The organism is Streptomyces sp. MNU76, assembly GCF_020982545.1.
Taxonomy (GTDB): Bacteria; Actinomycetota; Actinomycetes; order Streptomycetales; family Streptomycetaceae; genus Streptomyces.
Map to the genome: position 1 here is coordinate 343582 of NZ_JAJKLK010000001.1, position 57671 is coordinate 401252.

49 protein-coding genes and 5 pseudogenes (2 of these 54 only partly in view) are annotated in these 57671 nt (G+C 71.4%); 23 read left to right on the plus strand and 31 right to left on the minus strand.

What is annotated here, in order from left to right; all coding sequences use genetic code 11:
* The 8 genes from E4N62_RS01520 to E4N62_RS01555 all read left to right on the plus strand — a co-directional run.
* On the plus strand, nt 1-815 hold the 3' portion of the coding sequence (locus E4N62_RS01520; RefSeq protein ID WP_230211585.1) for a thiamine pyrophosphate-dependent enzyme. 7 nt of this gene lie to the left of the window's left edge; 815 of the gene's 822 nt are visible here — the last part of the coding sequence; the start codon falls outside the window, past its left edge; it ends in the stop codon at nt 813-815.
* Nucleotides 812-1873, plus strand: coding sequence for a transketolase family protein (locus tag E4N62_RS01525; protein WP_230211586.1), 1062 nt, complete (start codon nt 812-814; stop codon nt 1871-1873). The genes E4N62_RS01520 and E4N62_RS01525 overlap by 4 nt, the downstream gene beginning before the upstream one ends.
* 33 nt (nt 1874-1906) lie before the next feature.
* Nucleotides 1907-3160, plus strand: a complete 1254-nt coding sequence (locus E4N62_RS01530; RefSeq protein WP_230211587.1) for an ATP-grasp domain-containing protein — start codon at nt 1907-1909, stop codon at nt 3158-3160.
* Nucleotides 3157-4512, plus strand: a complete 1356-nt coding sequence (locus E4N62_RS01535; RefSeq protein WP_230211588.1) for a hydrolase — start codon at nt 3157-3159, stop codon at nt 4510-4512. The genes E4N62_RS01530 and E4N62_RS01535 overlap by 4 nt, the downstream gene beginning before the upstream one ends.
* 13 nt (nt 4513-4525) lie before the next feature.
* Nucleotides 4526-5752: an MFS transporter gene (locus tag E4N62_RS01540; protein ID WP_230211589.1), complete on the plus strand. Its 1227-nt coding sequence runs from the start codon at nt 4526-4528 to the stop codon at nt 5750-5752.
* A gap of 238 nt (nt 5753-5990) precedes the next feature.
* Nucleotides 5991-9803 (plus strand): ABC transporter ATP-binding protein, encoded by a 3813-nt coding sequence (locus E4N62_RS01545; protein ID WP_268268899.1) that lies wholly within the window; start codon nt 5991-5993, stop codon nt 9801-9803.
* A 107-nt stretch (nt 9804-9910) separates the two neighbouring features.
* Nucleotides 9911-10291 carry a hypothetical protein gene (locus E4N62_RS01550; protein WP_230211591.1) on the plus strand — a complete coding sequence of 127 codons (381 nt, stop codon included), beginning with the start codon at nt 9911-9913 and terminating at the stop codon, nt 10289-10291.
* A gap of 140 nt (nt 10292-10431) precedes the next feature.
* The gene (locus E4N62_RS01555) at nt 10432-11862 is read left to right on the plus strand and encodes a S28 family serine protease (RefSeq protein WP_230211592.1); all 1431 of its coding nucleotides are present in this window, start codon (nt 10432-10434) and stop codon (nt 11860-11862) included.
* Between the two features lie 92 nt (nt 11863-11954).
* On the opposite strand, the gene E4N62_RS01560 is transcribed toward E4N62_RS01555, so the two are convergent.
* The 3 genes from E4N62_RS01560 to E4N62_RS01570 form a co-directional block, all read right to left on the minus strand.
* Entirely contained in the window at nt 11955-12620 is a 666-nt protein-coding gene (locus E4N62_RS01560) for a hypothetical protein (protein WP_374116902.1), read from the minus strand.
* A 160-nt stretch (nt 12621-12780) separates the two neighbouring features.
* Nucleotides 12781-14586: a glycoside hydrolase family 3 protein gene (locus E4N62_RS01565; RefSeq protein WP_230211594.1), complete on the minus strand. Its 1806-nt coding sequence runs from the start codon at nt 14584-14586 to the stop codon at nt 12781-12783.
* Nucleotides 14587-15581: 995 nt separating this feature from the next.
* Entirely contained in the window at nt 15582-16094 is a 513-nt protein-coding gene (locus E4N62_RS01570) for a universal stress protein (RefSeq protein ID WP_308184820.1), read from the minus strand.
* A gap of 267 nt (nt 16095-16361) precedes the next feature.
* Here E4N62_RS01570 and E4N62_RS01575 point away from each other — a divergent pair, with 267 nt between their 5' ends.
* Both E4N62_RS01575 and E4N62_RS01580 read left to right on the plus strand, forming a co-directional pair.
* Complete coding sequence (locus E4N62_RS01575; protein WP_230211595.1) at nt 16362-16862, plus strand: cation:proton antiporter regulatory subunit; 501 nt, start codon at nt 16362-16364, stop codon at nt 16860-16862.
* Between the two features lie 4 nt (nt 16863-16866).
* The gene (locus E4N62_RS01580; protein WP_230211596.1) at nt 16867-18042 is read left to right on the plus strand and encodes a cation:proton antiporter; all 1176 of its coding nucleotides are present in this window, start codon (nt 16867-16869) and stop codon (nt 18040-18042) included.
* A gap of 42 nt (nt 18043-18084) precedes the next feature.
* On the opposite strand, the gene E4N62_RS01585 is transcribed toward E4N62_RS01580, so the two are convergent.
* Nucleotides 18085-19068, minus strand: a complete 984-nt coding sequence (locus tag E4N62_RS01585) for a universal stress protein (protein ID WP_374116903.1) — start codon at nt 19066-19068, stop codon at nt 18085-18087.
* A gap of 449 nt (nt 19069-19517) precedes the next feature.
* Here E4N62_RS01585 and E4N62_RS01590 point away from each other — a divergent pair, with 449 nt between their 5' ends.
* The 3 genes and pseudogenes from E4N62_RS01590 to E4N62_RS01600 form a co-directional block, all read left to right on the plus strand.
* The gene (locus E4N62_RS01590; RefSeq protein WP_230211597.1) at nt 19518-19742 is read left to right on the plus strand and encodes a hypothetical protein; all 225 of its coding nucleotides are present in this window, start codon (nt 19518-19520) and stop codon (nt 19740-19742) included.
* Between the two features lie 356 nt (nt 19743-20098).
* Nucleotides 20099-20509, plus strand: a complete 411-nt coding sequence (locus E4N62_RS01595) for a BTAD domain-containing putative transcriptional regulator (RefSeq protein WP_230211598.1) — start codon at nt 20099-20101, stop codon at nt 20507-20509.
* Nucleotides 20485-20799 (plus strand): annotated as a pseudogene (locus E4N62_RS01600) (DapH/DapD/GlmU-related protein); the annotation flags it as partial. The gene E4N62_RS01595 and the pseudogene E4N62_RS01600, both read left to right, overlap by 25 nt.
* A 6-nt stretch (nt 20800-20805) precedes the next feature.
* Here the strand turns inward: E4N62_RS01600 and E4N62_RS01605 are convergent.
* The 6 genes and pseudogenes from E4N62_RS01605 to E4N62_RS01630 all read right to left on the minus strand — a co-directional run bounded on the left by E4N62_RS01605 (nt 20806) and on the right by E4N62_RS01630 (nt 26508).
* Nucleotides 20806-21750 (minus strand): MHYT domain-containing protein, encoded by a 945-nt coding sequence (locus E4N62_RS01605; protein WP_230211600.1) that lies wholly within the window; start codon nt 21748-21750, stop codon nt 20806-20808.
* A gap of 233 nt (nt 21751-21983) precedes the next feature.
* Nucleotides 21984-22790, minus strand: a complete 807-nt coding sequence (locus E4N62_RS01610) for a sugar phosphate isomerase/epimerase (RefSeq protein ID WP_230211601.1) — start codon at nt 22788-22790, stop codon at nt 21984-21986.
* Nucleotides 22791-23013: 223 nt separating this feature from the next.
* A pseudogene (locus tag E4N62_RS01615) lies at nt 23014-24550 on the minus strand (FAD-dependent oxidoreductase).
* Between the two features lie 15 nt (nt 24551-24565).
* Nucleotides 24566-24886 (minus strand): CDGSH iron-sulfur domain-containing protein, encoded by a 321-nt coding sequence (locus tag E4N62_RS01620; protein WP_230211602.1) that lies wholly within the window; start codon nt 24884-24886, stop codon nt 24566-24568.
* A gap of 215 nt (nt 24887-25101) precedes the next feature.
* Entirely contained in the window at nt 25102-26097 is a 996-nt protein-coding gene (locus E4N62_RS01625) for an iron-containing redox enzyme family protein (RefSeq protein WP_230211603.1), read from the minus strand.
* A 201-nt stretch (nt 26098-26298) separates the two neighbouring features.
* Nucleotides 26299-26508, minus strand: coding sequence for a CsbD family protein (locus E4N62_RS01630; protein ID WP_230211604.1), 210 nt, complete (start codon nt 26506-26508; stop codon nt 26299-26301).
* A gap of 165 nt (nt 26509-26673) precedes the next feature.
* Between E4N62_RS01630 and E4N62_RS49215 the strand changes: the two are divergent.
* Nucleotides 26674-26736, plus strand: a pseudogene (locus tag E4N62_RS49215) (hypothetical protein); the annotation flags it as partial.
* A 7-nt stretch (nt 26737-26743) separates the two neighbouring features.
* Complete coding sequence (locus tag E4N62_RS01635) at nt 26744-27301, plus strand: hypothetical protein (protein ID WP_230211605.1); 558 nt, start codon at nt 26744-26746, stop codon at nt 27299-27301.
* Between the two features lie 10 nt (nt 27302-27311).
* Here the strand turns inward: E4N62_RS01635 and E4N62_RS01640 are convergent, their stop codons facing one another.
* The gene (locus E4N62_RS01640) at nt 27312-28151 is read right to left on the minus strand and encodes an SAM-dependent methyltransferase (RefSeq protein ID WP_374116904.1); all 840 of its coding nucleotides are present in this window, start codon (nt 28149-28151) and stop codon (nt 27312-27314) included.
* Nucleotides 28152-28346: 195 nt separating this feature from the next.
* Nucleotides 28347-29389, minus strand: a pseudogene (locus E4N62_RS01645) (LacI family DNA-binding transcriptional regulator).
* A 236-nt stretch (nt 29390-29625) separates the two neighbouring features.
* On the opposite strand from E4N62_RS01645, the gene E4N62_RS01650 reads away from it, so the two are divergent.
* The 4 genes from E4N62_RS01650 to E4N62_RS01665 all read left to right on the plus strand — a co-directional run bounded on the left by E4N62_RS01650 (nt 29626) and on the right by E4N62_RS01665 (nt 33054).
* Nucleotides 29626-30783, plus strand: coding sequence for a Gfo/Idh/MocA family protein (locus tag E4N62_RS01650; protein ID WP_230211606.1), 1158 nt, complete (start codon nt 29626-29628; stop codon nt 30781-30783).
* Nucleotides 30780-31934, plus strand: a complete 1155-nt coding sequence (locus tag E4N62_RS01655) for a dihydrodipicolinate synthase family protein (RefSeq protein WP_230211607.1) — start codon at nt 30780-30782, stop codon at nt 31932-31934. Before E4N62_RS01650 ends, E4N62_RS01655 begins: the two co-directional genes overlap by 4 nt.
* Before the next feature lie 38 nt (nt 31935-31972).
* Nucleotides 31973-32770 (plus strand): sugar phosphate isomerase/epimerase, encoded by a 798-nt coding sequence (locus tag E4N62_RS01660; protein ID WP_230212367.1) that lies wholly within the window; start codon nt 31973-31975, stop codon nt 32768-32770.
* 83 nt (nt 32771-32853) lie between these two features.
* A complete protein-coding gene (locus tag E4N62_RS01665) occupies nt 32854-33054 on the plus strand; it encodes a hypothetical protein (protein ID WP_230211608.1) in 201 nt (66 codons plus the stop codon).
* A gap of 275 nt (nt 33055-33329) precedes the next feature.
* On the opposite strand, the gene E4N62_RS01670 is transcribed toward E4N62_RS01665, so the two are convergent.
* A complete protein-coding gene (locus E4N62_RS01670; protein WP_230211609.1) occupies nt 33330-34019 on the minus strand; it encodes a DUF4386 domain-containing protein in 690 nt (229 codons plus the stop codon).
* 89 nt (nt 34020-34108) lie between these two features.
* Here E4N62_RS01670 and E4N62_RS01675 point away from each other — a divergent pair, with 89 nt between their 5' ends.
* On the plus strand, nt 34109-34792 hold the full coding sequence (locus tag E4N62_RS01675) for a TetR/AcrR family transcriptional regulator (RefSeq protein ID WP_230211610.1): 684 nt from the start codon (nt 34109-34111) through the stop codon (nt 34790-34792).
* Nucleotides 34793-35043: 251 nt separating this feature from the next.
* Here the strand turns inward: E4N62_RS01675 and E4N62_RS01680 are convergent, their stop codons facing one another.
* Together E4N62_RS01680 and E4N62_RS01685 are read right to left on the minus strand one after the other, a co-directional pair.
* Entirely contained in the window at nt 35044-35883 is an 840-nt protein-coding gene (locus E4N62_RS01680; RefSeq protein ID WP_230211611.1) for a transposase family protein, read from the minus strand.
* A gap of 52 nt (nt 35884-35935) precedes the next feature.
* Nucleotides 35936-36262, minus strand: a complete 327-nt coding sequence (locus E4N62_RS01685; protein WP_230211612.1) for a hypothetical protein — start codon at nt 36260-36262, stop codon at nt 35936-35938.
* 316 nt (nt 36263-36578) lie between these two features.
* On the opposite strand from E4N62_RS01685, the gene E4N62_RS01690 reads away from it, so the two are divergent.
* A complete protein-coding gene (locus E4N62_RS01690; protein ID WP_230211613.1) occupies nt 36579-36950 on the plus strand; it encodes a hypothetical protein in 372 nt (123 codons plus the stop codon).
* Nucleotides 36854-37810 (plus strand): hypothetical protein, encoded by a 957-nt coding sequence (locus tag E4N62_RS01695; protein WP_230211614.1) that lies wholly within the window; start codon nt 36854-36856, stop codon nt 37808-37810. Before E4N62_RS01690 ends, E4N62_RS01695 begins: the two co-directional genes overlap by 97 nt.
* On the opposite strand, the gene E4N62_RS01700 is transcribed toward E4N62_RS01695, so the two are convergent.
* Together E4N62_RS01700 and E4N62_RS01705 are read right to left on the minus strand one after the other, a co-directional pair.
* Complete coding sequence (locus tag E4N62_RS01700; protein ID WP_230211615.1) at nt 37785-37970, minus strand: DUF397 domain-containing protein; 186 nt, start codon at nt 37968-37970, stop codon at nt 37785-37787. The genes E4N62_RS01695 and E4N62_RS01700 overlap by 26 nt on opposite strands.
* Nucleotides 37967-38827, minus strand: coding sequence for a helix-turn-helix transcriptional regulator (locus E4N62_RS01705; RefSeq protein ID WP_230211616.1), 861 nt, complete (start codon nt 38825-38827; stop codon nt 37967-37969). Before E4N62_RS01705 ends, E4N62_RS01700 begins: the two co-directional genes overlap by 4 nt.
* Nucleotides 38828-38984: 157 nt before the next feature.
* Between E4N62_RS01705 and E4N62_RS01710 the strand changes: the two genes are divergently transcribed.
* Nucleotides 38985-39515, plus strand: a complete 531-nt coding sequence (locus E4N62_RS01710) for an ATP-binding protein (RefSeq protein WP_230211617.1) — start codon at nt 38985-38987, stop codon at nt 39513-39515.
* A gap of 85 nt (nt 39516-39600) precedes the next feature.
* On the opposite strand, the gene E4N62_RS01715 is transcribed toward E4N62_RS01710, so the two are convergent.
* From E4N62_RS01715 to E4N62_RS01780, 14 genes and pseudogenes are all read right to left on the minus strand, one after another.
* A complete protein-coding gene (locus E4N62_RS01715; RefSeq protein ID WP_230211618.1) occupies nt 39601-40728 on the minus strand; it encodes an ABC transporter ATP-binding protein in 1128 nt (375 codons plus the stop codon).
* Entirely contained in the window at nt 40721-42493 is a 1773-nt protein-coding gene (locus E4N62_RS01720; protein ID WP_230211619.1) for an iron ABC transporter permease, read from the minus strand. The genes E4N62_RS01715 and E4N62_RS01720 overlap by 8 nt, the downstream gene beginning before the upstream one ends.
* A 50-nt stretch (nt 42494-42543) precedes the next feature.
* The gene (locus E4N62_RS01725) at nt 42544-43698 is read right to left on the minus strand and encodes an ABC transporter substrate-binding protein (protein WP_230211620.1); all 1155 of its coding nucleotides are present in this window, start codon (nt 43696-43698) and stop codon (nt 42544-42546) included.
* Nucleotides 43699-43826: 128 nt separating this feature from the next.
* Complete coding sequence (locus tag E4N62_RS01730; protein WP_230211621.1) at nt 43827-45407, minus strand: DUF6177 family protein; 1581 nt, start codon at nt 45405-45407, stop codon at nt 43827-43829.
* Complete coding sequence (gene eccCa, locus E4N62_RS01735; protein WP_230211622.1) at nt 45404-49435, minus strand: type VII secretion protein EccCa; 4032 nt, start codon at nt 49433-49435, stop codon at nt 45404-45406. The genes E4N62_RS01730 and eccCa overlap by 4 nt, the downstream gene beginning before the upstream one ends.
* A gap of 31 nt (nt 49436-49466) precedes the next feature.
* Nucleotides 49467-50312, minus strand: coding sequence for a type VII secretion protein (locus E4N62_RS01740; RefSeq protein ID WP_230211623.1), 846 nt, complete (start codon nt 50310-50312; stop codon nt 49467-49469).
* An 875-nt stretch (nt 50313-51187) separates the two neighbouring features.
* Nucleotides 51188-52574, minus strand: a pseudogene (eccD, locus tag E4N62_RS01745) (type VII secretion integral membrane protein EccD).
* Between the two features lie 16 nt (nt 52575-52590).
* On the minus strand, nt 52591-52896 hold the full coding sequence (locus E4N62_RS01750) for a hypothetical protein (protein WP_230211624.1): 306 nt from the start codon (nt 52894-52896) through the stop codon (nt 52591-52593).
* Between the two features lie 42 nt (nt 52897-52938).
* Nucleotides 52939-53250 (minus strand): pore-forming ESAT-6 family protein, encoded by a 312-nt coding sequence (locus E4N62_RS01755; RefSeq protein WP_005486398.1) that lies wholly within the window; start codon nt 53248-53250, stop codon nt 52939-52941.
* A 33-nt stretch (nt 53251-53283) separates the two neighbouring features.
* On the minus strand, nt 53284-53616 hold the full coding sequence (locus E4N62_RS01760) for a hypothetical protein (protein WP_184893891.1): 333 nt from the start codon (nt 53614-53616) through the stop codon (nt 53284-53286).
* 345 nt (nt 53617-53961) lie between these two features.
* Entirely contained in the window at nt 53962-54351 is a 390-nt protein-coding gene (gene rbsD, locus E4N62_RS01765) for a D-ribose pyranase (protein ID WP_230211625.1), read from the minus strand.
* Entirely contained in the window at nt 54348-55253 is a 906-nt protein-coding gene (locus E4N62_RS01770; protein WP_230211626.1) for a ribokinase, read from the minus strand. The genes rbsD and E4N62_RS01770 overlap by 4 nt, the downstream gene beginning before the upstream one ends.
* Nucleotides 55254-55381: 128 nt before the next feature.
* A complete protein-coding gene (locus E4N62_RS01775; RefSeq protein WP_230211627.1) occupies nt 55382-57343 on the minus strand; it encodes a substrate-binding domain-containing protein in 1962 nt (653 codons plus the stop codon).
* Nucleotides 57333-57671, minus strand: the 3' end of a protein-coding gene (locus E4N62_RS01780) for a sugar ABC transporter ATP-binding protein (RefSeq protein ID WP_230211628.1). 1191 nt of this gene lie beyond the right edge of the window; 339 of the gene's 1530 nt are visible here — the last part of the coding sequence; the start codon falls outside the window, past its right edge; the stop codon is at nt 57333-57335. Before E4N62_RS01780 ends, E4N62_RS01775 begins: the two co-directional genes overlap by 11 nt.

The following is a 57671-nucleotide window of genomic DNA, read 5'->3' on the forward strand; positions in this document are numbered from 1 at the left end:
CGGCCGTACGCGAAGACCTCCAGGTCGGCGGCGACGTGACGGCCACCCTCGCCGAACGTGCCGTCCAGGCAAGGCGGTTGGTGGTCGACATGGCGGCGAGCCCGCGCGGGTGCCACCTCGGCGGCAGTCTCTCCGTCCTCGACATCCTGATCGCCGCCCTGCACCGGGCCTCCGCCGACGACGGCACCGAGGTCGTCCTCAGCAAGGGCCACGCGGCCGCCGGGCTCTACGCGGCCCTGCACGTCAGCGGGATCCTGCCGGAGAACCCGGCCCCGCTGTACGGCCTCGCCGGCCACCCCTACACCGGCCACCCCGGCCCCAAGGTGCCCGGTGTCCGTTTCCCCACCGGCAGCCTCGGCCACGGCGTCCCGTACGCCGCAGGCTGGGCGCTCTCGCAGCGGCTGCGGGGCCGCGACGGGCTCGGTATCGCGGTCGCCGGGGACGGCGAACTGCAGGAGGGCCTGGTCTGGGAGACTTGCCAGGTCGCCGCCGCGCAGGAGCTCGGCAACCTCGTCCTCGTCGTCGACCGCAACGGCGGCCAGAACGACGGCATGGTCGCCGACATCTCCCCGCTGCCCCGGCTCGCCGAACGGTTCGCCGCGTTCGGGTTCGACGTCACGGAGGTGGACGGCCACGACCTCGGCGCCCTGACCGCCCTCCTGGCCGAGGACCGCACGGCCGCCCGCCGCCCCCTCGCGGTCGTCGCCGACACCGTCAAGGGCAAGGGCGTACGGGCCGTCGAGGGCAGGGCCGGCTGCCACTACGTGACCATCGACCAGGCGCGCGCCGCCAAGTGGAAGCGAGCGATCCGATGAACCCCTCGGCAACCGCGGCCGCCGCGACCGCCTCGACCCGCACGGCAACGGTGGCCCCCGCGCCCCCTTCGACCTCCACCGACGAGCGGCCGGTGACACTCTCCGGCCGCGACGCCTACCGGGACGAGCTGACCCGGCTCGCCGCCTCCGACGACACGATCGTCTGCCTGGAGGCGGACCTGGGCGGCAAGGGACACCCCTTCCAGGCCGCCCACCCGGAGCGTTTCTTCAACCTCGGGATCGCCGAGGGGGCCATGGTCGACATGGCGGCGGGCCTCGCGGCCGGCGGCCACAAGCCGTTCGTCAGCACCTTCGCCCCGTTCGCCGCCCTGCGCGCCGCCGAGAGCCTGAAGCTGACGCTCGGCTACCTGGCCGCCGGGGTCACGGTCGTCGCGCCCTACGCCGGTGTCTCCGGCGCCTGGTTCGGGACCACCCACCACTGCCTGGAGGACCTGGCGATCCTGCGCAGCGTGCCGGGCGTGACCATCGCGGCCCCCTACGGCGACGCCGAGATGCGCGCGGTGGTCCGGGAGGCGGTCCGCTCCGGCCGCCCGCACTACATCCGTACGGGACGCAACGCGCGGTACGAGTCCCTGCCGGTCGCCGGAGACGAACTCCCGCTCGTCAACTGGGAGTTCGACGCCACCGCCACCGCCACCGCCACCGCCACCGGCACCGGCACCGGCACCGGCACCGCCACCGCCCACGACCCCGTCTGCCTCGTCTCCGTCGGCGAGGAGGGCACCCGTCTCGCCCTCGACGCCCGGCGGACCGTGCCCGGCACCTCCCACGCGCACCTCGTCCACCTGGACCACGAGAACCTGACGCGCGCAGCCGCCGAACTCGCCCGCCGTCACTCCCGGTTCGTGGTCGTCGAGGAGCACCGCGGTCAGGGCGGCGTCGCGGAGGCGCTCGCGCTGCTGCTGCCGGAGTGCCGGGTCACGTCCGTCAGCGCGAACCGGAGCTGGCCCTCCCAGGGCGGCGACCACGACGAGGTCATGGCCGCGCTGGGCCTGGACCTGCCCGCCGTACTGGACGCACTGGTCCCCACGAACTGATCGCCCCCACACACCTCTTCAAGGAGTCCTGACATGCACATCCTCATGATCGAATGCAACCCGAACGGCATGGCCGGTATCGCGAACGCTCTCGACCTCGGCCACGACGTCACCCTCGTCTCGGTCGACCCCGACTTCTACCTCGCCGTCTCCCCGCTCACCGAGGCCGCCTACGCGCACCCCAACTGCCGGGTCGTCAAGAGCGAGAAGGCTTTCTCCATCGAGGAGCTGACCTCCCTGGCCCGCGAGGTGCACGCCGAGCGTCCGGTGCACGGCGTGACCACGTACAGCGAGTACCACACCGTCCACACCGCCGCCGTCGCCGAGGCGCTGGGCCTGCCCGGGATGAGCGTCGACGGTGCCCGCAACGCCCGCCACAAGCACCTCACCCGTCTCACCCTCGACGGCAAGGGCATCCGGCAGCCGCGCTTCGCGCACGTCTCGGACCCGACGAAGGTCGAGGCGGCCGTCCGCGAGATCGGCTTCCCCTGCGTGGTCAAGCCGTCCGACGGCACCGCCAGCCTGCACGTCCTGCACCTGAAGGACGAGGACGACCTGACCGCCTACCTCGCCGAGCTGGCTGAGGTCGTCGACTACGGACGCGGCGTCGTCCGTATCCCCGACATCCTGATCGAGGAGTTCGTCACCGGTGAGCTGATCTCCGTCGAGTCGTGCGTGCTCGGCAAGGGCGAGGTCGTCAACCTCGGTCTGACCGACCGCCCGCTGAGCGGCTTCCCGCACTTCATCGAGATGGGCGCCACCTACTTCACCGGACACCCGCTCCAGGACGAGCTGTTCGAGATGACCACCAAGGTCCTGAACGAGCTGGGCGTCGACTTCGGCTTCATCCACACCGAGTTCCTGCTGGGCCCCGACGGCCCGGTGCTGTGCGAGGTCAACGGCCGGCTCATCGGCGGCATCGTGCCGAGCCTGATGCGGATCAGCTCCGGTGTCGACGCCTACCTGGAGGTCATCCGCCAGGCCCTCGGCGAGCGCCCCGAACTGCCCTTCCCCGGCGAGACCATCGCGGGCGGCCACTGGTTCGGCTCCCCGGTCGCCGGCACGGTCGAGTCCATCGGCTTCGACGGCCTGAAGGACCTGCCCGGCTTCCACAGCGCCCTCGCCTACAAGAAGCCCGGCGTCGAGGTCAGCCGTCTCTCCAAGAGCAACTTCGACTGGATCGGCCACGTCATCTTCACCGGCGCCGACCGCGACGAGGTCAACAAGCGCAACGAGGAGGCCCTGGACGCCATCGACCTGCGCCTGAAGGTCGAGGTGGCCCGATGAGCGAGGCCGTACGCGGCCGGGCCGTACGCGGCGAGGCCGCACGCGGCAAGGAGGGACCGGTCACCCTGCGCGGGGTGGCCGTCCCGGCCCTCGACCCCGAGGCGCTGTACGACGTCACCACGGAGAACGGCGTCTTCGCGGCCTTCACCAGGACCGGCCCCCGGCAGGGCGGTGAGCGCGAGCTCTGGCCCGGCTACACCGAGACCCACGCCCATGTCTCGCTCCCCGCGAACTGGGACGACACGGTCGAGGACCCCCGGATCGTGGCCCTCCAGTACCTCTACCACGGGGTCACCCACGTCGTGGACATGTTCGGTTTCCCGCTGGTCGCCGACGCCTGGGCGACCGGCCGGGAGGCCTCCCCGTGGCCGTACCCGGAGATGGTGCACTGCGGCTACGCGGTGACGGCGACGACCGACGCGGCCGGCCGCACCGGCCACGGCGTCGAGTTCCCGGCCCCGGTGTACATGCTGGCCGTCGAGTCCGACCTCGACCACGCCCTGCGCGCCAACGCCGAACGTGGCGGCACCTTCCTGAAGGTGATGTTCACCGACGGTACCGAACAGCCCGGCAGCCCGGTCCGCTTCTCCCGCCTCTCGGAGCGGGTCCTCAGCTTCACCGCCCGCATGGCGCGGGAACGCGGCGTCACGGCGGTCATCGACTGCAACACCCTCCAGGAGACCCGCTGGGCGTACGGGTGCGGCTTCCGCCTCTTCGCCCACACCGTGCGCGACCGCACCCTCGACGAGATCGACTGGAAGGAGTTCGAGGGGGCGCGGTTCGTGTCCACCCTGGCCGGCCTCCGCCCGATGATCATGACGGGCGAGGAGTTCCTGACCGAATACTCCCGCGAGGGCTTCGCCGAGACCCAGGACGTCCGCAACCTCGACTTCGTCCAGGGCATCGAGAAGCCGTACGGCATCGAGTACGGCGTCCAGGAGACCCGCACCGCCGCCCTCGCCGACATGCGCCGCAACGCCCTCGCCGCCCTCGGCCGGGGCGATCTGCTGGTCGGCACCGACTCCGGCAACACCGGCGCCTACCACGGCTACTCCCTGCTCAGCGAGCTGGACCTGCTGCGCGGCGACGACGCCTCCCTGGACGGGATGCTGCGCCACCAGGCCACGGTCGGCGGCCGCCGCTACTTCGCCGAGCTGAGCGGCGACACGACGGGCGAGCACCCCCTGAGCGTGGGCGCCCCCGCCACGTACAACCTCCTCCACCCCTCGGCCCCGACCGCCCGCTCTCGGCCCTGCCCGTCCGCACGGTCGTCCGGGGCACGGAGATCGACCGCCCGGCGCTGGCCCGCGAGATCGCGGACCTCCGGGCGGGCACCGCCACCACCGACCTGAAGGGAACGGCCGCGTGACCATCGAACGCAGGCGGGCGCTGATCGGCGTGAACGCCGGCATCTTCCTCGCCCACATCGGGAACTTCATCTGGTTCCCCGTCCTCGTCGCCTCCCTCGGCGGCACCGACAGCGGCTTCTGGGCCGGCGTCGTGATGTGCATGACCTACGTGGGCCGCCTCGCCGCGACGTTCTTCTACGAGGGGGTCGCGGCCCGGATCGGCATCCGGGGCGCGGTGTTCGCGGGCACCGCGACGGAGGCGGTGGCCCTGTTCCTGATGGGCTTCGGCGACGGCGTCGTCGTCTACTCGGTGCTCGCCTTCCTCATCGGCCTCGGCTCCGGCACGGCCTTCCCCGGCCTGAAGAACATCCTCGTCTCGTACCCCGACGACGAGCGCCCGAAGGCCTTCTCGACCTTCCAGATGTCCGCGCAGGTGGGCCTCTTCGGCGGCGCGCTGGTCGGTGGTCTGCTGGCGGACGTCGACCTGCGCACCCTCTTCTCCGTCGTCTTCGCCATCTTCATCGGCTTCTGCCTGGCGTCCTCGGCGTTCATCCCGAGGGACGGGTTCGGTGCGGCCCCCGCGACGGACCAGGCCAAGCCTCCGTTGCTGAGCACGGCCGTCTTCAAGGCCATCGAGGTGCGCGGTGCCACCCGCTACTTCCTCCTCTCGGCCGTCTTCTGGTTCCTCTCCATCGGCTTCATGGTCGGCATCCCGCTGCACATGGAGGAGTACGCGTCCGGGTGGGCGCCGTCGGCCCCCTTCTGGATCACGGGGCTGACGGTGCTGGTGCTCCAGTACCCCCTGTTCAAGTTCCTGATCAAGCACCTGCGCCCGGGGGCCGTGATGGCGCTCGGTCTGGCGGGCATGACGGTCGCCTTCACCGCGTTCGGCGCGGGCCGAACGGTCCCCTGGGTGGTCGTGGGCTGCCTCACCGTGGTGCTGGGCGAGATCCTCTTCGTCCCCTCCTTCGACATCTGGGTCGCCCGCAAGGTCCCGGCGGACCGCCTCGCCAAGGCCATGGGCGCGATGCACTTCTTCCGTAGCGCCGGCAACATGATCGGCTCCCTGCTGGCGGGCATCCTCTTCGACCTGGCCCTGTCCTGGGACGTCCCGGGCGCGAACTGGTACATCGCCGCGCTGATCGCCGCCGGGTGCGCCGCGATCTGTCTGTTCAGCGGGGATGAGGGTACGGCTGCCGCCGTCGAGGCCGCGGAGGAGGAGCGGGAGGGGGCTGCGGCGTAGGGGCGCCGCATAGCTCGGGGGTGCCTGCTTCGTTGGCGGCTGCGGGCGCGTGGGGCTTCTCGCGCAGTTCCCCGCGCCCCTAAAAGACCAGGCCCCTGCGGGCCTGAAATGCACGGGGCGCAGCCCCGGCTTTTCAGGGGCGCGGGGAACTGCGCGAGAAGCCGCACCGGGCCGCACCCGCCAACGAAACAGTCGGCCCCCACCCACCAGGCGCCCCGGCCCCAAATATCGCGGTGGGATGAAATCCCACTCCCGCCGTGTTGGTCACTTGCGGAGACCAGGACGAACGGAGGGCACCGGCGTGGCAGCGCAACAGGGGGGCGACCGAGGTTGGGCGCGCAGACTGGCCGGATACGCCTGGCGGTACCCCAAGGACGTGGTCCTCGCTCTCGGCTCGTCCCTGGCCGGTATGGCCGTGATGGCGCTGGTCCCCCTGATCACCAAGGTGATCATCGATGACGTGATCGGGGACAAGACCCGGGACATGACCCCCTGGGCGGCGGCCCTGATCGGCGCCGCCTTCCTCGTGTACGTCTTCACCTACATCCGGCGCTACTACGGCGGCCGCCTCGCCCTCGACGTCCAGCACGACCTGCGGACCGAGATGTTCGGCACGATCACCGCCCTCGACGGCCGCCGCCAGGACGAGCTGTCCACCGGCCAGGTCGTCGGCCGCGCCACCAGCGACCTCCAGCTGATCCAGAGCCTGCTCTTCATGCTGCCGATGACCATCGGCAACCTCCTGCTGTTCCTGATCTCCCTCGTGATCATGGCCTGGCTGTCCGTTCCGCTCACCCTGGTCGCGATCGCCGTCGCCCCCGCCCTGTGGTGGATCGCCCGGCGCAGCCGCACCAAGCTGCACCCCGCCACCTGGTACGCCCAGGCCCAGGCCGCCGCCGTCGCGGGCGTGGTCGACGGCGCCGTCAGCGGCGTACGCGTGGTGAAGGGGTTCGGGCAGGAGGAGCAGGAGACCGGCAAGCTCCGGGAGGTCGGGCGGCGGCTGTTCGCCGGGCGGCTGCGCACCATCCGGTTCAATTCCCGGTACACCCCCGCCCTCCAGGCCGTCCCCGCCCTCGGCCAGGTCGCCATGCTGGCGCTCGGCGGCTGGCTGGCCGTCCGGGGCCACATCACGCTCGGTACGTTCGTCGCCTTCTCCACGTACCTGGCCCAGTTGGTCGGCCCGGTCCGCATGCTCGCCATGGTCCTCACCGTCGGCCAGCAGGCCCGCGCCGGCACGGAACGCGTCCTGGAGCTGATCGACACCGAGCCGACGCTCGCGGACGGCACGAAGACCCTCCCCGCCGACGCGCCCGCGACCGTCGAGTTCGACGACGTGTCCTTCGGCTATGAGGACGCCTCCGGCAAGATCCGCCCCGTCCTCGACGGCCTCAGCTTCGAGATCCGGCCCGGCGAGACCCTAGCCGTCGTCGGCTCCTCCGGCTCCGGCAAGTCGACCGTCTCGCTCCTGCTGCCGCGCTTCTACGACGTGACGCGCGGCGCCGTCCTCATCGGCGGCCACGACGTCCGCGAACTCACCCTCGACTCGCTGCGCGCCGCGATCGGCCTGGTCCCCGAGGACTCCTTCCTCTTCTCCGACACGGTCCGCGCCAACATCGCGTACGGCCGCCCGGACGCCACCGACGAGCAGATCCGGACGGCCGCCCGCGCCGCCCAGGCGGACCGTTTCATCGCCGAGCTGCCCGACGGCTACGCCACCAAGGTCGGCGAGCACGGCCTCACCCTCTCCGGCGGCCAGCGCCAGCGGGTCGCCCTCGCCCGCGCGATCCTCACCGACCCGCGCCTGCTCGTCCTCGACGACGCGACCTCGGCGGTCGACGCCCGCGTGGAGCACGAGATCCACGAGGCGCTCAAGCACGTCATGGAGGGCCGCACGACCCTCCTCATCGCCCACCGCCGCTCCACCCTCGGTCTCGCCGACCGCATCGCCGTCCTCGACGACGGCCGCCTCGCCGACCTGGGCACCCACGAGGAGCTGGAGCGCCGCTCCGCCCTCTACCGCAGGCTGCTCACCGACCCCGACGAACTGGGCGGCGTCTCGCCCGGCCACACCCCGCCGACCTCGCTCACCGAGGCCGAGGACATCACCGTCCGCGACTCGATACGGGACGAGCTGGACGCCGAGTTCGACGCCGAGCGCGGCATCACCCCCCGGCTGTGGACGGGCGACCGGGAGCCCGGGACACCGCCTTCGACGGCACCCCCCACCCCCGAACTCCTCGCCCAGGTGGAGGCGCTGCCCCCGGCGACCGACACCCCCGGCATCGACGAGGCCCGCGCGGTCGCACCGGAGGAGTCGTACGGCCTGAAGCGGTTGCTGCGCGGCTTCGGCACGGCCCTCGCCCTCAGCCTCGCCCTGGTCGCCGTCGACGCGGGCATGGGTCTGCTGCTGCCGGTGCTGATCCGGCACGGGATCGACGACGGTGTCTCGCAGGCGGCCCTCGGCGCGGTCTGGGCCGCGTCGCTGCTCGGGCTGGTCGCGGTCCTCGCGCAGTGGGTGGCGCAGATCGGCGAGATGCGGATGACCGGCCGTACCGGCGAACGCGTCCTCTATTCCCTCCGTCTGAAGATCTTCGCCCAGCTCCAGCGCCTCGGACTCGACTACTACGAGCGGGAGTTGACCGGCCGGATCATGACGCGGATGACGACCGACGTCGACGCGCTCTCGACCTTCCTGCAGACCGGACTGGTCACCGCGTTCGTCTCCGTCGTCACCTTCTTCGGGATCATGGTCGCCCTGGTCGTGATCGACGTACAGCTCGCCCTCGTCGTCTTCGCCACGCTTCCGCCGCTGATCGTCGGCACGGTCTTCTTCCGCCGGGCGAGCGTGAAGGCGTACGAGCTGGCCCGTGAGCGGGTGTCCGTGGTCAACGCGGACCTCCAGGAGTCGGTGGCCGGGCTGCGGATCGTGCAGGCGTTCCGCGGCGAGCGCGCGGGCGGCGAGCGCTTCGCGGCCGACAGCGACAGCTACCGCCGGGCCCGTGTCCACGGCCAGTGGCTGATCTCGGTCTACTTCCCGTTCGTGCAGTTCCTGTCCTCGGCCGCGGCGGCCGCCGTCCTGGTCGTCGGCGCCCACCGGGTCGACGCGGGCACCCTCACCACCGGCGCCCTGGTCGCCTACCTCCTCTACATCGACCTCTTCTTCGCCCCCGTCCAGCAGCTCTCCCAGGTCTTCGACGGCTACCAGCAGGCCACCGTCTCCCTGGGCCGCATCCAGGAACTCCTCCAGGAGCCGACCTCGACGAAGGCGGCCCCCGCACCCCTGGAGGTGCTCTCCCTGCGCGGTGAGATCGCCTTCGAGGACGTGGACTTCGCGTACGGGGCCGCCATCGACGGGGAAGCGGCCCTCAGCGGTGTGAGGCTCACCGTCCCCGCCGGACAGACCGTCGCCTTCGTCGGCGAGACCGGCGCCGGCAAGTCCACGCTGGTCAAACTGGTCGCCCGCTTCTACGACCCCACCGGTGGCCGGGTCACGGTCGACGGCACCGACCTGCGCGACCTCGACCTCACCTCGTACCGGCACCGGCTCGGCGTCGTCCCGCAGGAGGCGTACCTCTTCCAGGGCACGATCCGGGACGCCATCGCCTACGGCCGCCCCGAGGCCACCGACGCCGAGGTGGAGGCCGCCGCCCGTGCCGTCGGCGCCCACGACATGATCGCCACGCTCGACGGCGGCTATCTGCACGAGGTCGCCGAACGCGGCCGCAACCTCTCCGCCGGACAGCGCCAGCTGATCGCGCTGGCCCGCGCGGAGCTGGTGAACCCCGACATCCTGCTCCTCGACGAGGCGACGGCGGCCCTGGACCTGGCCACCGAGGCGCAGGTCAACCAGGCCACCGACCGCCTCGCCGGCCGCCGTACGACCCTGGTCGTGGCCCACCGCCTCACCACGGCCGCCCGCGCCGACCGCGTCGTCGTGATGGACCACGGCCGGGTCGTCGAGGACGGCACCCACGACGAACTGCTGGCCCGCGACGGCCGGTACGCCGCCCTCTGGCGGACCTTCGTGGGCGAGCCGGCGCTGCGGTCATAACTGCGGCCACAGGGGACCTTCGGGGCGTTTCGCCCCGCGCGCGCAACCGTTCGACGGGGGGCGTGCGTCCGTACATCAGTACGGCCATGTGACGGGAGGGGCAGCGAGTGAGCAGGCGGGGGACGTGTCGGCCGACGGCGCTCGTGCTGGCCGTACTGACGATCGCCGGTCTGCTGACCCTGGCGGGCCCGGCGGCGAGCGCCGAGGCCGCCGCCGCGTCGTGCCCCGGGCGCAAGGTGCGGACACTGACCTCCGACGCCGGCACCGTGCGGGTCTACCGCAGGGGCAGCCGCTACGTCTGCGCCGTCCTCGTGCCCAGGAAGCAGGCCGGCAAGGGCACCATCCGCATCCGGGCCCGGGGCGGCCGGTGGGTCCTCAACAAGAAGCGCCCCGCCGGCCCCGTGACGGTCCACGCCGGCCGCCGCGCCGTACGGATCAAGGCCCGCGCCGGCGGCGAGACCTTCGACTCGGGCTGGATCCTGCGGTGAACCCCCCCGGGGGCACAGGGTTTTCCCTATCGCTCCCATCTGCGGTCGAGAGCAGTCCAGTTGGCCCCTTTCTTCCCTGGTGCCCCGGCACTCGCTCCGATAGCTTCCGGCGCACAGCCGCTGCATAGGGGAGAGAACGCATGCGCAAAGCACTCGGATGGGTGCTGTCGTTCGTCGTGCTCATAGGCACGTTGAGCACGGCGGGGACGGCCCACGCCGCGGGGTCGGACGCCGGTGACATCAAGAACCGGCTGCTCGCGATACCGGGGGTGAGCCTGATCGAGGAGAAGCCGTACCCGGGTTACCGCTTCTTCGTCCTGGGCTTCACCCAGCCGGTGGACCACAGGAACCCGAAGAAGGGGACGTTCAAGCAGCGGATCACCGTGCTGCACAAGGACACGGCCCGACCGACGGTCTTCTACACCGGCGGCTACAACGTCTCCACCAACCCCGGCCGCCGTGAGCCCACGCAGATCGTGGACGGCAACCAGATCTCCATGGAGTACCGCTTCTTCAACCCGTCCCGGCCCGACCCGGCCGACTGGTCCAAGCTCGACATCTGGCAGGCGGCCAGCGATCAGCACCGGATCTTCAAGGCGCTGAAGAAGATCTACGGCAAGAAGTGGATCTCCACCGGTGGCTCCAAGGGCGGTATGACGGCCACCTACTACGAGCGCTTCTACCCGAAGGACATGGACGGCGTCGTCGCGTACGTCGCCCCCAACGACGTCGTCAACAAGGAGGACTCGGCGTACGACCGGTTCTTCGCCAAGGTCGGCACCAAGGAGTGCCGCGACCGGCTGAACGCCGTGCAGCGCGAGGCCCTCGTCCGTCGTGAGCCGCTGGAGAAGAAGTACGCGGAGGTCGCCGCCGCCGAGGGCTTCACCTTCAAGACGGTCGGCAGCCTCGACAAGGCGTACGAGGCGGTCGTCCTCGACTACGTCTGGGGCTTCTGGCAGTACAGCACGCTCGCCGACTGCGACAGCGACGTCATCCCGAAGGACGCCAGGAAGGCCACGGACGACGAGATCTGGACGTCGATCGACACGATCTCCGGCTTCTCCTTCTACACCGACCAGGGTCTGGAGCCGTACACGCCGTACTTCTACCAGGCCGGTACGCAGCTGGGCGCGCCCACGATCAAGTTCCCGCACATCGAGAAGAAGTACATCCGCTACGGCTACCAGCCGCCCCGGAACTTCGTCCCCCGGGACATCAAGATGAAGTTCCAGCCGAAGGCGATGCGGGACGTCGACACCTGGGTCCGCGACAACGCCAAGCAGATGCTCTTCGTGTACGGGCAGAACGACCCGTGGGGCGCCGAGCCGTTCCACCTGGGCAAGAAGGCCCGTGACTCGTACGTGTTCACGGCCCCCGGCGCCAACCACGGTGCCAACGTCACCGGTCTCGTCGAGGCGCAGAAGGACCTGGCCACGGCCCGGATCCTGAAGTGGGCGGGTGTCGCCCCGGCCGCCGTCCAGGCGGACCCGAGCAAGGCCAAGCCGCTGGCGAAGTTCGACTCCAAGCTCGACAAGCGTGACGTCGAGCGGGAGCCCACGCTGAGGCCGTAGCGCGCCAGGCGCAGAAGCGTCACAGCGAGTCGAGCCCCGGGGCCGCCGAACAGCGGCACCCGGGGCTCGACCCCTGTCTGCGACGACCCCTGTCACACCGGCACCGCGCACCCCACCGGTCGGCTGCCGCCCAGCCGCACGTACAGGTCGGTCGTGGCAGGACACCGTGCCTCGCTGTCGACGGCCGTCGTCACCTCGTACTCCGGAGCGTGCTTGCCCCCGCCGTCGCAGGCGGTCTCCCGGACCTCGCCCCGGCCGGCGCCGTAGACGCAGTCGCCGACGATGGTGCGGGGGCCGCCCCCGCCGCCGGGATCGCCCGGATGCGGCGGCTGGAGCTTGCGCATACAGGCGTAGCCCTGCGGGACGGAACCGTCGCCGTCCTCGTCGTAGCCGTTGCGGTCGTCGGCGGACTCGCTGATGTGGAGGACGAAGTCGGTGGTCGGCGGGCACAACGGCCCCTGCCCGACCCGGCCGTCGTGCCGGGCCACGACCCGGGCGGCGGCCCGCTCGCTCGCACAGGGCACCTCGCTGAAGCTGGTCGTCCCGAACGAACTGCACTCGTCCACCCCGAGGAACACCGTCCCGTACCCGGCCGGCCGGGTCGGCGCGGCCGTCGCGGTCGCGGCCGCCCGCTCCCCGGACTCCTCGCCGACCCCGCCCGACCAGGCCTGACAGCCGGCGAGCGCCGCCACGGCGAGCAGGACGGCGGCCGCGAGCACCCCTGTGCACACCTGTCGAACGAGACACACACGCCACATGAGCACCCCCCGATGAACCCCCGTCCAGCGTGGCCCCGTGCCGAGGGCCACGCCAGACATACCGTGCGCTTTGCGCCACTTGGGGGTGATGCGCGAGGAGTGCGACGTAGGCCCCGTACGCCAGGAGCTTTACACCAGGGTCCGTGGCCGGATCCGTACGTCAGGCCGGTCCGTACGTCAGGCCGTGTCCGATCGGGTACAGCACCTGCGCCGGCTTGTCGGCCCGCCGCACCGGTACCGGCAGCTTCCCGCGCGGCGCCACCCGCCCGGCCAGCACGCGCGCGGCCGCCCGGACCTCGACGTCCGTCCAGGAGTACGAGGCCAGGTAGCCCTTCACCTGCCGCAGTTGGGCCACGTCGTACGGGTTGCGGAGCGCGACCGCCACCATCGGCACCCCGGTGGCCAGCAGCCGCGCGACCAGGGTCCGCTGGGTGCTGTCCGCCGTCACGTTGTACGTCCCCACGACCACGGCGTCCTTGCCCCGGGCCGCCGCCACGGCCTGGTCGACGAGGTCCGGGGCGGGGGCCGTACCGGTGGACAGGCTGGTGGCCGAGAAGCCCAGCGAGGTGAGTTCGGCGGCGAGGACGGCCGTGGGCGGCCCCGTGGTGCCCGACGGGGAGGCCGGGTCGGCGCCCACCACCAGCACATTGCGGTGCGTACGCCGGGACAGCGGCAGCAGCGAGCCCTCGTTGACCAGGAGCGTGGTGGTCCGTTCCGCGATCCGGTCGGCGGCGTCGAGATGCCGCCGGATCCCCACGACCCGGTCGACCCCGGCCTCACTCACGTACGGCCGCTCGAACAGCCCGAGCTTCGCCTTGAGCCGCAGGATCCGCAGGATCGACTCGTCGAGCCGAGCCTCGGTCAGCTCGCCGGAGCGTACGGCGGCCAGGACCGCGTTCCACGCCACGTCGATCGAGGGCGGGTTGAGAAGCTGGTCCACGCCCGCCTTCAGCGCCAGCACCGGCACCTGGTCGTCCCCGTACTTCTCCCGTACGCCCTGCATGCCGAGCGAGTCGGTGACCACGACCCCGTCGTAGCCCAGCTGTTCGCGCAGGATGCCGGTGAGGATCGGGCGGGAGAGGGTGGCCGGGTCGCCGGAGGGGTCCAGCGCGGGGACCATGATGTGCGCGGTCATGATCGAGTCGATGCCGGCGCGGATCGCGGCCCGGAACGGCGGGGCGTCCAGGGCCGTCCACTGCTCCCGGGTGTGCTCGATGACCGGGAAGCCGTAGTGGCTGTCGACGGCCGTGTCCCCGTGGCCGGGGAAGTGCTTGGCGGTGGCCGCGACCCCCGCCCCCTGGTACCCCTGCACCTGCGCGGCGACCAGCCCCGCGACCGCGTCCGGGTCGGCGCCGAAGGAGCGGACGCCGATGACGGGGTTGGCCGGGTTGACGTTCACGTCGGCGACCGGGGCGTAGTCCTGCCGGATGCCGAGCGCCCGCAGCTCGGCCCCGCCGACGCGTCCGGCCTCACGGGCGTCCGAGCGGGAGCCGCCCGCGCCGAGGGCCATCGCACCCGGCAGCAGGGTGGCGGGCCTGCCGACGCGGGCCACGATGCCGTGTTCCTGGTCGGTGGAGACGAGGACGGGGAGGCCCCGGGGGAGGGCGAGGGAGGACCGCTGGATGCCGTTGGAGAGGGCGGCGATCTGGTGCGGGTCGCGGGTGTTGTGCGCCCAGGAGAAGTAGATGATCCCGCCGACCCGGTACCTCTCCAGCAACTCGGCGGCCGTGCGGACGCCCAGTTCCTGGAGGTTGGCATCGATGTCGGCCTGGTCCGGTGCGGTCGCCGAGTGCCCGTAGACCCGCATCACGAAGAGCTGGCCGACCTTCTCCTCCAGGCTCATGCGCGCGATGAGGGCGCGGAGTCTCTTGTCGTGGCGGTGGGGGGCGGCCTGTGCGTCGGTGCCGAGGGCCAGTGCCGAGGTGACGCCTGCGGTGGCGGCGAGAACGGTACGTCTGGAGGGCACGTGCGTCGCTCCTTCCGGAGATCCGGAGGATTGAAGGAAACTTCCAAGGTGTCACGATTATCCGGGAAGTTTCTTCCGGTCAAGGGAACGCGACGCGGGCGGGTGGCGGGACTGAGGGGCCGTCACCGGCGCTGTGGAGGGGGGCGCGCCGGTGACGGCGTGCGGCCGGCCGCAGGCGGCGGAGAGGGTTGGTCAGCGTTCGCAGCCAGCAGCGAGGCCGACACCGCACTGCGGAGACTCATCCGGCGGCATGGGGGTTGGACGGGGCGGGTGGGTTCGGGTTCCCGGGAGGGGGCGTTTTCGGAAGGTGGTGCGGGTGGGGCGGGTGTTGCGCCGGGGAGCTGGGGCGTGTGCGTCGGCGGGTGCGGCTCCGGTAGGGCTTTGCGCGCAGTTCCCCGCGCCCCTGCAGAGCAGGGGCTGTGCCCCGTGCCCCGCCGGCACCGGTCTGCCTGGCGCTGACGCCACCAAGCATCTTGACTCCACCCAACTCGGGGCAGTCCGCAGTCTCCACGAAACCCAGGGCTTGACAGTCAGCTGTACCGGATCAGCACTGTTCGTTCCGTGACACGCACCGTGTCACGGTGGCCAACCTGCCGCGCGGCGCTGTCCAGGTGCTCGACAGCGCGGGCACCGGCACTGACGCGAGTTTCGGCCGTGCCTGCGTGGGTCCATCGGATGCGAGCCGTGCGGAGCACGCCCCGTTCATCGGGGATGAGGAATTCGCACTGCCAGACGTTCTCGGGCAGTGCGATCTGGGGGCCGCGGCCGCAGGAGCGGAGTTCCGCGCCGACCAGCCACTGCTGGAGGCGGGCGACGAACAGGCCGGCCTCGGTGGGGTGGTTGGCCCTCCGCCTGAAGCACAAGGGGAAGTCTGCCGTTGCCCCATGCGTAGAAGTACATGCGCTCCAGGTTCCGGGCCCGGGCGTACAGACCGGTCAGATAGAAGCGGACCGCGTGGTTGGCTGCTGTCTCTTCCTCCAGCGGATCGTTCAACGTCACGGTCTGCGTGGTGCCCGTGCTCCACAGCGGCAGGTGGTACCCCGCCCGCTGGAACGTCCGATCGACATCACGCACTCGGGGCGGCCGCGCATCACCATCAGCGGGCAGTGGCCATGGGCGGCCAGATGCACCGCGGTGGAGCCCAGCAGCAACCCGGTAAAGCTGGAGAGACCCCGGCTGCCGACCACCGCCAGCGCCGCCGAGCGTGACTCGACCTCCAGCACCTCCAGCGCCTCACCCGCCACCACGGACCGGGCGATGTCGATGCCTGGCGCATGGGCATGTGCCCGTTCCTCGGCACGGGCCAGCGCCCCGTGCACCATCGGCTCCAGGCCGTGGTCGGCCGGGTTCCACGGTGCCGTACCGGACGGCAGGTGTGCGGGAGGGTGGCCGAAGGCGTGCACGAGCCGCAACACAACCCCGCGCAGGCGTGCCTCACTGGCCGCGAGATCGACCGCGTCAAGGCTGGAGGCAGAACCGTCCACCCCAACGACCACCGGATCACTCATCGCGCACTCCCGTCCCGGAACGCCACCGGCGAGCCGCCGCTTCAGCTCCCAGCCTCGGCGACGCCACACACCGCGGCCAAGGGGCCATCAGGCCGCCGGAGGGGCCGCCTGGCCCTGCCGACGGCTCTCACGGGCCAGGACACTGGCATCAAATCTGTACGGATCCGGCCGGGCTTTGGCGTCCGGTGCTCGAGTACCCGTCGGCGCCTGCCGAGTATCTGTGTAGAGCGGGTCCGCCGGTACGCGGGTCGCACAGGTTCCGGATTCATGACTGACGGGGTGAGGTGCGTGGACGTCAACGAGGTACTGCTGCCCGGGGTGGGGCTGCGGTATGAGTTCGTCAACCGCGACGGCGACCGGATCGGGGTCGTCGCCCGGCGGTCGGGCGACTTCGAAGTGGTCGTCTACGAGGGTGAGGATCCCGACGAAGCACGGGCCGTGCTCCGGCTGACCGGAGAGGAGGCCGACACCGTCGCCGAGATCCTCGGCGCCCCGCGCATCGCCGAACGGTTCGCCGATCTCACCAGGGAAGTACCCGGCCTCAGCGCCGGGCAGGTCGAGGTGGCGGCGGGTACACCGTACGTCGGCCGGCCGTTGGGGGAGACCCGGGCGCGGACCCGGACCGGCGCGTCGATCGTGGCGGTCGTCCGGGGCGAGGAGGTGACCCCCTCCCCAGGGCCGGGGCAGGTCCTGCACGCCGGGGACGTGCTGGTGGTGATCGGAACCCACGACGGCATTGCCGCAGTGGAACAGATCGTCCGGGGCTGAACCGGTGCAGATCTCCATCCCCCTGCTGCTGGAGCTGGGGATTATCCTGGCCGCGCTGAGCCTGCTCGGGGCACTGGCGCGGCGTTTCGCCCTGTCCCCCATTCCGCTGTACCTTCTGGCCGGACTGGCCCTGGGCGAGGGAGGCATCGCCCCCGTTCCGGCGGCCGGCGCGTTCGTGGAGACCGGCGCGGGTATCGGGGTGGTGTTGTTGCTGCTGGTGCTCGGGCTTGAGTTCACAGTTCCCGAGTTCACGGTCAGTCTGCGCCGCCACCTGCCCTCCGCGGTGGTCGACCTGGTGCTGAACGCGGCTCCCGGCGCGGTGGCGGGATGGCTGCTCGGGCTCGACGCCGCCGGGATCCTCGCGCTCGCCGACGTGACCTACATTTCCTCCTCGGGAATCATCGCCCGGCTCCTGACCGACCTGCGGCGGATGGGCAACCGGGAGACCCCTGCGGTGCTGTCCGTGCTGGTGCTGGAGGACTTCGCGATGGCCGCCTACCTTCCGCTGCTCGCCGTCGTCGCCGCCGGCGGCACCTGGCGGCAGGCATTGCTGGGCGTGCTGCTGGCCCTCGGGGCGGTGCTGGCCGCGTTCACCGTGTCGTACTGGTGGGGGCATCGTCTGGGACGACTGCTGGCGCATCCGGAGGCTGAGCAGCTGCTCTTGCGGGTCCTCGGCGTGACACTGATCGTCGCGGCTCTCGCCGAAGCCGTCCACGTCTCCGCCGCGGTCGGGGCCTTCCTCGTCGGGCTGTCACTGACGGGGGAGACGGCACAGCGGGCGCGGGAGGTGCTGAGCCCGCTGCGGGATCTGTTCGCCGCGGTGTTCTTCCTCGCCATCGGTCTGTCCGTGAGCCCGGGCACGTTGCTTCCGGTGCTGCCCGCCGCCCTGCTGCTGGCCCTGGTCACCGCCGTGACGAAAGTGGCCTCCGGCTGGTATGCCGCGCGGCGAGACGGTGCGGGGCGCCGGGGTCGGCTGCGGGCAGGGACCGCGCTCATCGCCCGGGGCGAGTTCTCCATCGTCATCGTCGGCCTGGTGGGAGTACGTCATGACCGGCTCGGCGCCCTCGTGGCCGCCTATGTCCTCCTGCTCGCCGTGGCCGGACCCGTGATCACCCGCTTCTCCAGTGCACGCCTGCCGTCCGTAACCCGCAGGCCGCGCCACGAGGCGACGCCGCAGTGAGCGCTCCCTGCCCGGCACAGCAGTGGCCGGGCAGGGAGCCTGCTACATCGTTCGGTGGCGCAATCGTCTGGTGGCGTAGGGGTTTGTCGGCAGCGACGGCGAGCAGGGGCGATCCCGGCGACCGGGCACCCCAGCGAAATCAGTGCCGCCCACCAGAGCCCCGCACGACGGCGACGGGGCAGTGCGCATGATGCAGGACGGCCTGGCTGACCGACCCCAGCAGCAGCCCCGCGAACCCCCACGCCCCCGGGCGCCCACCACCAGCAGCTGTGCCGAATGACTCGCCTCGATCAGCGCCTCGCGCGTCCGGCCGTGCACCACCTTGTGCTCCACGGCCACCTCCGGGTACCGCTCCCGGTGCCCGGCGAGTGCCTCGGACACCAACCGCTCCTCTTCCCCGGCCAGTGCGCCCGGCGGGTTCGCATACGGCACCGCCGCATCCTGCGGTGCGGGCAAAGGCGCATTCCACGTAGTCCAGGCATGCAGCGCCCTCACCGGCGCCTTCCGCAGAGCAGCCTCGGCGAATGCGAAGTCAACCGCCTGCTCCCCCATGACGGAACCATCGACGCCCACAACCACCGGCCCCGCCTCGTCACCCGCCTCTCGCACAACCAGCACGGGACACTTGCCGTGCGCGGACAGATGTACCGCTGTCGATCCCACCAGCAGCCCGACGAACCCGCCCATGCCCCGCGACCCGACGACCACGAGCTGCGCGGCACGCGACTGCGCCTCCAGCACCGTCAGCGGCTCCCCTGTCACCACCGCGTGCGAGACATCCACCTCCGGTGCCACCGACCTGGCACGCGCCACCGCCTCACCCACCAGGTGCTCGACCACGTTCCGGATCCCGCCCTCGGGTGGGCCCAGCGGCGACGGCCCGAGCGGCACGTGCATCGCAGGCCACAAGAACGCGTGCACCACCCGCAGCCTGGCCCTACGCCACCGAGCCTCTCGCGCCGCCGTCTCCACCGCGGCGAGACTCGACGCCGAGCCATCCACGCCCACGACCACCAAACCGCTCATTACGGCTCTCACATCCTCGGCATGTGTCGACGCCTCTCCCTCAGCGTCACCCCGGCAGCACTCCCGTGCCAGGAGCCGATGGGCCACCACATCCGGCCATACGGCCCATGGGGCGGACAACTCAGCTCACCCGCCGGGTGGGGGGCCACGCCCTTGCGGGCGAGCCCTCCGGCATCCGGCACTTGTCGGTCTTGCTTCGCGGGCGAAGTACTGGCCCGACAGCGGAAGCGGGATGTCCGCGCGGTAAGCAGTCAGCGCTGGCGCCGTCGGGGTGCGTACCCCACTTCGCTCCCTCAGCCGCAACTCGACGTAGGCAGCACAGCGTATGTCTGCCAAACATCGCGACCAGAGCCGCGTCGGGCACGGGGTCACCGGTTGATGTCTGTGCCAGCGGGCGGCTGTGGCTGGGTGGGCAGCACTCGTACGACGGAGGTGGGGGCCGCGAGCTCTTGGCGAAGCTGCCGGTTGTCCAGGGTCAGCTGGTGGACGGCGCGGACGAGGGCTTCGCGGTCAGCGCGGAGTTCGGTGAGCTCCTGCCGATCTGCTGCGCGGAGTTCCTTGAGTTTCACGACTTGTTTGCGCAGTCGTACTTCAGCTTCGGCAGGTTGGGCCTTCTGGCGGACCGCGGCGTAGAAATCGCTTTTCAGTGGGCGTTTGATGTTGATTCGCTCTGACCGTTTCAATGCACTTTGCCGCATTTATCGCCAACGTGTGTGGCCTGAAATGCCTGGAAGCTCCCTGCCGGTAGGGAGCTTCCGCCCCATTCTTAAACCAGACGGAATCCAGCACCGAGAGGTGGATCAAACGGGCGCACGGGCCGGAACCCGAAAGGCTGTAAAAGCGCATGCAAGGTGCGAATCGACCCAAAGATTGTTGGCCGCAGAAGCGACTTGGCACCGCAAAGCATCCCTAAACGCCCACTAAGAACACCCTGCTGCTCGCCCCCGTTGCTGCACTGTTGCGATCCACCGTGCGAGACGGATCCAGCGCGAACTTGCAAGAACCTAGAATCCGCTGGTGGGCTGGGTAATTGAGCGCCGGGCAGCCGGACCAGGCCGGTTCCGAGCGAAGTGCCGCCCATCCGCTGGATGAACGGCTGGCCGCCCAGTACATTCTCGCCCTGTACCGCTGCGGCCGGCAGGCCGACGCCCTCGCCCACTACCGGCAGCTGCGCGAAGTGTTCGCCGAGGAACTCGGCATCGACCCAGGGCAAGAGCTGCAGAGCCTGCACCAGGCAATCCTCAGCGGGGACGCGGAGCTGAGCGCGCCGACGGCCCAAACCACCGACCGGCGGCCGGCTGAGGTGGCCTGGGCCGTCCAGTGCCAACTGCCACTGGCCGCGCCGAGCTTCGCCGGACGGGCCGAACTCATCCATCGCCTCAAGGAGTTACTGACCCCGACCGCGACGGTGCCCGCGTCGACGACGTGGACATCCGCATAGGCAACGATGTCATGATCGCGCCCAGCGTGACGCTGGCCACGACGGGGCATCCCGTGCACCCCTCGCGCCGCGCCGACTTCGGACGCTTCTCGGAGCCGATCGTGATCGAGGACAAGGTCTGGATCGGCAGCAACGTGGTCGTCCTGCCCGGCGTCCGGATCGGCTACGGCTCGGTCATCGGCGCCGGCAGCGTCGTCAGCCGCGACATCCCGCCGATGACCGTCGCGCTGGGCACGCCGTGCCGGGTGGTTCGCGCCATCACGGACGAGGACCTCACCACCCGGTCATGAACCGACTCACCACTCCCGCACCCGGCGCCCCGCGCCCTGCGGCTGCTCTCGGGGGCGGCGACGCTGGGGTTCGAAGAGGGACGCGGGGGCGGAGTCGTCGGGGTGCTGGAGCGGAACGTCCGGGCGGTCGGCCCGCCAGGGCTGGCGGGATTGCCGGGGCTCTTGCCGCTCGCGCTCCCGTTCCCGCTGCCGGGTGGCCGTGCGGTCCCACTCGCCCTCGCCCAGCACGAGCAGCGGGTCGAACATCACGACGACGCCCGCCAGGAGCAGGAAGATGACGGGGCCGATGAGCATGGGCAGGAGGATCGTCGTGGGCGATTCGCCGGTGAACGTGCCGCCGGTGGTGCCGTGCAGGTGCACACCGACCGCGGCCATGCCCGTGTAGTGCATGCCGGACACGGCCACCCCCATCACCAGGCTGGCCCCCAGGCTGGTCAGGAAGCCCCGGATCGACACGGCCGCCCAGAGCGCGGCGGTCGCGGCGACGATGGCGATGCCCACGGAGAGGGCGACGACGGCGATGTCGTACTGGATGTAGCCGTTCAACTGGATGGCCGCCATGCCCAGGTAGTGCATGGCGGCCACGCCGAGGCCCGTGACGGATCCCGCCGTGCAGAGGGTGGACCTGCTGACGCCGCGGTAGCCCACGGCGAACACCCCGATGCCGACGACGGTGATGGCGACGGCGAGGCTGAGCACCGTCAGTCCGACGTCGTAGTGGATGGGGCTTTCCTTCACCCGGAAGCCGACCATCGCGATGAAGTGCATCGTCCAGATGCCGCAGCCGATGCTCGCGGCCCCCAGGGCCAGCCAACCGGGCTTCCAGGAGCGCTCGTTGTAGACCGACCTGACCACACAGCGCAGTCCGAGCGCGGCGCCCAGGCAGGCCATGACATAGGCGGCCACCGGGGTGACCGCACCGTAGCTGAAACCGTCGACCGTGCCTTGCATATACCAAATCCCCCCGATACATGGCCAGTTGCGCAGTGGCTGGTTGCGGGAGGCAAGTCTGCTGCAAGCGCGTACCGGAGCGCTCCGTTTTCCAAGAGTTACTGTCGGTATCTGCTCGGCGAGTGATCGGCTTTGGGTGACTCGATACTGATTCGCGGTCAAATTCCGCGACGCACATGGCCTGAGCTTGAGTTTTCAAGCTCAGGCCATGGGTTGACGGCAGGTGGTCGGTGTTACGCCGCGTCGTTGAGGAGCCGCCCGAGGTGCTCCCGTCCCGCCGCGAGCAGCTCCGGCAGCGGCGCGGCCGCCTCGTACCACCGCTTCTCGTACTCCCAGCAGAGCCAGCCGTCCCACTCCTTGCGGGAGAGGAGTTCGACGCACTCGCCGAGCGGGAGCACGCCCGCGCCGAGCGCGAGCGGGGTGGTGTCCTCGGCGGAGGCGATGTCCTTGACCTGGACGTAGCCGAGGAAGGGGGAGAGGGCGGCGTAGGACTCGGCGGGCTGTTCGCCGCCGAGCCAGGTGTGCATCACGTCCCAGAGCGCACCGACGCTGCCGTGGCCGACCGGACCGAGCACCCGGATGGCGTCGGCGCCGGTCCGGTGCGAGTCGTGGGTCTCCAGCAGGACGCGTACGCCCCGGTCGGCGGCGTCCTCGGCCGCCGTGCCGAGCCGCCGTGCGGCGATCGCGTCGGCCTCCTCCACGCTCTGGCCGCCGGCCAGGTCGGCGCCGGGGAAGACACGGACGAACGGGGCGCCCAGGTCCCGGGCCAGGTCGAGGAGGGCGCGGATCTCGTCCAGCACAGGACCGTCCTCGCCGGGCGCGGCGACCCGCGCGTAACCGGCGACCCCGAGGATCTCCACGCCCGCCGCCTTGAACTCGGCCACCACCTCGGCCCGTTCACCGGCCCCGATGCCCGGATGCACCGGCTCCTCGGGATGGGCGCGCAGTTCGACACCGTGATAGCCGTGCGTCGCGGCGAGCCGCACGACGTCGGCGATGGGAAGACCGGGAACACCGAGGGTGGAGAACGCGAGTTTCATGCCTTCGCACCGTACACGCCGGCCGGTACGGCGCGGCACCCGCCGGGGTGGGCGGGCCGAGGGCGCCGTACGGCGGACACCGCGGTCGCGCGGGTGGTGGGCGCGCAGGTGTTCGACGCCGGCCGAACTGCAGCCGGGCCCGAGGCATTCAGGGGCGCGGGGGAACTGCGCGAGAGGCCCCCCGGCACGCACCCACGCAGTGTGGCCCGCATGCCCGGCCGCCTCAGATGTCCCGCCGCTCCAGCGGCTTCGTCGCCGGGCCCTGGACGATGCGGCCCTCGGTGTCGAAGCGGGAGCCGTGGCAGGGGCACTCCCAGGCGCGTTCGGCGCGGTTGAAGCCGACCAGGCAGCCCATGTGCGTACAGCGGGCGGAGACGGCGTGGAGCGAGCCGGCCTCGTCGCGGTGGACCGCGCACGGATGGCCGCCGACCCGGACGACCGCGCCGTCCCCGGGGGCGATGGCCTCCACGGAGTTGCCCCCGGCCGCGCCGATCCGGTCGCCGACGAAGTGCCGGGCCACCTGCGCCTGGTGCTTGAGGAAACTCGGCGCCTCCCGCATCGCGCTGAGCACCCGGCGCGGGTCGTACAGGTCGCTCCACGGCGACTTGTGCCCGGTGATCTGCTCGGCCAGCAGCCGCCCGGCCATGATGCCGCCGCTCATGCCCCAGCCGCCGAACCCGGTCGCCACCCAGCTGTGCCGGCTGCCCGCGTGGAAGGGACCGACGAGGGGGACGGAGTCGGTGGAGTCGTTGTCCTGGGTGGCCCAGCGGTGCGTGAAGTCGAGAGGGCCGAAGCGCTCGGTGGCCCAGTCCGCCAGCAGCCCGAACCGTTCGTCGACATCGGCGGTGCCCGGCGTGAAGTGCTCCCCGGTGACGATCAGCAGCCGCCGCCCCTCGTCGTACGGGTCGTCGTACGGGGCGGTCCGCACCGAACGGGTGCGCTGCTCCTGCGTGATGTACATGCCGTGCGGGTCGGCCTCGGCCGGGACCGGCGCGGCCAGGACGAGTTCGCGGCGCGAGGAGAGCCGGGTGAAGAGCAGCGCCCGGTCGAAGACGGGGTAGTGCGTGGCGACGACGACGTCCCCGGCGGTCACCGTGAACCCGGCCTCGGTCGTCAGCCGGCACGGCGACCCCTCCTTGAGCCGCACCACCCGCGTCCCCTCGTGCACGGCCGCGCCCTGCCGCACCAGATCGTCGACCAGGGCGAGGAGATACCTACGGGGATGGAACTGCGCCTGCTCCGCGACCCGCACCGCCCCCGCGACCGGGAACGGCAGCCCTGTCTCCGTCACGAACTCGGCCGGCAGCCCGGCCTCCCGCGCCGCCTCCGCCTCGGCCCGCAGCTCCGCGACGCCCCCCTCGTCCTCGGCGTACGTGTAGGACGCCGCGTCCTCCCAGTCGCAGGCGATCCCCAGCTCCTCCACCACCTCGGCGGCGTGCCGGATCGCCTCGGTCTGCGACCGCGCGTACAGCGCGGCGGCCTCCGCGCCCCGGGTCCGCCGCAGCCGGTCGTAGATCAGCGTGTGCTGGGCGGTCACCTTGGCGGTCGTGTGCCCGGTGACGCCGGCGGCGACCCGGTCCGCCTCCAGCAGGCCACGCGCCGCCCCCGCCGCGCCAGCTCCCACGCCGTACTGATCCCGCGATCCCCGCCCCCACCACCGCCACGTCGACGACCAGCTCCCCGTCCAACGCCGGGTACGCGCCCTCCTGCGGGGCGCTCTCGATCCAGTACGACTTCTGCTCCGGCTGCTTGTGCTGCATGGCTCGGGGGTCCCTTCAGTCGGACGGCGGCTGGGTACGGCGCTGGTCGGCGGCGGCTGCGGCTGCGGTGGGGTCGGTGCCGGTGGGCCCGGTGGTGCCGCTGAGGGCGGCGCCCTTGGTGGGCCCGCGTTCAGCGGCGGTGGTCCGGCGCCGGTGGCTGGTGTCGCACCACGGGTAGATACGGCTGCGGCGGCAGGTGCACAGGGCCACGCAGAAGCGGTCGGACGACACGGTCGTCCCGTCCTCCAGCGTGACCTCGACCGGCCCTTCGACGAGAAGCGGACCGGGGCGACGCTGCAGGGTGACGCGGCGGCGTCCGGCGGGAACGTTCGACACGGATGATCACCAACTTCTTCCTTCTCGCGGACGACTCCCGGAGGCCCGCCCGCCGACCGCCGTACCGTCGACCGCCGTACCGTCGACCGCCGTACCGTCGACCGCCGTACCGTCGACCGCCGTACCGTCGACCGCCGTACCGTCGACCGCCGTACCGTCGACCGTCGTGCCATCGACGCGGCCCTCCGCCCCCCGGGGGGCATGATCCGTCCTCCTCAGACCGGTGTACGAAGTGACGACCGGCCCGCTCGCCACGCTCCGAGGAGACGGTGGGCCAGGGCGTCCTCCAGGTGATTGGTGGCGTCGACGCCGAAGGCGACGTCGGCGTCCAGCTGAGGCTCCTCCTCCAGCAGCCCGGCGACGACCTCCCGCCGTACGACCTGCTCGTGCACGGCGTCGGCCTCGACATGCTCGTCGTAGAAGTGCTCGGCGGCGGCGCCTGCCCCGGTCCGCCGCATGGCGCGGGCGAGCCGGCGGGAGCCGGGGGAGGAGGTGATCTCGACCGTCGCGAAGTGGCCCACCAGGGCGCCGCGCAGGGCCCGGTGCAGGCCGAAGAGGGACATCAGGTTCACGAGGGCGAGCGCCTCGGCCCCGGCGGCGTCCACATAGCGGCCGTACGTCGGGTCGAGCCCGAGATCGGTCATGAGGCCGGCGAAGAGGCGTGCGTGCACGCGTTCGGCGCGGCCCCCGCCGAACTCGTCGAACTCGACGGCGGCCATTCCTGCCTTGGCCCGCCCCCACAGCCGGGGCAGCACCCAGGCGTGCGGGTCGGCCTCCTTGAGGTGGTACAGAGACCGCTGCGCCGCGTACTCGCGCACCTGCCACAGTTCGCCCTCGTCCTGGAGGAAGTCGCCGACCCCGCCGCCGTCGCCGCCGGCCGGTTCCACGAGGAGGTCGTCCAGGGCTTCCCGGGCACTCACGTGCCGGGTGGCCCGGTCGCGCAGGCTTTCGAGGAACGGCCACTCCAGGGCCGCCCGGCAGCGCAGCAGCTCCGGGTCCCATTCGAGGTCGGCGTCGACGTCGGCGAAGCCTCGGTAGTGCAGTTCGTAGCAGAGGTAGAGGGCGAGCTGGAGGTCGTCGCCGAAGGGGTCGGCCCCGGCGATCTCCCGGCTCGTGGGCGGGGGCCCCGCGCCCCGCAGAGACCGCGTGACGGCAGCCGAAACGGCCCCCCTGCTCTCCGGCAGCACCGGCCCTGCCACCTGGGTCTCCATGCGCGCCGAGTACCCGTGAACCACGAGCTACTCACCGGCCGCCCAAGCGAAGGGGGCTCCCCTCGGAGGGGAGCCCCCTTCCACACCTGCCCCGCGACCAAGGCCGGCGGCCCAGGGACCGGAGCCCTCGGGGCGCCGCCCAGCAGCGGCAGAACCAGGCACTGACCACAGCCACTGGCCGTAGGCCACTGGTCGGTGGCGTCAGATGCCGTCGCGTCGCCCCGGGCGCTGCGGCTCGCGCGTGCGCTCCTGCACTCGCTCCTGCGCCTTGCCCTTCATCTTCTTCGCCTCGCCGCGCGCCTGCTGCATCTTGCCCTCGGCCTGCTGCGTGCGGTCGCCGGTGACCTTCCCGGTCATCTCCTTGGCCTTGCCCTTGATCTTGTCCATGTTGCCCTTGTCCTTGGCAGCCATGGTGTCCTCCTTGTTGGGGGGTGACTTTCCCGCCCAACGTACGGCGCGCCGGTGACCCTCGCGCGTCGAAGCGTCACGTTCCGTGAAACCCCGAGCTCAGCCGAACGCGATGCGCTCGATCTATTCTTCGGCCGGCAGCGGGGGACCTCCGAGGTGGCCGAACTGGTGCGTGGGAACAAGGCGGTGACCCTGGTCGGCCCGTCCGGCTCGGGCAAGTCCTCGCTGGCGATGGCGGGTGTCGTCCCCCGGCTGCGCGGGGACGGTTACGAGGCTGTCGTCCTGCGCCCCGACCTCCTCCCACGGCAGCCCGCTGACCGCGCTCGCCGCCGCCCTGCTCCCGTTGCTCGAACCGGGCCTGTCCGAGGTGGACAGCCTGGAGAAGACCCAGAAACTGGCCGCCGTCCTGCGGGGCGACGGGAGATCCGGGCTCCACTCGACCGTGACCACCGTCCTGAACTGGACGGGCGCCCGGAGTCTGCTGCTGGTGGTCGACCAGTGCGAGGAGGCGCTCGCCGCCCCGGACCAGGAGGTCGCCGAGCTCGCCGACCTCCTCGCCGTCGGGAGCCTGCCCGACGCGGTACGGGTCCTCATCACCCTGCGCGCCGACTTCCTGGACCCGGCGCTCGCCACTCCCTCCCTGGGCCCGCTGGCCGGACACCGCATCCGCCCCCTGTTCCTGCGCCCCGACAACTGGGCCGAAGCCCTCTGCCGGGTCCTCGGCGGCAGCGACCTCACCGCAGAGGAACGCGGCAGCCAGCCCGTGCCCGTGCCGTCCGAGCCCGTAGGCCCGTGAACGGCCCGTCTCAGGGCTTGCGGCCCACCCCGCAGTAGGCGTCGACGGAGCCTGCGGCGGGGCCGGCCGGGTCCCGGGGGTCGGGGCGCCACTCGGGCACCCGGACCACGCCCGGCTCCACCAGGTCGAGGCCGTCGAAGAACCCGGCGATCTCCCCGATGCCGCGTACGTGGTACGGCACCGCGCCGCTCGCGTTGTACGCCTCCGACGCGGCGATCATGCCCTCGCTGGTGGCGGTGCTGTCGCTGATCACCAGATGGCTGCCCGACGGCAGGCCCGCCATCAGGCGGCTCACCAGGTCGCGTGCCTGGTCGTGGTCGGCGACATGGCCGAGCGTGTTGAGGATCATCAGGGCGACCGGCCGGGAGAGGTCGAGGGTGTCGGCCGCCGCTTCCAGAATGGTCTCGGGGGCGTACAGGTCGGCGTTCAGATAGACGGTCCGGCCCTCGGGGGTGCCGGTGAGCAGCGCGTCCGCGTGGGCCAGCACGATCGGGTCGTTGTCGACGTACACGATGCGGGCGTCCCGGGCGGCGCGCTGGGCGACCTCGTGTGTGTTGTCGGCGGTCGGCAGTCCGGTGCCGACGTCCAGGAACTGACGTACGCCCTGCTCGTCGGCGAGGTAGCGGACCGCGCGTCCCAAGAAGTGCCGGCTCGTGACCGCCACGTCGACGAGACCGGGGAAGATCTCCTTGATGTGGTCCCCGATCTCCCGGTCGACCTCGTAGTAGTCCTTGCCGCCGACGAAGTAGTTCCAGAAGCGGGCCGAGTGCGGCTTGCTGGTGTCGATACGGGCGCGGGGTCGGGCACCCGTACCTGTTCCGGTTTGGGTCGAGGGGGCGTCGTCCAACACGGCAGGGCCTCCGGTGTTCCGATGTCTCGTTGCTGATGATCAGGCACCAACGTAGGTCAACTCGACTTTTCCACACCGGAGTTGCGAAGATCCGCGCTCGCGCACCGTAAGGTTCTGGCCACGCGGTCGCCTGGCCCCGACCTGCCTGCCCGGTCCCAGCCCGGCCCGACCGACCAGCCCGACAGCCCCCGCCCCTCACCCCTCCCGAGGCACCCCACTCGACCCCCGCACCATCAACTCCCCCGAACCGTGGCGATCCCACCCGGCGGCGGCTCCTCGCGCCCCATCGCGATCCGTCCGGCCCGAGCCCCCGCGTCCGACAGCGGCAACCGCACCGTCGTCAGCGCCGGCACCGCGTCGATGCTGAACGGCAGGTCGTCGAACCCGGCCACGGACACGTCGTCCGGGATCCGCAGCCCGGAGTCCCGCAGCGCCGCGCACGCCCCCAGCGCCACCGTGTCGTTGGCGGCGACCACGGCCGTCAGCGAGGGATCCCGGCGCAACAGCTCCATCGTCGCCTCGTACCCGGAGAGCCGGTCGTAGCGGCCGTACACGGTCCACCGGGGATCGTCCTCGATCCCGGCGGCGGCCAGCGCCGCCCGGTGCCCCTCCAGCCGGTGCCGCGTCGTCGTCCGCTCCTCCGGCCCGGCGATGTACCCGAGCCGGCGGTGCCCCAGCCCGATCAGGTGCTCGGTCAGCAGCTGACCGCCGCCCCGGTTGTCGAAGGTGATCGCGATGGCCTCCGGCGTCGGCGGCCGCCCGCACAGCACCACCCGCGTCCCGGCCTCCGCCAGCTTCCGCAGCTTGTTGCCGACGGCGGCCAGATGCGCCGGGTCCTCGATGGCCCCGCCGGTCAGCACCACGGCCGCGGCCCGCTGCCGCTGCAACAGCGTGAGGTAGGTCAGCTCGCGCTCCGGGGAGCCGCCCGTGTTGCACACCACACCCAGGCGCTCCCCGCCCGCGCGCCCGCCCGGCCCGCCGATCTCGGACTGGATGGCCGCGGCCATGATCCCGAAGAAGGGGTCGGCGATGTCGTTCACCAGGATGCCGACCAGGTCGGAGGTGGCGGCGGCGAGCGCGCTCGCGGGACCGTTGAGGACGTAGTCCAGCTCGTCGACGGCCTTCAGCACCCGCTCGCGCGTGGACGCGGCCACCGGATAGTTCCCGTTGAGCACCCGGGAGACGGTCGCCGGCGACACCTGCGCACGGGCCGCCACGTCCGCCAGGGTCACAGTCATCGTTTTCTCGTCCTCCGGTGCGCGTCTCGTTCGGGCTGTCGGGGAACCATACGACCGCGATCGCCGTTCGCCCCCTCGAACAACTCGACCCCCTCGCGGTCTTGTCCGGACCGCTGCTCAGAGGCTAGCTTCTTATCGAATAGAAAGCGCTTGCTGTGACGCTCACCCTTTCGTCGGGCGTACGCGGCGCCCGACGCGTACGCACAAACGAACGCACACCAACGAAGGGACCGGCCGTGACACGCAAAACCGTTCGGATCGCCATGAACGGCGTGACGGGGCGCATGGGCTACCGCCAGCACCTCGTCCGCTCGATCCTCGCCATCCGCGAGCAGGGCGGTCTCGACCTCGGCGACGGCACCGTGCTGTGGCCGGAGCCGATCCTCGTCGGCCGCCGCGAGCACGCGCTCAAGGCGCTCGCCGAGCAGCACGGCCTGGACCCGGCGAACGTCTCCACCGACGTCGACGCGGTCCTCGCGGACCCGACCGTCGAGATCTACTTCGACGCCCAGGTCACCTCGGCCCGCGAGGAGGCGATCAAGAAGGCCATCGCCGCCGGCAAGCACATCTACACCGAGAAGCCGACCGCCACCGGCCTCGACGGCGCCCTGGAGCTGGCCCGGCTCGCGAACGCCGCCGGCGTCAAGCACGGCGTCGTCCAGGACAAGCTGTTCCTGCCGGGCCTGCTGAAGCTCAAGCGCCTCATCGACGGCGGTTTCTTCGGCCGCATCCTCTCCGTCCGGGGCGAGTTCGGCTACTGGGTCTTCGAGGGCGACTGGCAGGAGGCCCAGCGCCCCTCCTGGAACTACCGCGCGGAGGACGGCGGCGGCATCGTCGTCGACATGTTCCCGCACTGGGAGTACGTCCTGCACGAGCTGTTCGGCCGCGTGAAGTCCGTGCAGGCGCTCACCGCCACGCACATCCCGCAGCGCTGGGACGAGCAGGACAAGCCCTACGACGCCACGGCCGACGACGCCGCGTACGGCATCTTCGAGCTGGACGGCGGCGCGATCGCCCAGATCAACTCCTCCTGGGCCGTCCGCGTCAACCGCGACGAGCTGGTGGAGTTCCAGGTCGACGGCACCGAGGGCTCGGCGGTGGCCGGTCTGCGCAACTGCCGCGTCCAGCACCGCTCCGCCACCCCCAAGCCGGTGTGGAACCCCGACATCCCCGCCACCTACTCCTTCCGCGACCAGTGGCAGGAGGTGCCGGACAACGCCGAGTTCGACAACGGCTTCAAGGCGCAGTGGGAGCTGTTCTTCAAGCACGTCTACGCCGACGCGCCCTACCACTGGGACCTGCTGGCCGGCGCGCGCGGCGTCCAGCTCGCCGAACTGGGCCTGAAGTCCTCCGCCGAGGGCCTCCGTCTCGACGTACCGGAGATCCAGCTGTGACGATCCAACTCCCGGGTACCGATGGGGTGTTGAAGGCGTACGCCCCGCGCACCGCGCCGCTGGTGGTGTCCCCGGGCACCCCCCTGACCTCCCGTACGGTCTTCTCGGCGGCGCACGTCGTCGCCGACCCGTTCGCGGACGTGTCCCCGGACTCGCCCGCCGCCGTCGACTGGGACGCCACCCTCGCCTTCCGCCGCCACCTGTGGTCGCACGGGCTGGGCGTGGCGGAGGCGATGGACACCGCGCAGCGCGGCATGGGCCTCGACTGGGCGGGCGCGGCGGAGCTGATCCGCCGCAGCGCGGCGGAGGCGCGGAGCGTGGGCGGCCGCATCGCGTGCGGCGTCGGCACCGACCAGCTCACGGGCCCCGCCTCCCTGCCGGACATCCGCAAGGCGTACGAGGAGCAGCTGGCGCTCGTCGAGGAGTCGGGCGCCCAGGCGATCCTGATGGCCTCGCGCGCGCTGGCCGCCGCCGCGCGGGGCCCGGAGGACTACCTGGAGGTCTACGGCCACCTGCTGCGCCAGGCCGCCGAGCCGGTCGTGCTGCACTGGCTCGGCCCCATGTTCGACCCGGCCCTCGACGGCTACTGGGGCTCGTCGGACCTGGACGCGGCGACGGAGACCTTCCTCGCCGTGATCGCCGCGCACCCCGACAAGGTCGACGGCATCAAGGTCTCCCTGCTGGACGCCCAGCGGGAGATCGACATCCGGCGCCGGCTCCCGCAGGGCGTCCGCTGCTACACGGGCGACGACTTCAACTACCCCGAGCTGATCGCGGGCGACGAGAAGGGCTTCAGCCACGCGCTGCTCGGCATCTTCGACCCGCTGGGCCCCCTGGCGGCGGAAGCCGTACGGGTGTTGGACACGGGCGACGTGAAGGGTTTCCGGGGCCTCCTGGACCCGACCGTCGAGCTGTCCCGCCACCTGTTCCAGACCCCCACCCGCTTCTACAAGACGGGTGTGGTCTTCCTGGCGTGGCTGGCCGGTCACCAGTCGCACTTCACGATGGTCGGCGGCCTGCAGTCGGCCCGCTCCCTGCCGCACTTCGCGCGGGCGTACGAACTGGCCGACGGCCTGGGCCTGTTCCCGGACCCGGCGTTGGCCGAGGCCCGGATGAAGAACCTGCTCTCGCTGTACGGAGTGGCCCAGTGAGCACCGGTACCGGACTTGAGCGCTTCTCCATCAACCAGATGACGGTCAAGCAGCTGTCGATCCCCGAACTGGTCGACGGCTGTCGGGAGTTGGGTATCCCGGGCGTGGGACTCTGGCGCGAGCCGGTGGCCGAGCACGGCCTGGAGGCGACGGCCAAGCTGGTCCGCGACGCGGGTCTGTCGGTCACCACCCTCTGCCGGGGCGGCTTCTTCACGGCGATCGACCCGACCGAGCGGGCGGCGGCCCTGGCCGACAACCGCAAGGCCATCGACGAGGCGGCGACGCTCGGGACGGACACCCTCGTCCTGGTCTCGGGCGGCCTCCCGGCGGGCTCGAAGGACCTGCCCGGCGCGCGGGAGCGCATCGCGGACGCACTGGCCGAACTGGGCCCGTACGCGGCCGCGAACGGCGTCCGCCTCGCCATCGAACCCCTCCACCCCATGTTCGCAGCGGACCGCTGCGTGGTGTCGACGCTCTCCCAGGCGCTGGACATCGCGGAACGCTTCCCGGCGGAGCAGGTGGGCGTGACCGTGGACACCTACCACATCTGGTGGGACGACACGGCCCCGGCGGCGATCGCCCGCGCGGGCGCCTCCGGCCGCATCCACACCTTCCAACTCGCCGACTGGATCACCCCGTTGCCCCAGGGCGTCCTGACCGGCCGGGGTCAGATCGGCGACGGCGCGATCGACATGCGCGAGTGGAAGTCCTACGTCGAGGCGGCGGGCTACACGGGCCCCATCGAGGTGGAGCTGTTCAACGACGAGCTGTGGGCGGGCGACGGCCGCGCGCTGCTCGCGCAGACGGCGCAGCGGTTCGTGGAGCACGCGGCCTGACACCCGGGCGGCGAGCCGAAGGCCGTGACTCCCGGCTCGCCGCCCGGGTCTTCGACAAGGTCTACATCCGCAACCAGACCAACGTGAACAAGGGCGCCGGGTTCGAGCGCCAGCTCGTGCGGGACTACAAGCTCGTCGGCCCCGACTGGTTCTGCGAGGTCTACGTCGAGCTCTTCGACGCCGAGGGCAACAAGGTCGGCGAACGCCGCTATGACTCCTACAACAAGCGCACCAAGGAGTTCAACGAGTTCAAGTCGAACTCCAATGAGCCCTGTGCATCGTGAAAACTGCACGTCAATCGGCCTGGTGTGCGTAGGCATCGGGAGGCTCGGGCAGGTCCGGGGCGGCAGTCCACCGACAAGATCGTCCGTCAGCGGGCGACCTCGCGGTTCGTCAGGACCAGCAGGGTTCGCGGCAGAGCACGAGGACGATGTTGTCCTCGGCCGACTGTGTGTCGGGCAGGACACCACCGACCCGCGGGGGCTGCGTGTCATCACAGCCGTCAAGTAAGGCGGCGGCCAGCAACCACGCAGCGCACCGGAACGGTTCGTACGCGCTGTCAGGTGAGGCGGCGTAGACCGCGGAGCAGGAGCCAGCCGATCATCCAGAACTCGCCGACCGTGGCGGGCACAACGAGGAGTTCCGCAATCGGACCGGCGGACGGGGCGAGGTAGGTGACGAACACGCTCAGCAGGTAGCCGACTCCGCCGGCGACGAGGATCCAGCCCAGCGGTCGCGGTGTCCAGCCGGAGCGTAGAGCCGCGAGGCCCATGGGGATGAGCCAGAGTCCGAAGAAGACGTTGCCGACGCCCCATATGTTCTCGCTGATGAGGTACATGAGCTGGCTGGTGTCCTCGCCGACCGGGTCGAGTGCCGCGTCGAGCGCAGTGGCGAGGAACGCGGCGCTGCCGAGTATGGCCACGGCGTTGACGGTGCCGAAGACGGCGGTTGCCCCGGCGGCGAACGGGTCGACCGGCCGGAAGAGCCGGTAGAACCACAGCGCGGCCAGCACCTGGGTCACCACAATCGCCAGCTCCAGGGCGATGCCGGTCCGGGCGAGGGTCTCGTGTTCGAGGAGCTGGGTGAGTGTGCCCGCAGGGTCGTCCTGGTCGAAGAGCTGTGGGCGGATGACCAGGAAGCCAAGCATGCCGCTGATGCCGAGACCGAGGTAGAGCAGGCCGGTGACGCGAGCCGTGGCAGGGTCGGGCTGTGCTGCCGTACTCGTATCCGGGGTGGCGGTAAGAGCCATCGTATCTCCAGGTGAGAGAAGCCTTACCGTGTAAGGACACCATACGTTGTAAGGTGACGGCAAGAGGCTTGAGTGAGGAGTACGACGGCGTGACCCCGAGACCGGCGCGGAAGTCCCTGAGCCGCGAGCGTGTGCTGGCGGCGGCTATGCGGCTGGCGGACAGCGAGGGCCTGAGCGCGGTGACCATGCGCCGCCTCGCGTCCTCACTCGGAGTGGAGGCGATGTCGCTCTACCATCACCTGCCCGGCAAGGAAGGGCTGCTCGACGGGCTGGTGGAGGCAGTGGTCGCGGAGGTCCGGGCCGAGACCGTACGGGCCGGGCAGGAGGGAGGCGGCTGGCGCTCGGAGCTGCGGAGCCGGTGCCTGACCGCGCGCGAGGTGATGCTCCGTCACCCGTGGGCTCCGGGGCTCATAGGCTCGCGACGGGTCATCCCGGTCAGTCTGTACGGCTACTTCGAGGAGGTTCTGGCGACCCTGATCTGTGGCGGGTTCTCCTACCACCTCGGCCACCGGGCGCTGCACGCCCTCGGCAGCATGGTGCTCGGGTTCGCTCAGGAGCTGTTCAGCCCTGCCACGGCTGACGGCGACGTCGACACCGACGCCGCCGAGGAGGACCTCGCCGTGATGGCCGACGCATTTCCGCACCTCACGGCCATGGTGTCGGCCGAGTTGCACGATGCCGACGACCCGACGCTCGGCTGGTGTGACAGTCAGGCGGAGTTCGAGTTCACGCTCGACCTGCTCCTGGACGGCCTCGACCGCGCCCGTCGCTGACAGGGCCTGTGGCCGTGGACGGCCGCCAAGGCCCAGCCCTGTTTGTGGAGTACGCTGCAACCGGGAGCGCAGGCGCCTATGCAACCCGGTTGGCCCGCCCGTGTGCAGGTCACCGGGCCCGCGCCGCAGCCCGCACCAGCGGACTTGCTGGGCAGCCTGTTCCGCCTTCCGGGGCCATTGCCGACCATTGAGCACTGTGCTCGGGAGGCTCGTGCTGGTCGCGGGCGGATGACTTCGGTGTAGATCACCGGTCAGCGGGCAACTTCACGGTTCGTCAGTACCAACAAAGCCCTGACCAGCGTGGTCGCCCACTTCGGGTCGGTGCGGACCTTGCCCAGGACCCTCCAGTTCTTCAGGTGGGCGAAGCCGTGCTCGACCGGGGCACGGACCGCGGCCAGCGCCTTGTTGGACAGCTTCTGACCTCGGGTCAGAGGCCGGTTCCGGGCGGCCTTGTAGCCGGTGATCACCGCCGGGTCGGCGTCCGGACCGCTGTCGTCGAGGCCGACGAACCCCAGGTCGGCGATCGCACCGAGGCCGGCAGCCCGCAGGTGGGCGGTGAGCTTGCCGTGACGGCAGGCGGTGATCTCCGAGGTGCGTCCGGGACGTGCGGCGGAGACCCAGATCAGCCGGCCCTTGTCATCGGTGAGCGCGATCACGAGCAGGCCGTGGCATTTGTGCTTGCCGGAATAGTTCTTCCGGTTCGCCATGCCGGTACGGCGCCGGGTGCGTATCAGGGAGCCGTCCAGCAGTACGACTCCGCCACCCTTTCGGGCGATCTTCTTCAGCGCGCGGTCCAGGCGCGGGGCACGGGTGGCCAGCAGGCCGACGACTTCCCGCACCCACCGGGTGACGGTGGTGCGGTGGATGCCGTTGCCACCGGCCAGGTCGCCGGGCCGCTGGTCACAACGCAGGACCGCCAGCACGATGCCGGCGATCTTCCCGGCGGGCAGCGCCCGCCACCGCGAGCCGATCTTCTTCAGATGACCGCGTATCAGGTCGGCGAGCCAGTTCAAGGTCGCGCTCGACAACGGCAGGCGGGCGGTGTAAACAAGGCCGTCAGGACTCTCGGCGAGACTGTTGTTTTTCTTCACACCAAACTCAACTGCCGCCGAAGGCCCGCCAGTTACGGCCAGCCCCGCGCGGCTACGAACGTGCGGTGAACCGCCCGTCGGGACGCTTGTGCAGCCAGCCGCGGTCGGCGAGCTTGGTCATCTTCGCCCGCAACGGCTCCAGCTTGCCGCGCACCGAGGCGTCCAGGCCCAGCCGCTCGCCGACCGCCCTGACCTGCACCGGGCCGTCGGCCTCCCGCACGATCGCCAGGATCTTTCGGTAGTCGCCGGGCAGCGCGCCCTCATCGGCCGCGTCGCTGCGGTGCGGGATGAGCAGGACTGCCCGCCCGGCTACCTTCGCCGATACCGGAGCGACAGCCTCGGCGTCGGCCTGAGCCTGCTCGGCCAGGCGGTTCAACACCCGCTCCGCGATCGCCAGTTCGTCCCGCTCGACCTAGACCTCCTGAAGCTGCTTGGTCAACTCCTCGGCGAGAGCGTACGGTTCGTTCCGGCGAGCGGTGATCCACTGCCGCTCCTGCATCCCGGGCCCTCCCGCGATCTCATGGCGTGCCGACCTGCCGACGGATCGTAGGCGGGGGCAGGTCGTGGGCGCAGCCGAACCCGGCATCCCGCCGGAACCAGACTCGCCCGATGATCTACACCAAGGTCATCTGCCGCCGACCGGCGCGAGTACCCCAGTCGTCATTCACACCAGGCCCACGACCTGCGACTTCACGATGCACACCACTCAATGGGGCGGCGAGGCCAAGATGCAGCTCGCCTCCGACGCCATGTTCACCTGGCTCGCGCTCACGCCGGACAAGTTCTGGGTGAACCTCAACCCGGACGAGCCCGACCGCGTCATGGACTCCAAGTTCGCCTCCACCGACGCCGGGCGCATCCTGCTCGAAGCCGACCTCCAGATGAAGCACGACTTCTACAAGGCCATGGACCCCGAGACCGACCTCGGCAGGCGGTACTGGGCGGCCCTGCCCAAGCAGAACGGCAACCCGTGCATGCCGGGCCTGCGCAACTGGATCGAGCCCAAGCCCGCGCAGGTGCGCGAGCAGGACGGCGGCATCTACATCCTCGACGCCCCCTCGCCCTGAAGTCGACCGCGCAGGAGACCGTCACCGAGGGGCCGGGCGAGCCGATCTGCGACCCGAACGACGCCGAGATCGCCGCCGCCCAGGCGGTCATCGACTCGATGATCGTCCCCGAGGTCGAGAAGCAGATCAACACGGCCCCGCAGTACGCCGACCTGCGCCGCGTCTACACCTCACGGGTCGCCGCCGAGTACATCCGGCAGCAGGACGCGAAGAACCCGACCGACTTCCGGTCGATCATCAACAGCGACGACGTCAAGGCGTGGCCGCTGCGCGAGCCCCACCAGAACTGGGACAAGGACGAGCTGTTCCGCAAATACCGGAAGATCTACACCGAGGGCGAGTTCACATACGACGTGGACACCGCGCAGGGCGTCCGGGTCTACATCGTCGGCGGCGTGGACTTCTCCAAGCAGCCCAAGCGGAACATCACCCGCACGCAGTTCAACGTCGAGAACCGGGACCTCGACAACACCACCGTCAACTCCCGGAAGTCCGACGACACGTCCTACCGGGACACCGACACGCTCTACTTCGGCGGCGGCAAGGTGACCGACTCCGGTGGCGGCGGTGACACCCCCGAGCCGCCGACGCCCACGCCGACGCCGACGCCGACGCCGTCGGACGGTACGGGCAAGCCCGACCCGACGCCGAGCGACAGCCCCACGGACGGAGCGGACAAGCCGACCCCGGGCACGCCCGGCGACGAGCCGAAGCCCCCGGGCGGCGACCTCGCCGACACCGGCTCGGACACCCCGGTGGGCCTCTTCGCGGCGCTCGCGGCAGCGCTGGCCGCCGTGGGCGGTGGGCTGGTGTGGTGGATGCGCCGGCGCGGGATCAGCCCCGGGAGGCGTACGGGATGAAGTCGGCCCAGGCCCCGGGAGAGAGGGTGAGCTGAGGGCCGGCCACGTTCTTGGAATCACGGACGTGGACGGCGGAGGGGGCGGCGGCGACTTCTACACAGTCGCCGTCCCCGCTGCTGCTGTAGCTGGACTTGAACCAACCCAGGTCGTCGGCGCTCATAGATCCCCTCGCATCCGCTGCAACAGGCCCACAGAGTCCGGGATGGTGAAAGCCTGTGAACGCATCCTGGCATATCGGCTCTGGAGGACGCTGATCTCTTTCGCGTCGGAAACGAGCAGGCCGCCACGCTGTCCCTCGCAGTAGGCGAACCAGCGGTTTTCCGGGGTTTCGAGCAGTTGGATGGGCCCCGCCAGCCCGGCGTGCGACTCCTGCACCAGGGGCATGATCTGGATTTCGACGTTGCGCAACTGGACGATCTCCAGCAGGTGGTCGAGGAGTTCACGCGTGACCCCCGTGCCGCCTGTGTGCCGTAGGAACAGCTGCTCCTCCAGGATGAAGCTGTACGCCGTATTGGGCCGTTCCCGAAGCAGGCGTTGGCGTTCCGCCCGAGCGGCCCAGTGCTCCTCGATCTGAGCGTCGTCCAACAGTGGCAGCCGATCGCTGAACAGCGCCCTCGCGTACGCCTCTGTCTGCAACAGCCCCGGAATCAACCGGCACTCATACGTGTAGAGGGTGATCGCCGTGGCCTCCAGCCCGGCCCACTTCCTGAACCAAGCCGCCAACCCCGGCTGACGCCCCAGATGCCGAGCCGCGCGGATCAGCGCACCCGTGTTCCCCAGCGCCCGATCGACCCCCTCCACGAACGCCGCGTCCGGCATCCTCCTCCCCAGCTCCACCGACGCCACCATGTGCTTGGAGTAGCCGATGACCTCGGCCAACTCCTCCCGGCTCAGCCCCGCGTGCTCCCGCAACGCCTGGACCATCGCCCCGAAGGTCCGCAGACTGTCGGACGACTCCGGCTCGCCGCCCCCGGCAACTCCGCCGATCCCCACCACGCCGCCGCTGTCGGCCACCATCGGCCACCTCCCGCGCACCCGCCCACCGGACCACACCGTTCAACGCTCATGATTACGGCACGTAACCAGTACCGTCCAGTGCGTAACCGCGTACGCTCGCGCAGCGTACGCGGCGCGGAGCTGGCGAACGGGCGTCGTCGCAGGTCACATTGGCGACATGACCGCACCGCCCGCCGCGCGACTCCCGCTGACGGCACCGACGTTCACGCAACGCTTCAGCTCGACCCCGCTGGGCGCGCGCCTCGCGAGACATCTGGCCCTGAACCAGCTGCACGCCTGGGGCATCCGCTACGGCTCTGAGGCGTCGGAGCGGGCGGCGGCGGTCGTGGCCGAGCTGGCGGCGAACGCGGTGACGCACGGCCGCGTCCCCGGCCGAGACTTCGAACTCCGCTTGTCCCTGCCCACCGGCTCCCTCCGCATCGAGGTCACCGACACCCGGGCGGAACGCCCGCCGCCTGGCCCCGGCGCCGTACCGCCGCCGCAGCCCCTCGCCGAATCGGGCCGCGGCCTGATCCTCGTCGACGCCCTCGCCGACCGCTGGGAGGTCCAGGACCGTGTGCCGCCCGGCAAGACGGTGCTGGTGGAGATCGACCTGCCGCGCTGGCTGGCGCTGGTCAAGCGCCTTCCGGAGCGCCGACCGCCGAAGCGACGCGGTACCGGTGGAGCTGCCGGGACGTGTACACCATGACGGGCACGACGACGGCGGACACGAGCCACCACGGGAGGCCGAGCCACACGGACGGCAGCCCCACACGCAAGCACGGAACAGGGGGCTACGACGTCACCGTCAGCAAGTCCCGCTGGTCCTCCGGCAGTTCGACCTTGTCCGCGTACAGCAGCGCGTGCCCGGGGTCGAAGACCAGGGCCACCTCGCCCGCCAGGCCGCCGTTCGCGCTGAGCACCTGGACGACCTGGTCGCCGAGGCGGACGTCGTACTCGTAGCGGGATCCGACGTAGGAGCTGGTGATGACCTGGGTGTCGAGGCGGTTCATGCCCGCCGGGGTCTCCGCCGAGGCCACGACCTCCAGGCGCTCGGGGCGGACCGCGACCGTGACCGAGTCGCCCGTCGGGACGCGCCGGTCGCTGTCGACCCGTACGACCTCCCCGCTGGCGTCGAGGAGCACGGTGTGCCGGGTGCCGTCCACGCTCACCACCTTGCCGGTGAGGAAGTTGCAGCGGCCGACGAACGCGGCCACGGCGGGCGCGGCGGGCTTCTCGTAGATCTCGTGCGGCGTGCCGATCTGGATCATGTTGCCGCCCTCCATCACGGCGATCCGGTCGCTGAGGGCGAGCGCCTCGTCCTGGTCGTGGGTGACGTAGACGGTGGTGATGCCCAGCTCCTCCTGGAGCCGCTTCAGCCAGGCACGGGCCTGCTCGCGCAGCTTGGCGTCCAGGTTGGAGAGGGGCTCGTCGAGGAGCAGAACGGTCGGGGAGTACACCAACGCCCGTGCCAGGGCGACGCGTTGCTGCTGGCCGCCGGAGAGCTGGTGGGGGTAGCGGCCGCTGAGCGCGGCGAGGCCCACCTTGTCCAGGGCGTCGTGGATCAGCGTCCTCTGCTTCTCCTTCGGGACCTTGCGGATGTTGAGCGGCAGCGCCAGGTTCTTCGCGATGGTCATGTGCGGCCACAGCGCGTACGACTGGAAGACCATGCCGAGGTTGCGCTCCTCGGGCGGAAGGAAGACCCCGGCGGCGGCGTCCACGAACGGCCGGCCGCCGACCGCGATCGAGCCCTCCGTCGGCTGCTCCAGGCCCGCTATGCAGTTCAGCGTCGTCGACTTGCCGCAGCCGCTCGCGCCGAGCAGCGTGAAGAACTCGCCGTCCTTGATGGTGAAGGTGACGTCCCGCAGGACGGAGTTGTCGCCGAACGTCTTGGCGAGGTTCTTGACGGTCACCTCAGGCATGGTGCTTTCCCTTCATGAGCAGTCCAGCGAGTGCGACGAAGACCGCGGTGATGCCGATCTGGAGGGTGGCCAGCGCGGCGACGGATCCGGCCCTGCCCTGCGTCCAGAGACTGAGCATGGTGGTGCCGAGAATGTTGTTGTCGGCCGAGGAGAGGAAGACGGCCGGGGAGTACTCCTTGAGCATGATCACGAAGGTGAGGATCAGCGCGCCCGCGAACGCCGGTGTGATCAGGGCCCGCAGGACGCGGAAGAACGTCATCAGCCAGTCGGCGCCGGAGACGCGGGCCGCGTTGTCCAGCTCACCGCCGATCTGCATGATCGCCGGGGCGACCGAGCCGAACGCGCTGGGCAGCGCCCGCATGCCGAAGGCGATGATGACGGCGTAGATCGTGCCCTGGAGGACCGATCCCATCCCGAAGGGCGCCAGCGCGAAGGCCCAGAAGAAGCCGATACCGATGATGATGCCGGGCAGGGACTGCGGGATCAGGGCCAGGTACTCCACCGCGCGGCCGAAGCGGAACGTCGACCGCCGGGCCACCATCACCGCGAACACGGCCAGGGCGGAGACGACGACCGAGCCGACACCGGCCACGATCATGCTGTTGTAGAGCGACTGCACGTAGTTGTCGGAGTCGAAGACGATCTCGTAGTTCTTCGTCGTCACCGTCCGGAACGGGGACTGGAGCGGGGTGAAGACGAGCGTGAAGGACCGCATCACCAGGCCGGCGATCGGGACCAGCGCGCCCACGATCACGTAGAACCAGATGCACGCGATGCTGACCCACTTCAGCCAGCCCAGGTCCAGCTTGCGCGGCCGGGTGACCTTGCCGCGCACGGACACGAACCGGGCCGCGTCCTTCAGCAGCTTCGCCTGCACGGCGACCAGGCTCAGGGTGACCACGAGGATCACGGTCGAGGCGGCGCCCAGCATGGTGTAGTCGGGGTCCACGGACTGAAGTCCGTTGTGGTACAGGAAGGTTGAGAAGACGTCGATGCTGACCGGCTGGCCGTAGAGCAGCGGCACGCTCAGTGTCTCGATGGAGACGGAGAAGACGAGGATCGCCGAGTACACGATCGGCGGCCGCAGCAGCGGCACGATCACCTGGGCGAGGATCCGGAAGGGGCCCGCCCCGCAGACCTGGGCCGCCGATTCGAGGGAGGCGTCGGACTGCCTGAGCGCGTTGGCGCAGAAGACGTACGCGATCGGGGCGAGCGCCACGGCCTCGGTGAGCGCCATGCCGGGGATGGAGTACAGGTTCCACGGCACGGAGCCGAAGAGCTGCTGCACCTTGACGCTGACGAACCCGGCCGGGCCGTACATGATGATCCAGCCGAAGCCGAGGATCAGCGACGAGATGAAGAACGGCCACTGCATGGCGAGGGCGATCAGCCGCCCGCCCGGCAGCTTCGTGCGGACCACCACGATCGCCATCGGGATGGCGATCGCCAGGCTGAGGATGGTGGTCAGCGACGCGAACAGCAGGGTGTTCAGGGCGACTTCACCGAAGCCGGCCTTGGTGAAGAGGTCGGTGTAGCCGCTGAGGGTGAACGCCCCGCCCGCCTCGTAGAGCGGGCGGTTGCGGATGCTCTGGTAGAGGGTCGGGACGATCGGGGCCAGCACCAGCACGGCGAGGAACGCCAGGACCGCGTACTGGACGGCCGTGTCCCGTCCGATGCCGAAGGGGCGGCGGTAGCGCGGTGGCGGGAACGTCTCCGCGGGTGTCTCGTCCGCCGGGGTGCGGGGTGGCTGGGTGAGGGTTGACATCTGAGCTGACTCCGATCAGTCCTTGAAAGCTGCCTGCCTACGGAGTCCGGCTACTTACGGAGTCCGTCGAAGCGCTCCAGCCAGGCCGCGGCGTCGTCCTTGGAGACCGGCTCGTACTTGACGTGGATGATGTTCTCCTCGCCGACGGCGTCCACGACCTCCTGGTAGGTGTGCAGGCCCTCGCCCTTCACACCGTCGCGGTACGAGGCCAGACCGCCCTCGGCGACCGCGCGCTGACCCTCCTCGGAGAGGGCGAAGTCCATGAAGAGCTTCGAGGTGGCCGGGTGCGGCGCCTCGGCGGAGATGCCCATGCCGCGCGGCAGGACGACCGTGCCGTCCTTCGGGAAGACGATCTTCACCAGGCCCGCGCTGTCCTCGACGACCGGGTAGGCGGGGGAGGCGCTGATCAGGAAGCCGGCCGTGTACTCACCGGCGACGATCTTCTCCAGCTGGGTGCCGGAGGAGGTCTCCGGGCGGGTCAGCGGAAGAATCTTCTCCAGGTCGTTCCATGCCTCCGGGTTGCCCTCGGTGAGCGCCCGCGTGACGGTGAAGCCGAACGAGCCCTCCGGGTCGCGGACCGTCACCTTGTTCTTGTACTCGGCCTCGTCCCCCGTCACGATCTTCGCGAGGTCCGTCAGGGTGGTCGGCGGGGTCTCCATCAGCGACGTGTTGTACGCGATGGTCATCGGGTCCTGCGAGAGCGAGTACACGCTCGGCAGCAGCTCGGCGCTCTCGCCCAGCTCCTCCAGCTCGGGCGACTTGTACTCCAGGACCGTGTCCTTGCGGGCCGAGAAGTCCGACCACGCGGTCGCCGCGCTGGAGATCAGCACGTCCGCCGGGGAGGAACCGGCCGCGTTCTCCGACAGGGTCTTCTGGAACAGCTCGTCGCTGTCCAGCTCGTTGACGGAGACGGTCTTGATGAAGTCGTACTTCTTCTTGAAGTCCCGGACGATCGGCGCCATGTTCTCGTCGCCGAGGTTGGAGTAGACGGTGAGCTTGCCGCCCTCCTTCTCCGCGGCCGCGATCAGGTCGGCGTAGTCCGCCGGGTAGTAGTCCGGCACCTTGCCCGCGGAGATCTTGTTCTCCGCCACCTTCGGCGCGTCGGTCTCACCACCGCCGCAGGCGGCCAGGGTGCCGAGGGCGAGCGTCGCGGCGCACGCGGTGACGACGATGCGTCGGGTGCTGGTCTGGCTGGATCTGGCCATGGTTCTCCTCCTGGCGCGTGCCGTGTGGCAGCTGTTGCCGGGAGGTTAGGGAACCAGGTCAGGCCGGTAAATCCTTCACCCGTCAGAGCTCTTACTGCTCGTATTGGTCGTTGAGTTAGTGACGCGAGTCACCCTCGCTGAGCAGGGGTGGCTGGCCGAGAACGATCACCCTTGAGATGTGCCGTGAGCTGCTGGAGCCGCTCCCAGGCCCCGGGGTCCGTCCCGTCCCCGAGGGGGTAGTGCAGCGCCGGACGGGTCGTCGGGCCGAGGTGCTTCGGGCGCACCTCGACCGGTGGCCGGCGCGCACGGTCGAGGCCGATGGTGTGGACATCGTCCGGGCCGAGGGTGAAGGCGTGCGGGATCGGCGGGCCCTCCAGCCGGGGCGCGGTCGTCAGGTCGGCGCGGGCCGCGCGCACCGACGTCAGCATGGTCCGCAGCCCGTGCTCCCGGACCAGGGTGTCGGCCAGCGCCTCGATCCGGTCCAGCGGCGGGTCCTCGTCGGCGGCGTATCCGATCGTGAGGACCGTGTCCTCCTCCACGCCCTTCGTCGTCCGTGTCACCCGGACCGTCGCCATCGCCGGCCGGTCCGGGGTGCCGACCACGAGCAGTTGCGAGGGCTCGGGTGCCCGCTCCCGGGCCAGACCGGTCAGCTGCCGTGGCGACCAGGGGAGGTTGACCGGTTCGGCCGTGCCCCAGCCCGCCGGTGCCGTGCCCGCCAACGCCTTCCAGGCCGCCTCCAGGGCGCCGCCCAGCAGGAGGTGCTCGTCGGCCCGGTGCACGGTGCGGAGGGCGACGATCAGCTGCCGGCCGGGAGCGTCCTGGTCCGCCGGGGCGTCGTGGGGGCCGTTCGCCGTCCCGTCGGCCGGGCTGCCGTGGGAGTCGTTCGCCGTCCCGTCGGCCGCGTGTCCCGTCGGGCCTCCCGTCCGGTCGTCCGCCGTCCCGTCCGCCGGGCCGCCGTGGGGGCCGTCCGCCGCGCCCCGCGCGCCGCGCGTGAACGCCGCCGCCACCGCCGCCGTCCCGTCCTCCGCGAACGCGGGTGAGAACGCGCCGTCCCGCCAGCGCAGCACCGCCCCCGACAGCCCGTCGTAGTATCCGCACTCCGGGTCCTGGACCACCCAGCGGTTGGGGACGCGCGCCAGCGTCGTACGGGCGGCGGGGGTCAGCCGTACGCCGCCCGGCGTGACGATCTGCAGGGACCTCCGGGACACCACCGCCGTCCGCATGATCTCGGCGAGCCAGCTGGTCAGCGCCACCACCGGCCGGTCGATGAGGACGACGGCCGCGTTCTCCGTCACCACGTCCACGGCGGGCTGCCCCGACCCCGCCGACGGCACGGCGGACACGTCGACCACCTTCGTGCTCGCCGCCCGGGGCGGCCAGGTCGAGCCGCCCAGCAGGGCGTTGAGCCGCCCGCACACCACTCCCGCGAGCCGCTCCGCCTCCGGGACGGCCGTGGAGGCCCGCGCCTCCGTCCACCAGTACGGGGGCGCCGCGCTCTGCCCGAGCAGCCGCTCCGCCTCACCGGGGACCTGGACCAGCACCGGCGACTCCACGGACACCAGCGGGCGGCCACCGGGCCCGTGCAACTGGACGACCGCGCCCTCGGCCGCCGCCGACAGGTCCAGGTCGGAGCCGCCGGCGTACAGGCTCGCCATGAGGGCCCAGACGTCGGGCATCTTCGGGGTGAGGGCGATGACGTCCCTGGTCACGGGCGGTGGCCCTCCTCGCTGTCGGATGCGCTGTCGAGCGCGGTCTGGATGAGCTGGTGCGGCCGGCCCCGGCGGATCAGCGTGCCCCGCCCGGCCGGCTGCGCCGAGGCGTACAGGCCGGGGAAGAGCTGGCCCTCGCTCCGCTCGCCGGTCATCAGCAGCGCGGCCGTACCGGTCTCGCGCAGGGTCTGCAGCAGCGGCTCGTACATCGCCCGGGAGGCGCCCGCCACCCGGCGCGTGATCACGAAGTGCAGCCCGATGTCCTGCGCCGACGACACATACGGCAGGAACGGGGCCAGCGGCTGCTGCCCGGCGGTGGTCAGGATGTCGTAGTCGTCGACCAGGATCACGATCCGCGGGCCCTGGAACGCGGGTTCGTCGGTCAGCGCGTCCGGGTCGGCGCTCTCCGGCATCCGCTTCTCCAGCTCGCTCGCGATCCCGTTCGACAGCCCCGCCGCGAGCTTCGCGTTGTGCGCGTACCCGCCCCGGTACGGCTCCGGGATCACGCCCCGCAGTCCGCGCCTCGGGTCGAACACCCCGAAGACCAGCTCCTCGTCCGAGTACCGCTCGACGAGTCGCGCCGCGACCAGCTTCAGCAGGTTCGTCTTGCCGCACTCGTTGTCGCCGAGGATCAGCAGGTGCTGGTCCGAGCCGAACAGGTCGAGCAGCGCGGGCGCGAGCGCGTCCTGGTCCACCCCGATCGGCACCCGGTGTGGCTCGGCGACCACCGACGGCAGCCGGTTCGAGGGCAGCCTGGTCGGCAACACCCGTACGGGGGCGGCGAGTTCACCGTGCCAGGTCGAGCGGATCGTGCGGGCCGCGTCCTCCAGCGCCGGGGCGAGATCACCCGTCGACGGCCGCCCGTCGAGGCGGGGGAGGGCCGCCTGCGCGAACAGCTTGCCGTCGGTCAGCACGCGCCCGGGGGTGTCCGGCGACAGCGTCTCGGAGAGCTTGCGGTCCACACTCGAATCGCTCGGGTCGTTGAGCCGCAGCTCCACCCGTGTCCCGAACATCGACTGCGTCGCGATCCGCACGTCGTTCCAGCGCAGCATGCCGCCGACGACATGGATGCCGTACCCGCCGCCGCGCTTGAGCAGCTCCACGACCGTGTCGTCCAGCTCCGCGAACTCGTCGCGCAGCGCGCCGAACCCGTCGATGAGCAGGACGATGTCCGTCGAACCCAGCTCCCGCAGCCGGCCCTGCCGGCGCAGCTGCCGCAGCTGGTCGACGGAGTCGATGCCGTGCTCGCGGAACAGTTCCTCCCGCTCGATCAGCATCGTCCGCACCTCGGCGACCGTCCGCGCGGCCCGCTCCCGGTCCGCCCGCCCCGCGATCCCGCCGACGTGCGGCAGCCCGGAGAGGGCCGAGAGCCCGCCGCCGACCAGGTCGAGGCCGTAGATGCCGACCTCGGCGGGGGTGTGCGTCGAGGCCAGCGACAGCGCGAGCGTCCGCAGCAGGGTCGTCTTGCCGGACTGCGGGCCGCCGATCACCGCCGCGTGCCCGCCCGCGACCGTCAGATCGAGCACCCAGTGCCCCTGCCACTGCTTCGCCGGGTCGTCCAGCACACCGAGCGGCACCCGCATCGGGCCGGTGGTGGTGGCCAGCCGCAGCCCCCGCTCGTCCACCCGTACGGGGCCCGCCGCCGCGTCCAGCGTGATCGCGTCCGGCAGCGGCGGCAGCCAGATCCGCCGCACCGGGCGGGCGGCGGCGGCCAGTTGGTCCACCATCACCGACATCACGGTCGGCCCGGTCTCCCGCTTCGTCGCCTTCGGCTCGTCGGCGACCTCGCCGGCGGGGGGCGCGCTCTCCAGCGTGTTGTACGTCGGATAGGGCCAGGCGAGCGGCGTGTCCTCCTCCTGCGCCACCAGCGCCGGACCCCGGTAGGCGCCCGACACGTACCCCGCCTTGAACCGCTCGTACGTCGAGGTGTCCACCTTCAGATAGCCGAAGCCCGGCAGCGGCGGCAGATGGAAGGCGTCGGTGGTGTCGAGAACGGTCCGCGACTCGTCGGCGGAGAAGGTGCGCAGCCCCAGCCGGTACGAGAGATAGGTGTCGAGCCCCTTCAGCTTGCCGCCCTCGATGCGCTGGCTGGACAGCAGCAGGTGCACGCCGATGGACCGGCCGATGCGCCCGATGGAGAGGAACAGGTCGATGAAGTCCGGCTTGGCGGTGAGGAGTTCACCGAACTCGTCGATCACGACGAAGAGGTGGGGCAGCGGTTCGAGGTCGGGCCGCCGGGTGGCGCGCAGGGCGGCGTAGTGCCCGACGTCGGCCACGTTCCCCGCGTCCTTGAGCACCTGCTGCCGCCGCTTGACCTCGCCCGCGAGGCTGGAGTGCACGCGCTCGACGAGCCCCGCCTGGTTCTCCAGGTTGGTGATCACACCGGCCACGTGCGGGAGTTCGGTGAACGGGGCGAAGGTCGCGCCGCCCTTGTAGTCGACCAGGACCAGGGCCAGGTCCTCGGGGGAGTGGGTGGCGGCCAGCGCCAGTACGAGGGTGCGCAGCAGCTCGCTCTTGCCGGAACCGGTCGCGCCGACGCACAGGCCGTGCGGGCCCATGCCCAGCTCCGAGGACTCCTTGAGGTCCAGCAGCACCGGCTCATGACGGTCCGTCACCCCGATGGGCACCCGCAGGAACTCCCGCTCGCCGCGCGGCGCCCACAGGTCGTGCAGGTTCAGCAGGGCCGGGTCGTCGATGCCGAGCAGGCCCGGGAAGTCGACGGGCCCGGTGACCGGGGTGCCCTCGGCGGCCGACTCGGCGGACAGCCGCAGCGGCGCGAGCAGCCGGGCGATCCCCTCGGCACCGGCGGCGGTGACCTGGTCGGAGGTACCGTGCGCGGCCGGGACGGTGGCGGGGGCCGCGATGGCCAAGGGGTCGGGATCACGCAGGTCCTCGACCACGACGCGGTCGCCCCGCACGGTGATCCGCACCGACACCTGGTCGGGCTCGTGGACCTGCTCCTGAAGCAGGTGCAGCACGGTCACGCCCATGTCCGCGAGCCCCACCGCCGTGTCCGGGCGCGGCAGTTCGACGGCCGTCTCCCCGTACTCGTCGCTCACGACGAGCATCCGGGACGCCAGCCCGAGTGCCTTGCGGTCGGCGAGCCCCCGGCGCACCTCCGCCGCGTACGACGCGCGCCGGCCCAGCTCGTGCCGGAAGTGCCGGGCCAGCTGCGGCAGGCTCGGCGCGATCCGGCGGGCCGCCACCGGGCCGTCGTGCTCCTGTCCGTCCAGCACATGGGGCAGCCACTTGGCCCACTCCCAGTCCGCCAGCCGCTCCCCCGGCACACCGAGGGCCACCGCCACGTCGTCGGGCGCGTGCGCGACGGCGACCTGGACGAGGAGCGCGCGGGCCACCCGCAGCACGCCCTCCCGGTCGCCGACCACGCTGACGTTGCCCGCGCGGTCCAACGGCACGGTGATCGGGCAGCCGCCCGCCACGGAGTAGCGAGCCAGCAGTGCCCGCGCCTCGTTCAGCATGAACGGGTCCGGCGGGGTCATCACCCCACCCTGGTTCTGCCCGATGGCCACACCCGCCACGGGTACGTCACCGGTGCCGACACGCACCCGCAGGAAGTCCACGTCCTGCCGCCGCCTCTCCCAGAGCCGGGCGGGGTCGCGCACCAGGTCGTACAGCGCCTCCGGAGGCGGATTCAGCACCCGCGCGAGCGCCCGCCGCTCCCGTTCCTCGGCGCCGAACTCCTCGCGCAGCTCCTCCAGATACTCCAGGTACCGCTCGCGCTGGGTGCGCCGGGTGCGCTGGGCCTTGCCGCGCTGGGAGAGGAACAGGGCGACCGCGCCGAGCAGCGCGATGACCAGCACCATCGCGCCGATGGCCGCGAACTGGCTGTTGCGGATCACGGTCATCATCACGACGGAGCCCATCACCCCCGCCATCGGCAGCAGCGCCGTGGCGGCCGTCCCCGCCTTGCCCTCCGGGAGGTTCGGCGGTGGCTCGATGGTGCGGGCACCGGCGGCACCGAGCGGCCGGGTGCTGCGAGCGGGCCGGTGAATCAACTCCTGGGTCACGGACGGACCCCTTCCGCACACGACTGGTCGTTCATCGCATCCTCACCGCGCGGGTCATCGCCTCCGCCGCCAGGGTGATCGCCGCCGCACGGGTCTCCTGGCCCAGCAGCGCCGTGCGGATGGGGCCGCCCTGGGCGAGGTGACGGTCGTAGGGGACGGTGACGACATGGACGCCGGACTCCTTGAGGTGGGCGACGGCCGTGGCGCGGTCCAGCGTGACGTCGGGTGAGTTGGCGGTCAGCGCGACGACGGTCGAGGAGAGCGCGGAGTGCGGCAACTGGCCCAGCCAGTCCAGGACCTGGCGGGTGCCGTTGACACCCTCGGCGGTCATCGGCGCGACGACCACGCGCGCATGGGCGGTGTCCATCGCCGTACGGGCCACCTCGCCCGGCAGGGTCTCGCAGTCCACCACGGTCACCGCGAAGTAGCGCCGCAGCGCGAGGGTCACCGTGCGGTACGTACGGATGTCCAGCGGGGCCCCGACCCGGCCCTGGCTGGCGGGCAGCAGCCAGCCGCCGTCCGACACGGGCACGAGGTAACCGGTGACATCGGTGAGCTGCATGGCCGGGTTGAGGATCCGCGCGAGGTCGGCCGCCGCCCAGCGCACCGAGTCGGCGCCCATCCGCACCGGCAGCGTGCCCAGCGCGGCGTCGGCCTCCAGCGTCAGCACCGGGTCGTGCCGGTAGTGGTTGAACGTCCGGCCCAGCAGCGCGGCCATCGTCGACTTCCCGACGCCGCCCCGGATGGACGTCACCGCGATGACCCGTCCGGTGGTCACCGGTTGCTGCAACTCCCGCGCGATCCGCGTCTCCTCGGCGACGTCCTGCGCGGCCGACCCGGCCAGCTTCCGAAGGGACCGCCCCGTCCGCCGAGCCACGGACTCCCCGTGCTGAGGCCGCCCGAGCGCATGCGCCAGCCGAGGATCGATGGTGGGCACGGAATCGGGGGCGTGCAGGGGGTCTGCGGGGTGTGGGGGTCCGGGGGCGGGGAGCCGGGGAGGGCTGGGGCAGGGGAGCCCCGGGTGCGGTGTGCTCTCCGGGCGCGGGGAGGCCCCGGGGACCGGGTAGGGTTCGGCGGGGCGCCGGACCCCGGCGGGTTCGGCTGCGAAGCGAGGCTGACTGCCGGGTTCTCCGGCCTCGGTGGGGCCGGCTGTGCTGTGGGGCTGACTGCCGGGTTGTCCGGGCCCGGCCGGTACACCGGGATGGCCCGGACCGGCCACTCCACCGGGCAGCCCTGGTCCAGCCGCGTCACCGGCCCACCCACCGGGCGCGCCTGCCGACGGCGGGGCAGTCGCCAGGGGGAGCCCGGTCCGAGGATCCACCGTGAGGGCGTGCGGCACCGCCGGCCCTGCGCCGGGCGGTTGCTCGCCGGACGTGAGCTCCACCGGCGGTCGCCCGAAGGGCGCTGCCTGCACCGGCGGCTGCGCTCCGGGCACGGCCTGCACCGGCGGTTGCGCGGCCGGCATGCCCTGGGCGGGCGCCTCGGGCCCCTCAGGCCTGCCCACAGGCATGCCACCCTCCGGCGTGCCCGGCGTGCCCGCTGCGCTCGGCCGTTCCGGAGGCTCCGGAGGTCCCGCCGGCTCCGACGGCACCGAGCGCACCAACCTCAGCGTCGGCTCGGCCCGGCGGGTCGGTGGGTGTGGTGGCTCGGGGGTTGCCTGGTCGCCCCCGCCGACCGCTTCCTCTCGGCCCAGCTCGCGCAGCACATCCCGCTGCCAGTCCCCTGCCTGCGCCATGTGCGGCCCCCCAGCTCCTAAGCGAACGTGTCGAGCAGTCGTCCGTACACGCCGAACACCCCGATGAGCAGCGGGAACAGGGCGATGACGCCGATCGATTCGAGGGTGTCGCCGAAGCGCCGGAGCCGTACGCGGACGTGCTCGGCGGGCTGCACGGCGAGCACCAGCAGCGGCAGGGCGGCGAGCAGGACGAGGACGGCGAGCGGACCGGCCGCCCCGCCGGAGTGGTCCAGCCACGCCGACACCAGCCGCACGGCGAGCACGGCCGCCGCACCGAGCAGCACCACGACCTCGACGACCAGCGGGAACGCCCGCGCGCGCAACGCGAGGACGACCATGGTGACGACGGCCAGCAGCACGGTCCACTTGGTGGGCGCCCGCAGCGCGAACACCCCGGCGGCGGTCGCCGACACGGCCATCGTGACCGTCGCCAGCGCCAGCCCCCGGTGCGTGGCGGTGAGGGCCGCCGACACCTGGAAGCGGCTCACGGACGCACCCCCGGAGCGCCGGTCGTCGAGCCCGGAGAGCCCCGACGCCATCAGCGCCATTCTGGGCAGCAGCCCGAGCACGACCACGGAGACCACGGCCAGCACGGCCCCCACCTCGGCCTGCTCCGGCACCGACGACGACACCGTCCCCGACACCGCGACGGCGACCCCAGCCAGCACACCGAGACCCCGGCCAGCGCCCCCGCCCCGACCAGCCCGCCCGCCCGAGCGGCGTGAACAGCCCGAGCAGCGCGAGCGTGCCGACCCCGGTGGCGGCCATGGCCGCGACCTGCGGCATCCCGGTCCACCGCTCCGCCTCCGCCCACGTCGACGCGCCCAGCAGCCCCAGCGCACCGGCCGTCACGATCAGCGTCGTGGCGAGCCCTCGCTTCCCCGCCCGCCCCAGCAGCGCGCCCGCGAGCGCCGCCACCAGCGCGACAGCGAGGAGCGTGCCGGCGACGACCCCGGGCTCGTACGCGTCCCGTGCGAACAGTCCGGCGGCGACGGCCCAGCCGACCGTGGCGAGCCCGGCGGTGATCCGGCGTGTGGCCGGCCCCCAGCGCAGGCCCCGGGCGTCGAGATCCTCGGCGGCCTCGTCCGTGACGTCGTGCACGACGGGCGCCGACGGCGCGTCCTCGGCCCGGACGAGCCGCAGTACCGCGCCGTCCGGTATCCCGGCCGTCTCCAGGGTGCTGTCGTGCGCCAGCGCCGATCCGTCCGCCGTGACGAGATGCCGCAACTCGGGCCGCTCGCCCACCCGGTCGTCGAGCAGCCGCATGATCTCCGGCAGCAGCAGCCCGACCGGTTCCCGTGACGGCAGCACGAGGTCCACCCGCCGCCGCTCACCGACCAGCGTGACCCGGCTGAGCGCCGTCCGCGCACCACCCGTGACCTGCCCCAACGTCCCCGTAGCCATCACGCGATCGAACCTATCACCGGGCGGAATCGCCGGTCGGGGCTGTGGAAAACCCTGTGGAAAACGTGGAGGACGGGGTGACCGACGGCTGCACCGAACCCCCGTACGGGCTCTTGCCGATGATGCGGTTCGACACGAACGACCACCCCACACATCCCGCGCACAACACCGCCGCGATGACGATCCCGGCGAAGACCTTCCCGACCCGTTCGTCCACCGAGCGCCGCTGCCGCTGCGCCCCGAACAGCAGGGCGTCCCGCAGCCGTCGACGCCGCACCGACACCGACTCCAGCAACTGGCTGTCGTAATCCTGCGCTGCCATGGCTACGGAACCCCGTTCACTTCGTCTCTCGGAGCCGGCCCGTCAGCCGATCTGGTCGACCGCCGCGCGGGCCTTGGCCAGCGTCGACTGGGCCGTGCCGTCGTTCTGTTCGAGCGTGGTGCGCACCAGGCGGATGATCTCCCGGACCTCGCCCGCCGCCTTCTTCCAGCGCTCTTCCTTGCCGTGGTAGTCGTCCGAGACACCGTCCGCCTGGAACTCGGTCATCGCGGCCTTGACGGCGGCGTCACGGTCGCCGAGCACCCGCTCCAGCTGCCCCACGATCGTGCCGAGCGCGGTCTGCACTTCGCCGGAGGCCCCGGTGTCGTACGAACGGCGGTCCTGGTTCTGAGCCATGAGTACTTCCCCCTCGTTCCTGCTCGTCGCTGCTTATCGGGCGCCGAAACGGGCCGCGTCGAAGTTGGCCAGGCCCATGTTCTGGTTGGCGTTGTCCTGGGACTCCACGTCACCGGTGCCGAACGCGTTGTCCATGCCCGACTGGCCGCCCAGGATCGCGGCGAGCGAGCCGTTCAGGTCGGCGGTGATCTCGTCCGCGCGGTTCTTGAACGAGTCGAACGCCACCTTGCCCGCGCCGTTGAACTTGCCCTCCAGCGGCTCCGCCGCGCTGATCAGCAACTGGATCAGCGTCCCGAGGTCGTCGCTCGAACCGAGCGTGCTCTTCCCGAGCTCCGCCAGGGTCGTCGCCCCCATGTCGAACTTCACGTCGTGTCCACCCCCGTGTGTCTGGGTCACCTACGTCTCGAACATGCTCTCCCACAACGAGTTGCACCCGCAACGCGCTTCCCGTTCCGGTGACACCATCGGAACACAATTCGAACACCCTTGTGGCGGCGCACCGCTGCCGAGAAAGATCTCTGAACCGCCGTACAACCCTCCCCCCACCTCGCGGGTCGTACTTGGCATCAGGACTTCTCGGAGGGGGATCTGGGGATCGCGGGGTGCTGATACGGAGGGGAAAAGCCGAGGGGCCCGGTCCACTGGACCGGGCCCCTCGAAACATTCCTGCGTGCTCGCCGACAGGGCCGCTAGACCTTGCCGACAGGGTCGCTAGAAGAACACCCCGCACCGCAGCAGCACATTCGCGTACGGCCGCGCCTCCCCGGTCCGTACGACCAGCCGCGCGCCCGCCGACAGCTCCTTCAACTCCTCGTGGGGGACCAGCTCCAGCTCGGGGAAGCGGTCCTCCAGCAGCGCCGTCGCCTCCAGATTCGCCTCACGCACCTCGTACGCGGCCGTCGCCCCCTCGACCACGATCTCGTCGAGCAGCCCGTCCAGCACCTCCGCGAAGGACGGCACCCCGGCGCGGAACGCCAGGTCGACCACGCGCGGCCCCTCGGGCACCGGCATCCCCGCGTCGCACACCAGCACCCCGTGCCCGTGCCCCAACTCGGCGACGGCGCCCGCCAGATGACGGTTGAGTATCCCGGCCCGCTTCACAGCGCCGCGACCTCCTCGGCGGTCGGGAACGAGACCTGCGCCCCGGCTTTCGTGACGGCGGCGGCCCCCACCCGGGCCGCGTACGCGGCGGCCTCGGCAGATTCCGCGCCCGCCCCCAGCCGCCACGCCAGCGCCGCCGTGAACGCGTCCCCGGCACCCGTGGTGTCCACGGCGTCCACCTTCACAGCCGCCACCCGCGCACTCCCCTCGGTGGTCGCGACCAGAGCCCCCTCCGCGCCCAGCGTCACGACCACCGAACGCGGCCCGAGCGCCAGCAGCGCCCGCGCCCAGTCCTCCGGCGACGGTGACCCCGCGAGCTCGCCCCCGACGATGACCCGGGCCTCGTGCTCGTTGACGATCAGCGGATCACAGGCGGCCAGCACCTCCGCGGGCAACTCCCGCGGCGGCGACGGGTTCAGGACGAAACGGGTCCCCTCCGGAAGCCGCCGGACGACCTCCACGACCGTCTCCAACGGGATCTCCAACTGCGCGGAGACGACCCGGGACGCGCGCAGCAGGCCCTCCGCCGCGCGCACGTCCCCGGGGGTCAGCTTCCCGTTGGCGCCGGGCGACACCACGATGCTGTTGTCGCCCGACGGATCCACCGTGATCAGCGCGACCCCGGTGGGCGCCCCGCCGACCAGCACCCCGGCCGTGTCGACCCCGGCCGCCCGCTGCGAGTCCAGCAGCAGGCGTCCGTTGCCGTCGTCGCCGACCCGCGCCAGCAGCGCCGTACGCGCCCCGAGCCGGGCCGCCGCCACCGCCTGGTTGGCGCCCTTGCCGCCGGGGTGGACGGCCAGGTCGGAGCCGAGCACGGTCTCCCCGGCCCCCGGCCGCCGCTCGACACCGATCACCAGGTCGGCGTTGGCCGATCCCACGACCAGCAGGTCGTAGTCGTACATGCGTGCTCCTTCGTGCGTCCTCGTGGTCAACCGCTGAACCGACCGCCGCCGTCAGCCGCCGAACGCGGCCCCGGCCGTCGGCCGCCGAACCGGCCCTCGCCGTCAACCGCTGAACCAGCCCTTCGCCGTCAGCCGCTGAACTCGGCCACGTTCTCCGACGTGACCACCTTCACCGGCACCATCACCGACTTCTCGACCTTCTCGCCCTTGGCGGCCTCGACGGCGTTGCGCACCGCGATCCTGCCGAGTTCCGCGGGCTGCTGCGCCACCGACGCGTACAGCGTGCCCGCCTCGACGGCCTTCAGCCCGTCGGCGGTGCCGTCGAAACCGATGACCTGGACCGACTTCCCGGCCTTGGCACCGAGCGCCTTGATCGCGCCGAGCGCCATCTCGTCGTTCTCCGCGAAGACACCGTCGACGTCGGGGTTGGCCTGGAGCAGGTTCGTCATCACGTCGAGGCCCTTGGTGCGGTCCCAGTCGGCGGGCTGCTTGGCGAGGACCTTGATGCCCGGGTAGGCCTTCAGCCCCTCGGCGAAGCCGGCGCCGCGCTCCCGGCTGGCGGAGGTGCCCGCCTGACCCTGGAGGATGACGATCTCGCCCTTGCCGCCCAGCTTCTCGGCGAGCGACTTGGCAGCCAGCTTCCCGCCGCCGACGTTGTCGGAGGCCACGAGCGCGGCCGTGTTCGCGCCGTTCACAGCGCGGTCGACGGCCACCAGCGGGATGTCCGCCTTGTTGACGGCCTTGGCCGCCGGGGTCACCGCGTCGGAGTCCACCGGGTTCACGATGATCGTGCCGAGGCCCTCACTGGTGAAGTTCTGCAGCTGGTTGGCCTGCTGCGAGGCGTCGTTCTGCGCGTCCGTGACCGACAGGTCCACACCCAGCTTCTTCGCCTCGTCCTGGGCGCCCGCCCGGATCTGCACGAAGAAGGGGTTGTTGAGCGTCGACAGCGACAGCCCGATCTTCTCGCTCTTCGCCGCCGAGGACCCGGTGTGCAGGAACGAGGTCGCTCCCACGACCGCCGCCGCGACCACCGCGGCCAGCACGTACGTCACCGCCTGCTTCTTCCGGTCCCCGGAGCCGCCCGCACCGGCCGCCACCGGGGTCGCCCCCGCCTTCCGCCGCACCGTGTCCAGCAGCACCGCCAGCGCGATCACCACACCGATGACGACCTGCTGCCAGAAGGCGGACACGGACAGCAGGTTGAGGCCGTTCCTGAGCACCGCCAGGATCAGCGCGCCGATCAGCGTCCCCGACGCCTTGCCCGTACCGCCGGCCAGCGAGGCACCGCCGATGACGACCGCCGCGATCGCGTCCAGCTCGTAGCCCTGCGCGGCCTGCGGCTGCGCGGAGGAGAGCCGGGAGGCGAGCACGATGCCCGCGGCGGCGGCGAACAGGCCGGACAGCGCGTAGATGACGAGCTTCTGCCGCTTCACCCGCAGCCCGGAGAGGCGGGCGGCCTCCTCGTTGCCACCGATCGCGTACATGGCACGCCCGATGTACGTACGCCCGAGGATCACGGCCGTGACGACCCCGAGGACCAGCATCACCAGGACCGGCACCGGGAGCCAGCCGCCCAGGTTGTCACCGAGGTGCGACACCGACTCCGGGAACGCGATCGGGCTGCCCTGTGAGATCACCAGCGACAGACCGCGCCCCACCGACAGCATGGCGAGCGTCGCGATGAACGGCGGCAGCTTCCCGTACGAGATGAGGAAGCCGTTGACGAGACCGCACGCGATGCCGGTGACGATCGCGAGGGTCACGGCTATCGGGACCGGCACGCCCTCCGAGGTCGCGCTCCAGGCCAGGACGGTGGCCGACAGCGCCGCCACCGAACCGACCGACAGGTCGATGCCCGCCGAGACGATCACGAAGGTCACACCGAACGCGAGGATCGCGGTGACGGCGGCCTGGACACCGATGTTGAGCAGGTTGTCGGCCGTCAGGAAGTCGCCGGACAGCACCGACATCCCGACGACGAGGACGATCAGCGCGGTCAGCGCGCCGTTGTCGAGCAGGAGCCGGCGCAGCCCCGATGCTCCCGAGGCGCCACTCGCGCCCGTCGTGCTCTTGAGCGTGTCAGCGGCCATCGGGGGCCTCCGTTTCCGTCGCAGGGGTGGTGGGGTGGGAGACGGCGAGTGCCATCACCGCGTCCTGGGTGGCCTCGGCGGCGGGCAGTTCACCCGCGATCCGCCCCTGGGCCATGACCAGCACCCGATCGCTCATACCGAGCACCTCGGGCAGGTCACTGGAGATCATCAGCACGGCGGCACCGGCGGCCGTCAGCTCGTTGATCAGTTCGTAGATCTCGACCTTCGCGCCGACGTCGATCCCACGCGTCGGCTCGTCGAGGATCAGCACCTTGGTGTTAGCCAGCAGCCACTTGCCGATGACGACCTTCTGCTGGTTGCCGCCCGA

Excerpts from the sequence above, each read along its gene's own strand:
- E4N62_RS01535 (WP_230211588.1), top strand. The coding sequence starts at position 3,157 with ATGAGCGAGGCCGTACGCGGCCGGGCCGTACGCGGCGAGGCCGCACGC.
- E4N62_RS01750 (WP_230211624.1), bottom strand. The coding sequence starts at position 52,896 with ATGGCAGCGCAGGATTACGACAGCCAGTTGCTGGAGTCGGTGTCGGTG.
- E4N62_RS01625 (WP_230211603.1), bottom strand. The coding sequence starts at position 26,097 with ATGGAGACCCAGGTGGCAGGGCCGGTGCTGCCGGAGAGCAGGGGGGCC.
- E4N62_RS01670 (WP_230211609.1), bottom strand. The coding sequence starts at position 34,019 with ATGGCTCTTACCGCCACCCCGGATACGAGTACGGCAGCACAGCCCGAC.
- E4N62_RS01530 (WP_230211587.1), top strand. The coding sequence starts at position 1,907 with ATGCACATCCTCATGATCGAATGCAACCCGAACGGCATGGCCGGTATC.
- E4N62_RS01700 (WP_230211615.1), bottom strand. The coding sequence starts at position 37,970 with ATGAGCGCCGACGACCTGGGTTGGTTCAAGTCCAGCTACAGCAGCAGC.
- E4N62_RS01555 (WP_230211592.1), top strand. The coding sequence starts at position 10,432 with ATGCGCAAAGCACTCGGATGGGTGCTGTCGTTCGTCGTGCTCATAGGC.
- E4N62_RS01545 (WP_268268899.1), top strand. The coding sequence starts at position 5,991 with ATGAAATCCCACTCCCGCCGTGTTGGTCACTTGCGGAGACCAGGACGA.
- E4N62_RS01525 (WP_230211586.1), top strand. The coding sequence starts at position 812 with ATGAACCCCTCGGCAACCGCGGCCGCCGCGACCGCCTCGACCCGCACG.
- E4N62_RS01715 (WP_230211618.1), bottom strand. The coding sequence starts at position 40,728 with ATGCCTGAGGTGACCGTCAAGAACCTCGCCAAGACGTTCGGCGACAAC.
- E4N62_RS01575 (WP_230211595.1), top strand. The coding sequence starts at position 16,362 with ATGACTGACGGGGTGAGGTGCGTGGACGTCAACGAGGTACTGCTGCCC.
- E4N62_RS01560 (WP_374116902.1), bottom strand. The coding sequence starts at position 12,620 with ATGTGGCGTGTGTGTCTCGTTCGACAGGTGTGCACAGGGGTGCTCGCG.
- E4N62_RS01755 (WP_005486398.1), bottom strand. The coding sequence starts at position 53,250 with ATGGCTCAGAACCAGGACCGCCGTTCGTACGACACCGGGGCCTCCGGC.
- E4N62_RS01570 (WP_308184820.1), bottom strand. The coding sequence starts at position 16,094 with ATGAGTGATCCGGTGGTCGTTGGGGTGGACGGTTCTGCCTCCAGCCTT.
- E4N62_RS01660 (WP_230212367.1), top strand. The coding sequence starts at position 31,973 with ATGACGGTCAAGCAGCTGTCGATCCCCGAACTGGTCGACGGCTGTCGG.
- E4N62_RS01775 (WP_230211627.1), bottom strand. The coding sequence starts at position 57,343 with ATGGCCGCTGACACGCTCAAGAGCACGACGGGCGCGAGTGGCGCCTCG.
- E4N62_RS01630 (WP_230211604.1), bottom strand. The coding sequence starts at position 26,508 with ATGGCTGCCAAGGACAAGGGCAACATGGACAAGATCAAGGGCAAGGCC.
- E4N62_RS01605 (WP_230211600.1), bottom strand. The coding sequence starts at position 21,750 with ATGCAAGGCACGGTCGACGGTTTCAGCTACGGTGCGGTCACCCCGGTG.
- E4N62_RS01690 (WP_230211613.1), top strand. The coding sequence starts at position 36,579 with ATGCACACCACTCAATGGGGCGGCGAGGCCAAGATGCAGCTCGCCTCC.
- E4N62_RS01710 (WP_230211617.1), top strand. The coding sequence starts at position 38,985 with ATGACCGCACCGCCCGCCGCGCGACTCCCGCTGACGGCACCGACGTTC.
- E4N62_RS01705 (WP_230211616.1), bottom strand. The coding sequence starts at position 38,827 with ATGGTGGCCGACAGCGGCGGCGTGGTGGGGATCGGCGGAGTTGCCGGG.
- E4N62_RS01610 (WP_230211601.1), bottom strand. The coding sequence starts at position 22,790 with ATGAAACTCGCGTTCTCCACCCTCGGTGTTCCCGGTCTTCCCATCGCC.
- E4N62_RS01725 (WP_230211620.1), bottom strand. The coding sequence starts at position 43,698 with ATGGCCAGATCCAGCCAGACCAGCACCCGACGCATCGTCGTCACCGCG.
- E4N62_RS01720 (WP_230211619.1), bottom strand. The coding sequence starts at position 42,493 with ATGTCAACCCTCACCCAGCCACCCCGCACCCCGGCGGACGAGACACCC.
- E4N62_RS01770 (WP_230211626.1), bottom strand. The coding sequence starts at position 55,253 with ATGTACGACTACGACCTGCTGGTCGTGGGATCGGCCAACGCCGACCTG.
- E4N62_RS01585 (WP_374116903.1), bottom strand. The coding sequence starts at position 19,068 with ATGAGCGGTTTGGTGGTCGTGGGCGTGGATGGCTCGGCGTCGAGTCTC.